General features: G+C 63.9%; 46 protein-coding genes (2 of these 46 only partly in view). 30 read left to right on the top strand and 16 right to left on the bottom strand.

What is annotated here, in order from left to right:
• From M2427_RS02895 to M2427_RS02885, 3 genes are all read right to left on the bottom strand, one after another.
• A protein-coding gene (locus M2427_RS02895; protein ID WP_280704607.1) for a glutathione peroxidase crosses the window boundary here: on the bottom strand, positions 1–121 show its start. It extends 356 nt beyond the left edge of the window; only the first 121 of its 477 coding nucleotides appear in the window; its start codon is at positions 119–121; its stop codon lies beyond the left edge, outside the window.
• A 2-nt stretch (positions 122–123) separates the two neighbouring features.
• Positions 124–1,524 carry an amidase family protein gene (locus M2427_RS02890; RefSeq protein ID WP_280704606.1) on the bottom strand — a complete coding sequence of 467 codons (1,401 nt, stop codon included), beginning with the start codon at positions 1,522–1,524 and terminating at the stop codon, positions 124–126.
• 80 nt (positions 1,525–1,604) lie between these two features.
• Positions 1,605–1,862, bottom strand: a complete 258-nt coding sequence (locus M2427_RS02885) for a hypothetical protein (protein ID WP_280704605.1) — start codon at positions 1,860–1,862, stop codon at positions 1,605–1,607.
• A gap of 248 nt (positions 1,863–2,110) precedes the next feature.
• Here M2427_RS02885 and pqqA point away from each other — a divergent pair, with 248 nt between their 5' ends.
• The 10 genes from pqqA to M2427_RS02835 all read left to right on the top strand — a co-directional run bounded on the left by pqqA (position 2,111) and on the right by M2427_RS02835 (position 12,213).
• On the top strand, positions 2,111–2,191 hold the full coding sequence (pqqA, locus tag M2427_RS02880) for a pyrroloquinoline quinone precursor peptide PqqA (protein WP_007595659.1): 81 nt from the start codon (positions 2,111–2,113) through the stop codon (positions 2,189–2,191).
• Between the two features lie 116 nt (positions 2,192–2,307).
• Complete coding sequence (gene pqqB, locus M2427_RS02875; protein ID WP_280704604.1) at positions 2,308–3,237, top strand: pyrroloquinoline quinone biosynthesis protein PqqB; 930 nt, start codon at positions 2,308–2,310, stop codon at positions 3,235–3,237.
• A complete protein-coding gene (gene pqqC / locus M2427_RS02870; protein WP_280704603.1) occupies positions 3,234–4,013 on the top strand; it encodes a pyrroloquinoline-quinone synthase PqqC in 780 nt (259 codons plus the stop codon). Before pqqB ends, pqqC begins: the two co-directional genes overlap by 4 nt.
• 22 nt (positions 4,014–4,035) lie before the next feature.
• Entirely contained in the window at positions 4,036–4,347 is a 312-nt protein-coding gene (gene pqqD / locus M2427_RS02865) for a pyrroloquinoline quinone biosynthesis peptide chaperone PqqD (protein ID WP_280704602.1), read from the top strand.
• Positions 4,344–5,537 carry a pyrroloquinoline quinone biosynthesis protein PqqE gene (gene pqqE, locus M2427_RS02860; RefSeq protein WP_280704601.1) on the top strand — a complete coding sequence of 398 codons (1,194 nt, stop codon included), beginning with the start codon at positions 4,344–4,346 and terminating at the stop codon, positions 5,535–5,537. The genes pqqD and pqqE overlap by 4 nt, the downstream gene beginning before the upstream one ends.
• Entirely contained in the window at positions 5,527–6,513 is a 987-nt protein-coding gene (gene pip, locus M2427_RS02855; RefSeq protein ID WP_280704600.1) for a prolyl aminopeptidase, read from the top strand. The genes pqqE and pip overlap by 11 nt, the downstream gene beginning before the upstream one ends.
• A gap of 27 nt (positions 6,514–6,540) precedes the next feature.
• Positions 6,541–7,218, top strand: a complete 678-nt coding sequence (locus M2427_RS02850; protein ID WP_280704598.1) for a DUF4286 family protein — start codon at positions 6,541–6,543, stop codon at positions 7,216–7,218.
• Positions 7,219–7,544: 326 nt separating this feature from the next.
• Complete coding sequence (locus M2427_RS02845) at positions 7,545–9,344, top strand: FAD-dependent oxidoreductase (RefSeq protein ID WP_280704597.1); 1,800 nt, start codon at positions 7,545–7,547, stop codon at positions 9,342–9,344.
• Positions 9,314–11,161 (top strand): 2-oxoacid:acceptor oxidoreductase subunit alpha, encoded by a 1,848-nt coding sequence (locus M2427_RS02840; RefSeq protein WP_280704596.1) that lies wholly within the window; start codon positions 9,314–9,316, stop codon positions 11,159–11,161. The genes M2427_RS02845 and M2427_RS02840 overlap by 31 nt, the downstream gene beginning before the upstream one ends.
• Positions 11,158–12,213: a 2-oxoacid:ferredoxin oxidoreductase subunit beta gene (locus M2427_RS02835; protein WP_280704595.1), complete on the top strand. Its 1,056-nt coding sequence runs from the start codon at positions 11,158–11,160 to the stop codon at positions 12,211–12,213. The genes M2427_RS02840 and M2427_RS02835 overlap by 4 nt, the downstream gene beginning before the upstream one ends.
• Before the next feature lie 64 nt (positions 12,214–12,277).
• On the opposite strand, the gene M2427_RS02830 is transcribed toward M2427_RS02835, so the two are convergent.
• On the bottom strand, positions 12,278–12,862 hold the full coding sequence (locus M2427_RS02830) for an STM3941 family protein (RefSeq protein WP_280704594.1): 585 nt from the start codon (positions 12,860–12,862) through the stop codon (positions 12,278–12,280).
• Positions 12,863–13,057: 195 nt separating this feature from the next.
• On the opposite strand from M2427_RS02830, the gene M2427_RS02825 reads away from it, so the two are divergent.
• From M2427_RS02825 to M2427_RS02800, 6 genes are all read left to right on the top strand, one after another.
• Entirely contained in the window at positions 13,058–13,678 is a 621-nt protein-coding gene (locus M2427_RS02825) for a hypothetical protein (protein WP_280704593.1), read from the top strand.
• A gap of 41 nt (positions 13,679–13,719) precedes the next feature.
• Entirely contained in the window at positions 13,720–14,184 is a 465-nt protein-coding gene (locus tag M2427_RS02820) for a DsrE family protein (protein WP_280704591.1), read from the top strand.
• Positions 14,185–14,262: 78 nt separating this feature from the next.
• On the top strand, positions 14,263–14,586 hold the full coding sequence (locus tag M2427_RS02815) for a metalloregulator ArsR/SmtB family transcription factor (protein ID WP_280704590.1): 324 nt from the start codon (positions 14,263–14,265) through the stop codon (positions 14,584–14,586).
• The gene (locus M2427_RS02810; protein WP_280704589.1) at positions 14,583–15,014 is read left to right on the top strand and encodes an SRPBCC domain-containing protein; all 432 of its coding nucleotides are present in this window, start codon (positions 14,583–14,585) and stop codon (positions 15,012–15,014) included. Before M2427_RS02815 ends, M2427_RS02810 begins: the two co-directional genes overlap by 4 nt.
• A 44-nt stretch (positions 15,015–15,058) precedes the next feature.
• Positions 15,059–15,271, top strand: a complete 213-nt coding sequence (locus M2427_RS02805; protein ID WP_280704588.1) for a hypothetical protein — start codon at positions 15,059–15,061, stop codon at positions 15,269–15,271.
• Entirely contained in the window at positions 15,268–15,711 is a 444-nt protein-coding gene (locus M2427_RS02800) for a DUF1801 domain-containing protein (protein ID WP_280704587.1), read from the top strand. The genes M2427_RS02805 and M2427_RS02800 overlap by 4 nt, the downstream gene beginning before the upstream one ends.
• A gap of 203 nt (positions 15,712–15,914) precedes the next feature.
• On the opposite strand, the gene M2427_RS02795 is transcribed toward M2427_RS02800, so the two are convergent.
• The 4 genes from M2427_RS02795 to M2427_RS02780 all read right to left on the bottom strand — a co-directional run bounded on the left by M2427_RS02795 (position 15,915) and on the right by M2427_RS02780 (position 21,652).
• Positions 15,915–17,453, bottom strand: coding sequence for a SpoVR family protein (locus tag M2427_RS02795; RefSeq protein ID WP_280704586.1), 1,539 nt, complete (start codon positions 17,451–17,453; stop codon positions 15,915–15,917).
• On the bottom strand, positions 17,450–18,727 hold the full coding sequence (locus M2427_RS02790) for a YeaH/YhbH family protein (RefSeq protein WP_280704704.1): 1,278 nt from the start codon (positions 18,725–18,727) through the stop codon (positions 17,450–17,452). Before M2427_RS02790 ends, M2427_RS02795 begins: the two co-directional genes overlap by 4 nt.
• Positions 18,728–18,746: 19 nt before the next feature.
• Positions 18,747–20,690 carry a PrkA family serine protein kinase gene (locus M2427_RS02785; protein ID WP_280704585.1) on the bottom strand — a complete coding sequence of 648 codons (1,944 nt, stop codon included), beginning with the start codon at positions 20,688–20,690 and terminating at the stop codon, positions 18,747–18,749.
• Positions 20,691–20,989: 299 nt separating this feature from the next.
• A complete protein-coding gene (locus M2427_RS02780; protein WP_280704584.1) occupies positions 20,990–21,652 on the bottom strand; it encodes an STM3941 family protein in 663 nt (220 codons plus the stop codon).
• 291 nt (positions 21,653–21,943) lie between these two features.
• On the opposite strand from M2427_RS02780, the gene M2427_RS02775 reads away from it, so the two are divergent.
• Genes M2427_RS02775 through M2427_RS02750 form a run of 6 tightly spaced genes read left to right on the top strand, consistent with a single transcriptional unit; the run spans position 21,944 to position 29,450 of the window.
• Positions 21,944–24,793: a bifunctional transaldolase/phosoglucose isomerase gene (locus M2427_RS02775; protein ID WP_280704583.1), complete on the top strand. Its 2,850-nt coding sequence runs from the start codon at positions 21,944–21,946 to the stop codon at positions 24,791–24,793.
• 12 nt (positions 24,794–24,805) lie between these two features.
• Positions 24,806–25,804 carry a phosphogluconate dehydrogenase (NAD(+)-dependent, decarboxylating) gene (gene gnd / locus M2427_RS02770; protein ID WP_280704582.1) on the top strand — a complete coding sequence of 333 codons (999 nt, stop codon included), beginning with the start codon at positions 24,806–24,808 and terminating at the stop codon, positions 25,802–25,804.
• A 30-nt stretch (positions 25,805–25,834) separates the two neighbouring features.
• On the top strand, positions 25,835–27,346 hold the full coding sequence (gene zwf / locus M2427_RS02765; RefSeq protein ID WP_280704581.1) for a glucose-6-phosphate dehydrogenase: 1,512 nt from the start codon (positions 25,835–25,837) through the stop codon (positions 27,344–27,346).
• A complete protein-coding gene (pgl, locus tag M2427_RS02760; RefSeq protein ID WP_280704703.1) occupies positions 27,346–28,095 on the top strand; it encodes a 6-phosphogluconolactonase in 750 nt (249 codons plus the stop codon). Before zwf ends, pgl begins: the two co-directional genes overlap by 1 nt.
• Entirely contained in the window at positions 28,082–28,612 is a 531-nt protein-coding gene (locus tag M2427_RS02755) for a gluconokinase (RefSeq protein ID WP_280704580.1), read from the top strand. Before pgl ends, M2427_RS02755 begins: the two co-directional genes overlap by 14 nt.
• Before the next feature lie 25 nt (positions 28,613–28,637).
• On the top strand, positions 28,638–29,450 hold the full coding sequence (locus M2427_RS02750) for an HAD family hydrolase (protein WP_280704579.1): 813 nt from the start codon (positions 28,638–28,640) through the stop codon (positions 29,448–29,450).
• Positions 29,451–29,678: 228 nt separating this feature from the next.
• Here the strand turns inward: M2427_RS02750 and M2427_RS02745 are convergent, their stop codons facing one another.
• Positions 29,679–31,481, bottom strand: a complete 1,803-nt coding sequence (locus M2427_RS02745) for a glycoside hydrolase family 15 protein (RefSeq protein ID WP_280704578.1) — start codon at positions 31,479–31,481, stop codon at positions 29,679–29,681.
• Between the two features lie 32 nt (positions 31,482–31,513).
• Positions 31,514–33,490, bottom strand: coding sequence for a 4-alpha-glucanotransferase (gene malQ, locus M2427_RS02740; RefSeq protein ID WP_280704577.1), 1,977 nt, complete (start codon positions 33,488–33,490; stop codon positions 31,514–31,516).
• A gap of 205 nt (positions 33,491–33,695) precedes the next feature.
• Between malQ and M2427_RS02735 the strand changes: the two genes are divergently transcribed.
• From M2427_RS02735 to treY, 6 genes are read left to right on the top strand one after another with little or no spacing between them, the layout of a single operon-like run.
• A complete protein-coding gene (locus M2427_RS02735) occupies positions 33,696–35,642 on the top strand; it encodes a maltotransferase domain-containing protein (protein ID WP_280704575.1) in 1,947 nt (648 codons plus the stop codon).
• A 10-nt stretch (positions 35,643–35,652) separates the two neighbouring features.
• Positions 35,653–38,946 carry a maltose alpha-D-glucosyltransferase gene (gene treS, locus M2427_RS02730; protein WP_280704574.1) on the top strand — a complete coding sequence of 1,098 codons (3,294 nt, stop codon included), beginning with the start codon at positions 35,653–35,655 and terminating at the stop codon, positions 38,944–38,946.
• On the top strand, positions 38,939–41,086 hold the full coding sequence (gene glgB, locus M2427_RS02725; protein WP_280704573.1) for a 1,4-alpha-glucan branching protein GlgB: 2,148 nt from the start codon (positions 38,939–38,941) through the stop codon (positions 41,084–41,086). The genes treS and glgB overlap by 8 nt, the downstream gene beginning before the upstream one ends.
• Before the next feature lie 3 nt (positions 41,087–41,089).
• Positions 41,090–43,168: a glycogen debranching protein GlgX gene (gene glgX / locus M2427_RS02720; RefSeq protein ID WP_280704572.1), complete on the top strand. Its 2,079-nt coding sequence runs from the start codon at positions 41,090–41,092 to the stop codon at positions 43,166–43,168.
• A complete protein-coding gene (gene treZ / locus M2427_RS02715) occupies positions 43,165–44,919 on the top strand; it encodes a malto-oligosyltrehalose trehalohydrolase (protein ID WP_280704571.1) in 1,755 nt (584 codons plus the stop codon). Before glgX ends, treZ begins: the two co-directional genes overlap by 4 nt.
• Before the next feature lies 1 nt (position 44,920).
• Positions 44,921–47,704: a malto-oligosyltrehalose synthase gene (treY, locus tag M2427_RS02710; RefSeq protein WP_280704569.1), complete on the top strand. Its 2,784-nt coding sequence runs from the start codon at positions 44,921–44,923 to the stop codon at positions 47,702–47,704.
• A gap of 3 nt (positions 47,705–47,707) precedes the next feature.
• Here the strand turns inward: treY and M2427_RS02705 are convergent, their stop codons facing one another.
• Entirely contained in the window at positions 47,708–48,025 is a 318-nt protein-coding gene (locus M2427_RS02705) for a polyhydroxyalkanoic acid system family protein (RefSeq protein WP_280704568.1), read from the bottom strand.
• 181 nt (positions 48,026–48,206) lie between these two features.
• Here M2427_RS02705 and M2427_RS02700 point away from each other — a divergent pair, with 181 nt between their 5' ends.
• On the top strand, positions 48,207–48,371 hold the full coding sequence (locus M2427_RS02700; RefSeq protein ID WP_007595743.1) for a DUF3309 family protein: 165 nt from the start codon (positions 48,207–48,209) through the stop codon (positions 48,369–48,371).
• Between the two features lie 63 nt (positions 48,372–48,434).
• Here the strand turns inward: M2427_RS02700 and ligD are convergent, their stop codons facing one another.
• On the bottom strand, positions 48,435–51,104 hold the full coding sequence (gene ligD / locus M2427_RS02695; RefSeq protein WP_280704567.1) for a DNA ligase D: 2,670 nt from the start codon (positions 51,102–51,104) through the stop codon (positions 48,435–48,437).
• A gap of 116 nt (positions 51,105–51,220) precedes the next feature.
• Here ligD and M2427_RS02690 point away from each other — a divergent pair, with 116 nt between their 5' ends.
• Complete coding sequence (locus M2427_RS02690; protein WP_280704566.1) at positions 51,221–52,105, top strand: Ku protein; 885 nt, start codon at positions 51,221–51,223, stop codon at positions 52,103–52,105.
• 160 nt (positions 52,106–52,265) lie between these two features.
• Here M2427_RS02690 and M2427_RS02685 read toward each other — a convergent pair whose 3' ends face one another.
• From M2427_RS02685 to kdpB, 4 genes are all read right to left on the bottom strand, one after another.
• The gene (locus tag M2427_RS02685; protein WP_280704565.1) at positions 52,266–52,955 is read right to left on the bottom strand and encodes a response regulator transcription factor; all 690 of its coding nucleotides are present in this window, start codon (positions 52,953–52,955) and stop codon (positions 52,266–52,268) included.
• A complete protein-coding gene (locus M2427_RS02680; RefSeq protein WP_280704563.1) occupies positions 52,952–55,675 on the bottom strand; it encodes a sensor histidine kinase KdpD in 2,724 nt (907 codons plus the stop codon). Before M2427_RS02680 ends, M2427_RS02685 begins: the two co-directional genes overlap by 4 nt.
• 40 nt (positions 55,676–55,715) lie before the next feature.
• Positions 55,716–56,321 carry a K(+)-transporting ATPase subunit C gene (locus tag M2427_RS02675; RefSeq protein ID WP_280704562.1) on the bottom strand — a complete coding sequence of 202 codons (606 nt, stop codon included), beginning with the start codon at positions 56,319–56,321 and terminating at the stop codon, positions 55,716–55,718.
• A 108-nt stretch (positions 56,322–56,429) separates the two neighbouring features.
• A protein-coding gene (gene kdpB / locus M2427_RS02670; protein WP_280704561.1) for a potassium-transporting ATPase subunit KdpB crosses the window boundary here: on the bottom strand, positions 56,430–57,671 show its 3' portion. The gene runs 873 nt beyond the window's last position; 1,242 of the gene's 2,115 nt are visible here — the last part of the coding sequence; its start codon lies off the right edge, out of view — the gene reads right to left on this strand; it ends in the stop codon at positions 56,430–56,432.

Here is a 57,671-nt window from a genome sequence, read left to right as displayed (position 1 = left end):
GCGGCGTGAAGCCGCATTTGCTCGCGGTGTTGACGATCAGCAGCACCTGCCCCTCGTAGGCGCGCATTGACACTTCGTCGCCCGCAAGCGAATTGGCCTTGAACTCGTAAAGCGCCGACATCGCTAACCCACGGGATCGATCGGCGAGGGCGGCACGCCGCCCGCCTCGATCGCCTCGCCTGCAAGAAGACACAGATCCTCGCGGTAGCGGCCGGAAACGATGTGCACGCCGACCGGTGTCTTGCCGACGAGGCCGGTGGAGACGACGAGGCCAGGCAGGCCCATGAAGGGCGTTGCGATCTGCGGCAGCTGCGCCTCCCAGACGCGCTCGAAGGAGGCGGCATCCTTGAGGTCGAGATGATCCGGAAATGGTAGCTCGCCGGACACTGGCGTCAGCACCACGGCGTATTTCTCGAAGAACAGCATCCAGTCACGGGTTAGCGTGGCGCGGCGGGTCAGCGCCTGCGCATAATTGGCCTGGTCCATCGGCGTGACCTTGGCGCGGTTGCCGTTGAGGCACGCCAGCGCACCGGGATCGCCCTCGCGCTCGGCCATCTCCATCTGCGCCTCAAAGGCATCGCCGAGCCAGAGTTTTCGTTGCCACTCGACGGCCTCGCGCATCGGCGGGGTGTTTGCGATCACCTCGACGGTCCAGCCGGCGCGCTCGAGGCGCTTGCCAGCGTCGGTCACCGCGGCCTTCACCTCGGGCGTGGTGGCAAGGCCATCAGGGCTGAGACAGATCGCGGCGCGCTTCGGGACGGCGGGGCCTTCCAGCGGCGCCGGCACATACCAGGGATCGCGCGCATCACGCGCCGACATCGCCGCGAGCGAAATCCGCAAGTCATTCACGGTGCGGGCCAGCGGGCCCGAGACCGCCATGATCTGCGGGCCGATCGGGCGCTCCGGCAGCGCCGGGTTGAAGGCGGGGATGCGGCCCAAGGTCGGACGCAGGCCGTGCACGCCGCAGGCGTAGGCGGGATAACGGATCGAGCCGGCGATGTCGGTGCCGTGGGCGATGGCGCCGATGCCGGCCGCGACCGCCGAGCCGGCGCCGCCGGACGAGCCGCCCGGGGTCAGCGAGGCATCGCGCGGATTCTTGGTGTCGCCATGGACGAGGTTGGTGGTGAACCAGCGATAGGAGAAGGCCGGGCAATTGGTGCGCCCAAGCAGAACCGCGCCGGCTTTGCGGAAATTGGCAACAACAGGATTGTCCTCGCGCGCGATCAGATCACGCTGGAGCTTGAGGCCGTTGGTGGTGGCAAAGCCCTCCTGGTCGACATTGGCCTTGATGGTGACGGGCACGCCGGCCAGCACGCCGGGATCCTCGCCCCTGAGGATGGCGGCATCGACGGCATCAGCCTGCTTGAGCACGTCCTCGGGACGGTGGTCGATCACGGCGTTGAGCCTGGGATTGACGGCATCCAAGCGGTCGAGGCCTGATTTGGCCGCCTCGCGGGCGGACACTTTTCTGGATTTGACGAGAGTAGCGAGGTCGGCAGCCGACAGGCGCCAGAGATCTTGCATGACTTGCTCCGTATCACCGGCGTCTTTTAGCGCCGGGAACGCGGCAAAGCCATGCGGATTTCGCAGGGAGGAACGGCCGGCTAGTGCCGCGTCGCGGACTCGTCCGGCGTGTCCAGCAGCGCCTCGCTGAACGGAAACTCCAGCACGATCTCGCCGTCGTCGTCGGTCACCTCGATGACCGCCTCCAGCAGGGCCGGCTGGGTGCCCTCGGATTTGAGCACCTCCAGGATCATCTGGCGGGCAACCTCCCAGGCGCGGTCGGGATTGCGCAGAACCTCGCCATCGGGGTCCACGATCAATTCATCGCCGATACGGGTGTTGAAGTAGTATTTGGGCATCATGGGATCCAGCTAGGTCGCCTGTACCGGATTGAAAGCTGCACTGCACTCACAACTGCTTTATCAGGACAGCGTTCGCGACCGAATGCGCCAGGCGCAAGGCCGTATCACCAGAAAGTACTGTTCCCCCCGCAAGTCTCGCGGCGCAACATGCCCATGCTCGGGAAAATTTCACTGGCGAACTTTTTCGCCCGCAGTAATTTACCCCCCGGGCGGAAACGTCCCAATTCGCGAAATGGAGAGCCAAAATGGCCTGGAAAGCCCCCAAGATCGTCGAAGTGCCCTGCGGCATGGAAATCAACATGTATGTGAGCGCCACCCGCAAGTGAGCGGTTGGTAAGTCAAGCGTTCTGTGCAGGTGGGTCTTCCGGTCACGATCGGTTTCGGAACGATGGAAACCGTGACGGCCTGAGATCCACCTCGCGACGTTGCCAGGAGACGGATCATGCTTCGCGTCGTCGTCCTGGGCGCCGGGGCTGGCGGCGGTGTCCCGCAGTGGAATTGCGGGTGTGAAGGCTGCCGGGCGGCCCGCAACTCTGGACATGAGCTTTATCGAACCCAGGCCTCGGTCGCCTTCAGTTGCGACGGCGAGCACTGGTTTCTGATCAACGCCTCCCCTGATCTGCGCCAGCAATTGAATGCCACGCCGCAACTGCATCCCAAAGCTGGCGCGCTGCGCCACACGCCCGTCGCCGGAGTGATCCTCACCAACAGCGAAGTCGATGCCGTCGCCGGCCTGCTCTCGATGCGCGAAGGCTCGCCCTTCACGATTTATGCGCATGAGAAGGTGCTCGCGATCCTGGCCAGCAACAGCATCTTCAACGTGCTGAACGAGAAGAGCGTCAAGCGCCAGCCGATCGACATCAATGAACCGTTCGAGCCGCGACTGCCCGATGGCGCGCGCTCAGGGCTCGAGGTGCTGCCCTTCGCGGTGCCCGGCAAGTCGGCCTGGTATCTCGAAGGCAAGGCGCATCCCGGCGGCGAGAGCGGCGATGGCGATACGCTGGGCCTGAAGATCACCGACAGATCGACCGGCAAGTGCTTCTATTTCATCGCCGCCTGCGCCGAGGTGACCGACGAATTGCGGAAAGAAATTTCAGGCTCGTCACTCGTCTTCTTCGACGGTACGGTGTGGCGCGATGACGAGATGATCCGGTGCGGCCTCGGCCACAAGACCGGCAAGAGCATGGGACATGTATCGATGTCCGGCGACGACGGCGCCATTGCGCGGCTCGCCGATCTCTCGATCGGCAGAAAGATATTTCTACATATCAACAACTCGAACCCGGCGCTGCTGCCTGCCTCGCCTGAACGCAAGACGGCCGAGGGCGCAGGCTGGCAGATACCCGCAGATGGAACGGAGATCGTGCTGTGAATGCTGCATCCATGACTGGAATGACCGCGCTCTCGATCGGTAAGGACATCCGCCTCAACTCGGCGGAGGAGCTGGAGGCAACGCTGCGCCATATCGGCGCGACGCGCTATCACAGCCTGCATCCGTTTCATAAGCTGCTGCACGGCGGCAAGCTCAGCAAGGGCCAGGTGCAGGCCTGGGCGCTGAACCGCTACTATTACCAGAGCACGATCCCGATCAAGGACGCGGTGGTGATCTCGCGCTTCCGCGATCGCGCCACGCGGCTGGAATGGCGTCACCGCATCGAGGATCACGATGGCGATGTCGGCAGCGAGGGCGGCATCGAGCGCTGGCTGAAGCTGACCGAAGGCCTCGGCCTCGACACGGCCTATGTGGAATCGACCGAAGGCATCTTGCCGGCGACGCGCTTCGCGGTGGAGGCCTATGTCCACTATTGCCGCGAGAAGAGCCCGCTGGAGGCGATCGCCTCCTCGCTCACCGAATTGTTCGCGCCGAGCATCCACGAAGAGCGCATCGCCGGCATGTTGCAGCACTACGACTTCGTCAACCCCGACATCATGAGCTATTTCAAGCGCCGCCTGACGCAAGCGCCGCGTGATGCCAACTTCGCGCTCGCCTATGTCAAGACGCACGCCACGACGCCGGAGCAGCGCGCGCAGGTCTGCAATGCGCTGATCTTCAAGACCAACGTGCTGTGGGTGCAGCTCGATGCGCTCCAGCACGCCTATGTCGAAGGCAACATTCCGCCGGGCGCGTTCGTGCCCAAAGAAAATTAAGAAGGCGAGTTAGGGACAGAGCATGGCCGGGCCGCGCAACATCAGCGTCAGCGAGGCAAGCCGGCCGGTACTGCCGCGGCACGCCAAGCTCAAATATGACGAAACGCGCAAAGTCTGGGTGATCCTGGCGCCGGAGCGCGTGCTGGCGCCTGACGAGATCGCCGTCGAGGTTCTGCAGCTCTGCGACGGCAAGCGCAGCGTCGGCGACGTCTCCGATCAGCTCGCGGAAAAATACGCAGCCCCACGCGAGGCGATCCTCACTGATGTCATCGCCATGCTGCAGGATCTCGCCGACAAGGGCTTTCTGACCGAAGCCCGGGAGAAGACGCCATGAGCGATGTGCTCCCGATCATCCCTCCCGACGCCAGCGACAGCCTCACCGTGCTTGAGAAGAGCCGCTCGACGGCGGAGACCTTCGGCATTCCGCTCGCCGTGCTGCTCGAAATCACCCATCGCTGCCCGCTGCAATGCCCCTATTGCTCCAACCCCGTCGAGCTCGATCGCTCGGGCAAGGAGCTGACCACCGACGAATGGAAGAAGGTGCTGAGCGAGCTTGCCGAGATCGGCGTGCTGCAGGTGCACTTCTCCGGCGGCGAGCCGACGGCGCGCAAAGACCTCGTCGAGCTGGTCAAGCACGCCACCGATGTCGGGCTCTACACCAACCTCATCACCTCGGCCGTGCTGCTGACGCGTGAGCGGCTGAGTGAGCTCGCCGATGCCGGGCTCTGCCATGTGCAGATCTCGTTCCAGGGCATCGAGGAAGGCCTCGCCGATCGCGTTGCCGGCTACAAGGGCGGCCATCGCAAGAAGCTCGAAGTCGCCAAATGGACGCGCGAGCTCGACCTGCCGCTCACCGTGAACGCGGTGATGCACCGGCAGAATTTGCACCAGCTGCCCGAGATCATCCAAATGTCCATCGATCTCGACGCCGACCGGCTCGAGGTCGCCAATGTGCAATATTACGGCTGGGCCTTGAAAAACCGCGCCGCCTTGATGCCGACCGTGGCGCAGCTCGATGAATGCACAGGCCTCGTCGAGGAGGCGCGCGAGCGGCTCAAGGGCCGGCTGACGATCGACTACGTCGTCCCTGACTATTACGCGCTGCGGCCGAAGAAATGCATGGGCGGCTGGGGGCGGCAGTTCTTCAACATCTCGCCCGCCGGCAAGGTGCTGCCCTGCCACGCCGCCGAGAGCATTACCGGGCTCGATTTCTTGTCCGTGCGCTCCAACCATTCAATCGCCTGGATCTGGCAGAACTCCGAGGCCTTCAACAGATATCGCGGCACCGGCTGGATGAAAGAGCCGTGCAAGAGTTGCGAGTTCCGCGAGATCGATTTCGGCGGCTGCCGCTGCCAGGCCTTCGCGCTGACCGGCGACGCCGCCAACACCGACCCCGCCTGCGCGCTGTCGCCGCTGCACGAGACCATCTTCAAGCAGGCCGAGCGCGAGGCCGAGGGCGAGACCAACCGCTTCATCTACCGCAATTTTGCGGGCGGCACCCTGGAATCCGGGAATGATGCCTGACGCCGACGCAGGCAAAGCCGCCAGGCGCGCCGATCCCTTTGCGCCGCTGACATCAGACATGCTCGATGTCGGCGACAGCCATGAGCTCTATGTCGAGAGCGTCGGCTGCCCCAATGGCATCCCCGCGATCTATCTGCATGGCGGTCCCGGTAGCGGCTGTCAGCCCGATCATCGCCGGCTGTTCGATCCCGAGCGCATGCACGCGGTGCTGTTCGACCAGCGCGGCTGCGGCCGCAGCCGTCCGAAGGGATCGCGCGCGCACAACACGACCGCGCATCTGATCGCGGACATGGAGAAGATCCGCGAAAAGTTTGGCATCCCACGCTGGATGGTGGTCGGCGGCTCCTGGGGCGCGACGCTGGCGCTGGCCTATGCACAGGCCCACCCTGAGCGCGTCTCCGGCATTGCTCTGCGCGCAACGTTTCTGGGCACACGGGGAGAGGTCGAAACCGCCTTCACCTCGCGCCTCGCGCAATTCTATCCGGCGCTCTCAGAGGATTTTCTGAGCGTGTTGCCGCCGGAGGAACGCGCGCGGCCGGTGGAAGCCTATTATCGCCGCATCCTCGATCCTGATACGGCTGTGCACGGCCCCGCCTCGCGCGCCTGGCACGACACCGAGCGCGCGCTGTCGGAACACAAGGCGGCCAAGGCCCGCATCGACCTTGCTTCGCTGAATGTCTGGCGCACGCTGCCGGCGACGCCGTTCATGGAGGCCCATTATTTCGTCAACAATTCCTTCATGAACGAAGACCAGTTGTTGCGAAACGCCGGCAAGCTCGCAGGCATTCCCGGCATCATCGTGCAGGGCCGCTACGACCTGTTGTGTCCTCCTGAGACATCCGCACGGCTCGCGAAAGTGTGGCCGGGTTCCGAGGTCAGGATCGTGGAAGAAGCCGGGCATTCGCTCTATGATGCCGGCGTGCGGGATGCGGTGATGAGGTCGATTGCCGATCTCGCGTCGAAAGCCGCGCGCTGAGGCGCGAAAGCAAGGATAACAAGAACAATGCCGCTCGCCGGGACGGGCATGCTGCTGACGTCGATGAACATCGATGCGGCAGATGAAGCCGATTTCAATCGCTGGTATGATCGCGAGCATCTGGAAGAGCGCGTCGCAATCGAGGGTTTTCTCGAAGCACGCCGCTATGTCGCCCATGCTGCCGATCCCAAATATCTCTCGCTGTATTCGACCGTGACGCTGGACGTGCTCGACAGCCCGGCCTATCGCACCCGGCTCGCCAACCAGACCGAATGGTCGCGGCGGACCATGGCTCATTTCAAGAACATGCTCCGCGTGGTCGCGCGCATCACGATCAGCAAGGGCACCGGCCGCGGCGCCGCGCTTGGCCTGGTGCGGCTGCGCCCCACAGCCGATCATGCCGGCGCGTGGCGTGATGCACTGCAAGAAAAACTGGCGCCACAGAATCGCGATGGCATCATCTCGATGCATCTGCTCGAAAGCGAGCCGGAATTGTCGGGCGCCACGGCGGATATTCCGGCGATGCGCAATGAAGGCGCGCGCGACTGGTTCGTGCTGATCGACGGCACGCAAATCGGCGCGGTCTCGGCTGTCATCGCCGAACGCTTCACCGGCCCGGCCGCGGCGCCCTTCCCGCTGCCGGTTTCCGTCGGCACCTACAGCCTGATGTGGGACCTCGCGAAGAGCGATATCGAGCGGGGCTGATGTCGGGCCGACGTCGTCATTGCGAGCGCAGCGACTTGTCCGCCGAAGCCTTGGCGAAGGCGGAAGCAATCCAGAATCCCTCCGCGGATGCACTCTGGATTGCTTCCATGCTGCACCGCCGCATGAATGTGCACGGCTGTTAATGCTGTGCACGCTTAGCTCCCATGAAACGCGGTGATCGCGCAAATTTGCCGTTGCACCTCGGAACCGTTCCAATAAGCTAACCCAATGACGTCATTCAGAAACCAGATCGAAGCGCGCTAAGCGTCTGACAAGCTCAAAGAAAAGGCCGCCGGGTCTTTGAGCCCGCGCGGACGAGGCTAGGAATGAAACCGACCGACATCGCGGCCCCCGATTACTTTCACAAAGTGGTCGATTGCCAGTGGGCGTGTCCTGCGCACACACCTGTTCCCGAATACATCCGATTGATCGCGCAAGGTCGCTACAGCGACGCCTACATGATCAATTGGAAATCGAACGTGTTTCCCGGAATCCTGGGACGCACCTGCGATCGTCCATGCGAGCCGGCCTGCCGGCGCGGACGCGTCGAGGAAACGCCGGTCGCGATCTGCCGCCTCAAGCGCGTCGCCGCCGACTTCAAGGACGACATCAAGCAGCGCCTGCCGCATCCAGTTGCGAAGAACGGTAAGCGCGTCGCGTTCGTCGGCGGCGGTCCGGCCTCGCTGACGGTGGCCCGCGATCTGGCGCCGCTCGGCTATCACTGCACCGTGTTCGACGGCGATCCGGAAGCCGGCGGCATGATGCGAACGCAGATCCCCAAATTCCGCTTGCCCAATTCCGTCATCGACGAGGAGACCGGCTACATCCTGGGTCTCGGCGTCGAATTCAAAGGCGGCCACCGCATCGAGAGCATGAAGGCGCTGCTCGCCGAAAAGTACGACGCCATTTTCGTCGGGTCCGGCGCGCCGCGCGGCCGCGAGCTCGACATTCCCGGTCGCAAGGAAGCGGCTGCCAACATTCATATCGGCATCGACTGGCTGTCGTCGGTGTCGTTCGGCCATGTCGACAAGATCGGCAAGCGCGTCATCGTGCTCGGCGGCGGCAACACCGCGATGGATTGCTGCCGCACCGCGCGCCGTCTCGGCGGCGAGAAGGTCACGGTGGTCGTACGTTCCGGCTTCGAGGAGATGAAGGCCTCGCCCTGGGAGAAGGAAGACGCGATTCACGAGGATATCCCGATCCTCAACTACATGGTGCCGATGGAATTCAAGCAGGTCGCCGGCAAGCTGATCGGCGTCACCTTCCAACACGTCAAGGCCGAGTACGACGCCAAAGGCCGCCGCAATCTGGTGCCTTCGGGCGATCCCGATCAGACCATTCCCTGCGACGACGTGCTGGTGGCGGTCGGCCAGGAGAACGCCTTCCCGTGGATCGAGCAGGATTGCGGCATCGAGTTCGACAAATGGCACATGCCCAAGGTCGATCCCAAGACCTTCGTCTCGACCAACCCGAGAGTGTTCTTCGGCGGCGACGCTGCGTTCGGCCCGAAAAACATCATCTGGGCGGTGGCGCAGGGGCACGACGCTGCGCTGTCGATCCACAAGATGCTCTCGGGCGAGGACATCACCGAACGGCCGCTGCCGGAGGTGCATGTCTCCTCGCAGAAAATGGGCATCCACGAATGGAGCTATGACAACGACATTTCCGTCGACAAGCGCTTCAAGGTGCCGCATCGCGACAAGGTGGTCGCGCTGAAGGACATCAAGACCGAGGTCGAGCTTGGCTACGACGTCAAGCTCGCGCTCGGCGAAGCGCATCGCTGCCTGAACTGCGACGTGCAGACGGTGTTCTCGACCTCGCTCTGCATCGAGTGCGATGCCTGCGCCGACATCTGCCCGATGGACTGCATCACCTTCACTGACAATGGCGAGGAAGACGATCTGCGCCATCGGTTGAAGGCGCCCTCGCCGCATCCGGACCAGGACCTCTACGTCTCGTCCGACCTCAAGACCGGACGCGTGATGGTCAAGGACGAGGACGTCTGCCTGCATTGCGGGCTGTGCGCCGAGCGTTGTCCCACCGGTGCCTGGGACATGCAGAAATATTTCATCGAGATGACTCACGCAGGTTCGACATGTCCGACAAAAAGCCGATCAGCAGCGTAAACGACTTCGTCGTCCGCTTCGCCAACGTCAACGGCTCGGGCTCGGCCAGCGCCAACGAGATGTTCGCGCGCGCGATCCTGCGCCATGGCGTGCCGGTGTCCCCGCGCAACATCTTCCCCTCCAACATCCAGGGCCTGCCGACCTGGTACGAGGTGCGCGTCACCGAAGCCGGCCATCTCGGCGCCCGCGGCGGCGTCGACATGATGGTGGCGATGAACCCGCAGACCTGGGACAAGGACGTCGCCGGCATCGAGCCGGGCGGCTATCTGTTCTACGATTCCACCAAGCCGATGCCGTCGACCAAGTTCCGCGACGACATCTCCGTGATCGGCGTGCCGCTCACCGCGATCACCAACTCGACCTACACCGATCCACGCCAGCGCCAGCTGTTCAAGAACATCATCTATTTAGGCGCGCTCTCGGCGTTGCTCGACATGGACCCGAAGCTGATCGAGCAACTGATCAGCGAACAGTACAAGGGCAAGGAGAAGCTGCTCTCCTCCAACGTCCACGCGCTGCATCTCGGCCGCGACTGGGCGTTGCAGAATTTGAAATGCCCGATCGGACTGCGCATCAAGAAGTCCGACAAGGTCGGCGACCGGATCTTCATCGAGGGCAACAGCGCTGCCGCGCTCGGCGCCGTCTATGGCGGTGCCACCGTGTGCGCCTGGTATCCGATCACGCCATCGTCCTCGGTCGCGGAGGCGTTCACCGCGCATTGCAAGAAGTACCGGCACGACCCTGAAACGGGCAAGGCGAAATACGCGATCGTGCAGGGCGAGGATGAGCTGGCCTCGATCGGCATCGTCATCGGCGCCTCCTGGAACGGCGCCCGCGCCTTCACCGCGACCTCGGGCCCCGGCATCTCGCTGATGACCGAGTTCATCGGCCTCTCGTATTTTGCCGAGATCCCGGCCGTGATCATGAACATCCAGCGCGCCGGCCCCTCCACGGGCATGCCGACCCGCACCCAGCAATGCGACATCATCGCCTGTGCCTATGCTTCGCATGGCGACACCAAGCATGTGCTGCTGTTCCCGGAAGATCCGGCCGAAGCCTTCGAGTTCGCGGCGGCAGCCTTTGACCTCGCCGAACGGCTGCAGACCACGATCTTCCTGATGCTGGACCTCGACATCGGCATGAACCACCGGCTCTGCCGCCCGCTGAAGTGGGACGATGCCAGGCAGTATGACCGCGGCAAGGTGATGACCGCGGAGATGCTGGAGGAAGGCCGCGACTTCGGCCGCTATCTCGATGTCGACGGCGACGGCATCCCGTACCGCACCTATCCCGGCACGCATCCGACCAAGGGCTCGTACTTCACCCGCGGCACGTCGCGCGATCGCTATGCGCGCTATTCCGAGGAAGGCTCTGTTTACGCCGACAACATGCAGCGCCTCGTGCGCAAGTTCGAGACCGCACAGGACCTCGTGCCGCGGCCGCTGCAGGCCAATGCTGAACGGCCGACCAAATATGGCGTGATCTATTTCGGCTCGACCTCGCCGGCGATGGACGAGGCGATCGGATTATTGGAGGCGCGCGGGCATCAGCTGGACCGCCTGCGCATCCGCGCCTTCCCGTTCCACTCCAGCGTGGCGAGCTTCCTGGCCGAGCATGATTTCGTCTATGTCGTCGAGCAGAACCGCGACAGCCAGCTCCGCCAGCTCATCGTCAACGAGAACGGCATCGACCCCGTCCGTCTCGTGCCGATCGTGCATTATGACGGAACTCCGATCACCGCACGCTACATCGCAAAAGCCATTGGCGACCACCAGGATCACCTCAAGGTGACCCCGCTCCGCAAGGCCGTGTCATGACCTACATCGCAAAGCCGAAATTCCATCATCCGGGCCTCAAGAAGAACGACCTCGGCTACACGCATCGCGACTACGAGGGCAAGATCTCGACCCTCTGCGCCGGCTGCGGCCATGACTCGATCACGGCCTCGATCATCGAGGCCTGCTACGAGCTGTCGATCGAGCCGCACCGGGTGGCGAAGATCTCCGGCATCGGCTGCTCGTCGAAGACGCCGGACTATTTCCTCGGCAATTCCCACGGCTTCAACTCCGTGCACGGCCGCATGCCCAGCGTGCTGACCGGAGCCAACCTGGCCAATCGCGACCTGATCTATCTCGGCGTCTCCGGCGACGGCGATTCCGCCTCGATCGGCTTCGGCCAGTTCGCGCATTCGATCCGGCGCGGCGTCAACATGACCTATATCGTCGAAAACAACGGCGTCTATGGCCTGACCAAGGGCCAGTTCTCGGCCACCGCCGACCGTGGCTCGAAGAGCAAGAAGGGTGTGACCAACACCGACAACGCCATCGACCTCGTCGCGATCGCGCTGCAACTGGGCGCCACTTTTGTCGCCCGCTCGTTCTCCGGCGACAAGAGCCAGCTGGTGCCGCTGATCGCCGCTGCGATCGGCCACAAGGGCGCGTCCTTCATCGACGTCATCAGCCCCTGCATCGCCTTCAACAACCATGCCGGCTCGACCAAGAGCTTCGACTATGTCCGCGAGCACAATGACGCCGTGAACCGGCTCGACGTGCTGGTCGGCCGCGATCCCATCGCGGTGGACTACGCACCGGGCACGGTCCAGGTGGTCGAGCAGCATGACGGCAGCAAGATCGCACTGCGCAAGATCGACGCCGATTACGATCCGCATGACCGGCTGGGGGCGCAGACCTTCCTCGCCAAGCACGCTGCCAAGGGCCAGATCGTCACCGGACTGCTTTATGTCGATCCCGATGCGGACGATCTGCACACACATCTCAACACGGTCGAGACGCCGCTCAACACGCTGGAAGCCGACACGCTTTGTCCGGGCTCGTCTGTGCTGGACAAGATCAACGCCAGCCTGCGGTGAGGCGTTGCTTCTTACCTCTCCCCACCGGGGAGAGGTGGTCCGAGGTCTGGGCCTGCGCCGTCGCCTAGCCAACAGGCTCCGGCTGAGCCTCAGCTTCCGACACAGCCTGCTCCGCCTGCGCCGGTCGTCCCGCGCCCCAATATTGCTTGCAGGACTCGAGCAGCGTTTCGACGTCCATGGTCAGGCCGCCCGCATTGATGATGACGCTGTCGGTACCGAGCGCCTTGTTCAACAGCGCCAGGGCCTGCGTGGCAAATCCCCCGGAGAACCGCTGCGCGATGAGGGGATCGACCTTGAGCACCACGAACTTCTGGCCGCGCTGCTCCCACGGGAAAACCTTCCGCACGGCGCTCCAGGCGATGGTCTCGTCCGCGAGCCTGGTATCGCGAATGCCGACACGGCTGATGAAGACCTGCGGCCGCCTCGCGGTGATCAGCCGCCACAGCATCCTGAAGGTGGCGAGGCCGAAAAACACCGCGCCGACATAACAGGCATCGACCACGAACCTGGTGATGTTGTTGCCTCCCTGCCAGCTGAACGCGAGCGCGGTGCAGAACGACGTCAGCAGCAGGCTGCCGCCGAAGAACATCAGCAGCCGGGCCCGCGAATACCCGATGGCAAGATTGGGCAAGCTCTGACTTTCGGACATTTCCAACCGCCTCCAGCCATCTGCAACAATCCGGGGCTTATCGATGCCCCTCCCGGCAAGAGGTAAGCCTGGAACCTTGCGTGAAGCTGCCGGAGACATGCCCTTGAACGCGCGGCCTCCGGCTGGCGACTAACCGCTAAATGGCCCCGCCGCGCGCGGTGCGGACCGTCCACGGCTGACCTACCCGGTGCGATCATGAAGCTTGCCCTCATCCTGCCGCTTGCCTTTGCCGCTTTCATCGGCGCTGCCCGGGCCGAGGAAGCCGACGACATCCACGAGGCCACCGCGACTGAGGCCGAGGCCTTCAATGCGCGCATGTATGCGGGCACATCAGGCAAGACGGCCTATGCCTGCTTCGTGCGCCGTTACGATGCCGAGCACCTGGCGCAGCATCCGAAACAGAAGGTGGCTTCGATGAAGCTGCTGGTCTCGGCGGAGACCGACGCAGAGGACAAGCAGCTCCACAATTCTTTCCGGCTCGGCTTCCGCTATCGCCACCGCAGCGGTGATTTCGACTCCAGCGGCTCCTGCCATCACGCGGTCTTCACCAAGGAAGGCAACGAGGTCCGCCTCGGCTGCGGCGTGGACTGCGAGGGCGGCGGCCTCGGCATCGCGCTGTCGAAGGACGACAAATCGGCCGTCGTGCGGCTGGAAAGCATCAGGGTCTGGCTGCACAACAAGCCGACGGAAGGTGACGACCAATCGCTGGTCGCCGGCAGCGATGACGGAATCTTTCGCCTCGACCGGGCCGACAACAGCGAGTGCGCCGCGCTCGCATACGATCGCAAGGAACTCGCCGCGCTCCGCCACAAGTGATATGTCTCCGGCAAGTCGGGCGCAGTTGTCGGGAGAACGCCATGAACCGCCGCAATATTCTGTGGAGCACCGTCTCGGCGTTGGGAGCCGCGTTGGCCGCTTCGCGCGCCAGGGCTGCGACTGACAAGGCCGCGGCTGAACCCGTCAAGTCGGACAAGTTGAAGGTCGTCTATCACCTCAGCGACGCCGACAAGGTCAATTTCGTGCTCGGCAACATCCAGAACCACATCGACGGCGTCGGCGGCCCCGACCATGTCACCCTTGCGCTGGTGATCCACGGGCCGGCGCTGAAGGCGTTTCACCGGGCGCAGGCCAATCCTGACATCAGCGGACGGATCAGCAATTTCGCGAAGGACGGCGTCGAGCTCGCCGCCTGCGGCAACACGATGAAGGCGCAGAACATCACGCTGACGGACCTGCTGCCGGGATTCGTGAGTGCGGAGAAAGGCGGCGTGGTTCGTTTGGCCGAGCTGCAGTCGCAGGGGTATTTGTACTTGCGGCCTTGAGGGCACCCGGTTGCGCTTGACACATCCATAACTCCGGGGTTATGAATTAATCCATAACTCGTGAGTTATGGATTGCCTATGTCCTCCACCCCCGACCTCCTGTTCCGGACGCTCGCCGACCCGACGCGGCGGGCGATCTTCGAGCGGCTTTGCCGCGAGGGTGAGCAGACGGTGGGGGCACTGACGGCGCTGTCAGGGGTTTCCCAACCGGCGGTCTCGAAGCATCTCGGCGCGCTGAAACAGGCGGGCCTCGTGCGTGACCGCCATGAGGGACGCCAGACCCATTACAGCGCGCAGCCCGGCGCGCTCAATCCGCTGATCGACTGGACCAGCCAGATGGCGGGCTTCTGGCAAAACCGGCTCGATGCGCTCGACGATCTCCTGAAGAGGATGGACCAATGAACGAAGCTGCCACCGAAACACGTTCCGTGGTGATCGAGCGCGAATTTGCCTATCCGCCTGAGCGGCTGTGGCGCGCGCTGACGCAGCCGCATCTGATCGAGGAATGGCTGATGAAGAACGATTTCAAGCCTGAGGTCGGCCACCGCTTCAATCTGCGCGGCGAATGGGGCGGCGTGCTGGACTGCGAGGTGCTCGCGATCGAGCCGCAGCGCTCCCTCGCCTACACCTGGAATTTCACGCATGACGACGCGGCCTACGACCTCAAGAGCGTGGTGACGTTCACGCTCACCCCGCAAGGCGCAGGCACGCATTTGCGCGTCGAGCAGGCGGGCTTCCGCCCGAGCCAGAAACAGGCCTATGGCGGCGCGCATGCCGGCTGGAAGCAGTTCTTCACCAAGCTGGACGAGCTGCTGGCGCGAGCCGAATAGCCTCGCCACGTTCGTCATTCCCAACATTCCCCGAGGAGATTGAAATGAGTTCGAGCTTATGGATCAGGCAGATCCATCGCTGGTTGTCGATTGCCTTCACGCTAGCCGTGATCGCCAACATCGTTGCGCTGACCATGCAGATGCAGGCGACGTGGATCGGCCTGATGGCCTTCGTGCCGTTGATCCCGTTGCTTGCGACCGGGCTTTATATGTTTGCGCAGCCCTATTTGGGCCGTCGCGGCGAGGCGAGATCATGAAGAAGGCCGTGACCGCAAAGACGACCAGTGCGAAGGAGGCGGGAGAGCCGTCGCCCTCGAAACTGATCGACGGCAGGATCAAAGAGCTCGGCGACTGGCGCGGCGAGATGCTGAAGCGTATCCGCGCGCTGATCAGGGAGGCCGATCCTGACGTGGTCGAGGAATGGAAATGGCGCGGCGTTCCCGTGTGGGAGCACGACGGCATCATCTGCACCGGCGAGACCTACAAGGCCGTGGTGAAGCTGACATTTGCCAGGGGCGCGGCGCTGGACGACCCCGCCGGCCTGTTCAATTCCAGTCTGGATGGAAATGTGCGGCGCGCGATCGATATCAGCGAGGGCGCGAAGATCAACGAGAAGGCGCTGAGGGCGCTGATCCGCGCGGCCGTGGAGCTGAATATGTCCAAGGCGAAGAAGAAGCCGGGGAAGCGTTCGGTATAGTGGTGCAGCCACGACTCCTCCCTTCTCCCCTTGCGGGAGAAGGTGGCGCGAAGCGCCGGATGAGGGGTCTCCATCGACACGGGAATGCGGCGAGATACCCCTCACCCAAGCGAGCTTGCGTCTGCCAGCATCGCGGCCCTCTCCCGCAAGGGGCGAGGGCACATCAATGCGCATCTCGCCATGTTGCTAGGTAGCCGGCGACTCTATGCCACCGCGGCCGCGATCGGACGCGGGCTGACGACGTATTCGCGCAGCACCTTGTCGTTGGCATCGACCTCGATCAGTGCGACGTCGTAGGTCCAGAGGTCGGCCAGATGCTGCAGCACGCGCTTGGCATCGGTCTCGTTGAGCTGCGAGCCCTTGATGACGCGATGATGCAGGATCAGCCGGCGGTCGCCGGCGAGATCGACGTCGACCACCTCGATATTGGCGTCGATGTAGCCGACATCGTGCTGCCGTGCCAGCTCGCGGCGGACGCGGCGGAAGCCGCGCTCGTCGTGGATGGCGTCGACGCGGATGCCGGCGCGCTCCTCGGGATCGTCGTGCAGATGGAACATGCGGAGGTGCCGCATCAGTTTCGGGCTGAGGAACTGGCCAATGAAGCTCTCGTCGCGGTAGTTGGCCCAGACGTCGCGCAGCACGCCCATCACGTCGCCCTTGCCGGCGATGTCGGGGAACCACTCGCGGTCTTCATCTTGCGGATTGGTGACAATGCGCTCGATGTCCTGCATCATTGCGAAGCCGAGCGCGTAAGGGTTGAAGCCCGAGAAGCGCGGATCGTCGAATTCGGGCTGGAACACCACATTGGTGTGCGACCCCAAAAACTCGAGGAAATTGCCGTCGCTGATACGGCCCTGCTGGTGCAGCTTGGTCATGATGCGATAGTGGACGTAGGTCGCCGTCCCCTCGTTCATCACCTTGGTCTGGCTCTGCGGATAGAAATATTGCGCGATGTGGCGGACGATCCGCAGCAGCTCGCGCTGCCAGGGCGCGAGCCGCGGCGCACTCTTCTCCAGGAAGTAGAGCAGGTTTTCCTGCGGCAGGCCAAGCAGCTTGCGGCGCCGTTCGAGCGAGATCGCGGTACGGGCCTTCGAGGCGCCCTTGGGCACGGTACGCCAGAGATCGTTGAAGACCTCCTCCTCGTGCTGGCGGCGGCGCCCTGCCCGCTTCTCCTCCTCGCGCAGATCCAGCTGCTTCTTGCCGGGATAGCGGTCGATGCCGTGCGACATCAGCGCGTGCGCGGCGTCGAGCGTGCGCTCGACCTCGGTACGGCCGTAGCGCTCCTCGCACTGCATGACGTAGTTCTTGGCAAAATCCAGATAGTCGAGAATGCCTTCCGCGTCGGTCCACTGCTTGAACAGGTAGTTGTTCTTGAAGAAGTGGTTGTGGCCGAAGGCGGCGTGCGCGATCACCAGCGTCTGCATCGTCGCCGTGTTCTCCTCCATCAGGTAGGAGATGCAGGGCGAGGAGTTGATCACGATCTCATAGGCAAGGCCCATCAGACCCTTGCGATACGAGGCCTCGTGATACGCAAAATGCTTGCCGAACGACCAGTGTTTGTAGAACAGCGGCATGCCGACGGACGAATAGGCATCCAGCATCTGCTCGGCGGTGATGACCTCGATCTGGTTCGGGTAGACGTCGAGCCCGAGATCCTTCAACGCCACCTCCTCGCAGGCATCGGTGATGCGCTGCAAGGTGTGGAAATCCCAATCGGCGCCTTCGAACAAGCGTTCCGTCATGGAGCGGCTTTCTCCTGGGAAGTTTCGCGGCGCTGGAACAGATCGTGGAACACCGGGAAGATCTCGCTGCGCTCGCTGACCTTGCGCATCGAGAGCGGTGCGCCGCTGTTTCGCAGGCGCTCATAGAGGGTCCAGAGCGAGGAATCGGAGAGATCGAAGGCGCTGCCGCCCGACTCGCCGACCTCGAGATAGGCAAAGAACTGGCAGACCGGCAGGATTTTCTCGGTCAGCAGCATGCCGGTGAGCTCGCCGTCGGAATAGGAGTTGTCACCGTCCGACGCCTGCGCGGCGTAGATGTTCCAATCCGACGGATTGAAGCGTTCTCGCACGATCTCGTGCATCGCCTGCAGCGCGCTGGAGACCAGCGTGCCGCCGGAGGCCGGGCCGTAGAAGAAGGTCTGCTCGTCGACCTCCTCCGCCCGATCCGTGTGGCGGATGAAGACGATCTCGACATGCTTGTAGCGCCGCTTCAGGAACACGTAGAGCAGCATGTAGAAGCGCTTGGCGAGATCCTTCATGTGCTCGGACATCGAGCCGGAGACGTCCATCAGGCAGAACATCACGGCCTGCGCGACCGGCCGCGGCACCTTCTCGTAGCGGCGATAGCGGATGTCGAGCGGATCGATGAAGGGAATGCGCTTGGTCTTCGCCTTCAGCTTTTCGAGCTGGGCCATGAGCTCGGCGCGCTCGTCCTCATCGGTGCAGGCCTCGATCGCGGCTTCCAGCTCCTCGACCTCGTCCTTGCGGGGGCGCTTGAGCGCGATGCGGCGAGCGAGCGCCAGCTTCACGGTGCGGCTGACGGAGATATTGGCGGGCGAACCCGACGTGGTGTAGCCGGCGCGCTGGATGCCTTCGCTTTCGGTCTGCGCGACCTTGCGCTTGGCGAGATCGGGCAGCTCGAGATCGTCGAGGAACAGGTCGACGAACTCGTCGCGGCTGAGCACGAAGCGGAAGGCGTCTTCGCCGTCCCCTTCGCCGGGACCGGAATCCTTGGCGCTGCCCTGGCCGGAGCGCTGCAGATAGTCGCCCTCGATGAACTTCTTGTTGCCGGGCAGCACCATGTCGCGCGTTCCGCCTTCACGGCGGAACCGCGGCTCGTGCATGCCGTCCAGCGGGATCGTGACCTCACCACCCTCCAGGACGTCCTTGATGTCGCGTTCCTGCGAGGTCTTCTTGACGGCGCCCTGCACCAGGGATTTGGCCCGACGCAAGAACCGCTGGCGGTTCTCAAGACTCTTGCCGCCTGGATTCAGGCGCCTGTCAATAATATGAATGGCCACTTTCTCATCCGCCTCAACCGGCTTGCTTCACGCGCATGTACCATTCGACCAGTCGGCGAACCTGACGCTCGGTGTAGCCGCGCTCCACCATGCGTGCGACGAACTCGCCGTGCTTCTTCTCCGTCTCGCCGTCCTTCTTCGAACCGAACGAGATGACCGGAAGCAGGTCCTCGACCTGAGAGAATATCCGCTTTTCGATCACATCGCGAATCTTCTCGTAGGAGGTCCAGGTCGGATTCTTGCCGCCGTTCTGCGCCCTCGAACGTAACGAGAATTTGACGACCTCGTTGCGGAAGTCCTTGGGGTTGGCAATGCCCGCCGGCTTCTCGATTTTCGTCAATTCCTGGTTCAACAGTTCGCGATCGAGCAACTGGCCGGTGTCAGGATCCTTGAAGTCCTGATCCTCGATCCAGGCATCGGCGTAGTCGACATAGCGGTCGAACAGGTTCTGGCCGTAATCCGAGTAGGATTCCAGATAGGCCTTCTGGATCTCGTTGCCGATGAACTCGGCATAGCGCGGCGCGAGATCCGCCTTGATGAACTCGATGTACCGCTTCTCGACTTCCTCGGGCAGCTGCTCGCGGCGGATCGACTGTTCGAGAGCATACATCAGATGCACGGCGTCGGCGGCGACCTCCTGCGGATCGTGGTTGAAAGTCGCAGCCAGGATCTTGAAGGCGAAGCGGGTGGAGACGCCGTCCATGCCTTCGTCGACGCCGGCGGCATCGCGATATTCCTGGACGCTGCGCGCCTTCGGATCGGATTCCTTCAGGCTCTCGCCGTCATAGACCCGCATCTTGCCGAACAGCGTCGAGTTCTCATGCTTGCGAAGGCGCGACAGGACCGAGAATCGCGCCAGCGTCTCCAGCGTCGACGGTGCGCACGGCGCGGCCGCGAGCTCCGAGCCCTGGATCAGCTTCTCGTAGATCTTCTGCTCCTCGGTGGCCCGCAGGCAGTAGGGCACCTTGATGACGCAGATGCGGTCGATGAAGGCTTCGTTGTTCTTGTTGGACTTGAAGCTCGCCCACTCCGCTTCGTTGGAGTGCGCGAGGATGACGCCGGTGAACGGGATCGCGCCGATATTCTCGGTGCCGATGTAGTTGCCTTCCTGCGTTGCGGTCAGCAACGGGTGCAGCATCTTGATCGGCGCCTTGAACATTTCGACGAATTCGAGCACGCCCTGGTTGGCGCGGTTGAGGCCGCCCGAATAGCTGTAGGCATCAGGGTCGTTCTGCGCGTAGGTCTCGAGCTTGCGGATATCGACCTTGCCGACCAGCGAGGAGATGTCCTGGTTGTTCTCGTCACCGGGCTCGGTCTTGGCGATCGCGATCTGGCGCAGCCGCGACGGCTGGATTTTTGCGACCCTGAACTGGGAGATGTCGCCGCCGAAGGCTTCGAGCCGCTTGTAGCACCACGGGCTCATCAAACCGGTGAGACGCCGGCGCGGAATGCCGTATTTCTCTTCGAGCATCGGCCCCAGTTGATCGGGATCGAACAGGCTGAGCGGGCTCTCGAACACCGGCGAAAGTTCATCGCCGGCCTTGAGCACGTAGATCGGATGCACTTCCATCAGCGACTTGAGCCGCTCGGCGAGCGAAGATTTGCCGCCGCCGACCGGGCCGAGCAGATAGAGGATCTGCTTGCGTTCTTCCAAGCCCTGCGCCGCATGCCTGAAGAAGCCAACGATGCGCTCGATGGTTTCTTCCATGCCGTAGAAGCCGGCGAAGGCTGGATAGGTCCTGATAGTGCGGTTCAAAAAAATACGGCCAAGGCGTGGGTCCTTGGCCGTGTCAATCGTCTGGGGCTCACCGATCGCCGCTAGTAACCGCTCGGCCGCATTCGCGTATTTCATGGGATCGCTTCGACACGATTCCAGATATTCCGCCATCGACATGTCGTGCTGGCTTCTCGCCTCGAACGACCGAGCGAAAGCGTTGAATAGAGAATCGTTGTACATGATCCCTCTCCGCGTGAGTTCCGCTACATGCTGAAACGAAAGCGTTACCGGACCGTTCCTCAGGCCGCTTCTCGAATCAGCGTGAGCACATGACCTTCATTGGACACCCGCCTGCCGACACGACGCAACGCACAAGCTAGGCACTCCGTGAATTACGAACAGGCACTTGCCTGTAATTTGTGCGAATCTTGGTCCATCTTGGCGTATTTCCAGAAATTGTCACTGGCTCGCCACATCCGGGCAATACCGGGGCCGATTACCTCCCGGCACTGCAACATGACGATCTGCGAGCGGCAAACTTATGACGCTTGCAGGGCAACGCCTTGGGCGTGCTGTTCATCTTCCTGCTGCAATGCGATGGCTTGGTTGCTGGCAGCGGCCGGGTTGGCTGCGGCGTAGCAATCGCGGCAAGCACGCAGCAGGGTGTCAAAATCGGTCGCCAACCCCTCTGGACGGATAACAATCCGTTCATCCTGCGCGTTGCGCGTGGCGGCTCGGATGCAAGAAAGCTGTCGCTGCAACGCCAGCGTCGGGGTCAGCACAATCACCTTGTGACCGCGGCAGTCCTCAGCCGAAACATCCGCAATCGAGTCCCACAGCAGAAATTCATTGCCGATCCGCAAGTCGCGGATGCCGTAATGGTTGAGGATCACGACCGGCCCGCGCTCAGCCGGCAGCATCCAGACCAACCAGGCGGTGAGCGGGCCGAACAGAACGACACCGAGATAGCCTATCGTCGTGTCATAGCCAGCGAAGTCGCCCCACCAGTCGAAAGCAAGGCTTGCACTGAACAACGTCAACGCGAAGCCCGCCACGACCAGCGGCCGCAGGCGCGTGACGCATTGGCCGATTTCGAGATCATGAGATGAATCGATGCGGGCCGCCGGCGGAATCGATTGCCTGTCATCGGCGACGACAAAACCATCAGGACAAGTCTGCATGCTTTCCCCCAGCATGGCCATTCGCGACCGAGCCCCCATGACGATCAGGCGGACAATTCCCCCCTGATGACACTCCGTGACGCGACAGATCGACCTCACGCAACAACATCTGGCCGAAACGTCTCGGCCAATTTTTATTACGCAAGACCACAGCTGCCGCCTGGATCGTCATGATCGCAACGGAGTTACACTGGGACTATGACGCTAATACCCTTGATTGGTTCCCTCCCGGGAGCATGTAAGCTACAGGATAGCGCGTCAGGACCGGCGCGGAAACCCCCTCCGCCCGCAGGCTTGGAGATAAAAAGCACCATGAATCCCGTCAAAGAACTGGAAAAGCACGGACAAGCCGTCTGGCTGGACTTCCTGGCCCGCGGCTTCATCGCCAAGGGCGATTTGAAGCGGCTGATCGACACCGACGGCGTCAAGGGCGTCACCTCCAATCCCTCGATTTTCGAGAAGGCGATCGGCAGCTCGGACGAGTACGACGCCCCGATCGGCAAGGCGCTGAAGCGCGGCGACCGGACCGTGGCCGATTTGTTCGAGACGGTCGCGGTCGAGGACATCCAGGCCGCCGCCGACGTGCTGCGCCCGGTCTATGACAAGCTCAAAGGCCATGACGGCTATGTCAGCCTCGAGGTCTCGCCCTATCTCGCCATGGACACGTCAGGCACGGTCGCCGAGGCGCGTCACCTCTGGAAGGCGGTCAATCGCAAGAACCTGATGGTGAAGGTGCCGGCGACGCCGGAAGGTCTGCCGGCGATCGAGACGCTGATCGGCGACGGCATCAGTATCAACGTCACGCTGCTGTTCTCCAAAGCAGTCTATCTGGAGGTCGCCGAGGCCTACATCGCGGGTCTGGAAAAATACGTCGCGGGTGGCGGCGATCCCTCGCATGTCGCAAGCGTGGCGAGCTTCTTCGTCAGCCGTATCGATTCCGTGGTCGACAAGCAGCTGGACGAGAAGATCGCCCGCGCCAACGACCCCAGCGAGAAGGAGCGTCTCGCCGCACTGAAGGGCAAGGTCGCGATTGCCAACGCCAAGGTCGCCTACCAGGACTACAAGCGCCTGTTCTCGGGTCCGCGCTGGGACAAGCTCGCCGCCAGGGGTGCCAAGCCGCAGCGCATGCTGTGGGCTTCGACCGGCACCAAGAACAAGGACTACAGTGACGTGCTCTATGTCGAGGAGCTGATCGGCCCCGACACCATCAACACCGTGCCGCCGGCAACGCTCGACGCGTTCCGCGACCATGGCAAGCCGCGCGACAGCCTGGAAGAAAATGTCGAGGACGCCTACCGCGTGCTCGAGGAGCTTGAGCGCTCCGGCGTCTCGCTCGATGCCATCACCGAGGAGCTGGTCAAGGACGGCGTCAAACAGTTCGCCGATGCCGCCGACAAGCTCTACGGCGCGGTCGCCCACAAGCGTGCCACCGTGCTCGGCCCCGCGATCGACCGCCAGCAGCTCTCGCTGGGCGACGGCCTCGGCAAGGCCGTGGCCAAGAGCACCGAGGAATGGCGCGCGTCCGCAAAAACCCGCAGGCTGTGGCAGCGCGACAAGTCGGTCTGGACCGGGACCGACGAGGACAAATGGCTCGGCTGGCTCGACAGCGCCGCGAAGGCCGACGTCGCCGACTATGAGGACTATGCGAGCCGCGTGAAGGGGCAGAAATTCTCCGACGCCGTCGTGCTCGGCATGGGCGGATCGAGCTTGGGGCCGGAGGTGCTGGCCGAGACCTTTGCCCGAAAGGCAGGCTTCCCGAAGCTGCATGTGCTTGACTCCACCGATCCGGCCCAGGTGCGGGCGATGGAGGCCAGGATCGACATCGCCAACACCGTGTTCATTGTCTCCAGCAAGTCCGGCGGCACCACCGAGCCGAACGCGATGAAGGACTATTTCCACGAACGCGTCGCGCAGGCGCTTGGCCCGAGGGCCAAGACCGGCTTCCGCTTCATCGCGGTGACCGACCCTGGATCGTCGCTGGAGAAGGCGGCAAAGAAGCTGAACTACGCCCGCATCTTCCATGGCGAGCCCTCGATCGGCGGACGCTATTCGGTGCTGTCGCCCTTCGGCCTGGTGCCGGCGGCCACAGCCGGCATCGACGTCAAGACCTTCCTCAAGCATGCGCTGTCCATGGCGCGCTCCTGCGGCCCGGACGTGCCGCCGAGCGAGAATCCGGGCGTTCAGCTCGGTCTCGCCATGGGCCTTGCCGGCCTCGAAGGCCGCGACAAGGTGACGATCCTGTCGTCGAAGAAGATCGCCGATTTCGGCGCCTGGGCCGAGCAGCTGATCGCGGAATCGACCGGCAAGGAAGGCAAGGGCCTGATTCCGATCGCCGGTGAACCGCTGGGCGATCCCTCGGTCTACGGCACCGACCGGTTCTTCATCGATATCAGGACCGAAGGCGAAGCAGATGCTGGCCATGACGCGAAGCTTGCCGCGATCGAGGCGGCCGGTCATCCCGTCGTGCGCATCGTGATGAAGTCGATCGACCATCTCGGCCAGGAGTTCTTCCGCTTCGAGATGGCGACCGCCGTGGCGGGCAGCATCCTCGGCATCAACCCGTTCGACCAGCCCGACGTCGAAGCGGCCAAGATCAAGACCCGCGAGTTGACGTCGGCGTTTGAAAAGACCGGAGCGCTGCCGGCGGAAGAGCCCGTCGTCAGCACGAAGGAATTCGATCTCTACACCGACGACCACAACGCCGCTGCGTTGCGCACGATGGGCGCCAATGGCGACCTCGCTTCCTGGCTCAGGGCCCATATTACGCGCTCGCGGCGCGGCGATTATTTCGCCCTGCTCGGCTACATCGCGCGCGACAAGGCGACGATCGAGGCGCTGCAGGAGATGCGGACCGCCGTGCTCGAGAAGCGACATCTGGCAACCGCCGCCGAATTCGGCCCGCGCTTCCTGCACTCCACGGGTCAGGCCTACAAGGGCGGGCCCGACAGCGGCGTGTTCCTCCAGATCACCGCCGATGACGCCAAGGACCTTCCGGTGCCGGGCCAGAAGGCAAGCTTTGGCGTGATCAAGGCGGCGCAGGCTAGAGGCGATTTCGACGTGCTGACCGAGCGCGGCCGGCGCGCGCTACGGGTGCACCTGAAGGGTCCGCTCAAGAAAGGACTTGCGGCGCTCAATGCGGCGCTTAACGACGCACTGAATTAAGGGAATATCTCAATGCAACTCGGCATGATCGGCCTCGGCCGGATGGGCGGCAACATCGTTCGCCGGCTGATGCGCCACGGCCACTCGACCGTGGTCTATGACAAGGATGCCAAGGCCGTCGCCGGCCTCGCCGCGGACGGCGCGGTCGGTTCGACGACGCTGGAAGAGTTCATCTCGAAACTGGAGCGGCCGCGCACGGCCTGGGTGATGCTGCCTGCGGGGCGCATCACGGAAGCGACCATCGAGACGATCGCGGGCGTGATGCAGGACGGAGACGTCATCATCGACGGCGGCAACACCTTCTGGCAGGACGACGTTCGCCGCGGCAAGACGCTGAAGGCGCGCGGCATCCACTATGTCGATGTCGGCACCTCGGGCGGCGTCTGGGGTCTCGACCGCGGTTATTGCATGATGATCGGCGGCGAGAAGCAGGTCGTCGACCGGCTCGATCCGATCTTCGCGGCACTCGCGCCCGGCGCCGGCGACATTCCGCGCACGGAGGGACGCGACGGACGCGATCCCCGCATCGAGCAGGGCTACATCCATGCCGGCCCTGTCGGCGCCGGTCATTTCGTCAAGATGATCCACAACGGCATCGAATACGGCCTGATGCAGGCCTATGCCGAAGGTTTTGATATTCTCAAGAACGCCAACATCGACGCGCTGCCCGCCGATCATCGCTACGATTTCGACCTTGCCGACATCGCCGAAGTGTGGCGCCGCGGCAGCGTGATCCCGTCCTGGCTGCTCGACCTGACCTCGACCGCGCTCGCCGACAGCCCGCAGCTCGCCGAATATTCCGGCTTCGTGGAGGATTCAGGCGAAGGCCGCTGGACCGTGAATGCCGCGATCGACGAGGCCGTGCCGGCTGAAGTCCTGACCGCGGCGCTCTACACCCGTTTCCGTTCCCGTCGGGAACACACCTTCGCCGAAAAAATTCTCTCCGCGATGCGCGCTGGGTTCGGCGGCCACAAGGAGCCGAAGCAGCCGGACGCTTCGAAACCGAAGTAAGAGCAACAAGCAAGCGAAGGCCGACAGTTCGTGACAGAAGACCCGCAAGAAAAGCGCAAGCCGGAAAATTGCGCCTTCGTCATCTTTGGCGTGACCGGCGATCTCACCCATCGCCTGGTGATGCCATCGCTCTACAATCTGGCCGCCGAGCATCTGCTGCCGCAAAAATTCTGCGTCGTCGGCGTGGCCCGAAAGGGCCAGTCCGATGACGAGCTGCGCGACAGCCTGTTGAAGGGCCTGCGGCAATACGCGACCCGTCCCATCGATGACGACATTGCCTGGAAGCTGCTGGAATGCGTGACTTTCGTCGAGGCTGATCCCAAGGACCCGCCCTCGTTCGACCGCCTGCGCGAACATCTGGATTCGCTGGAATGCGCGCAGGACACCGGCGGCAACCGCCTGTTCTATCTGGCGACGCCGCCCGCCGCATTCGCACCGACCGCGCGCGAGCTCGGCCGCACCGGCATGATGAAGGAGAACGGTGCCTGGCGCCGGCTGGTGATCGAAAAGCCGTTCGGCACCGATCTCGTGACCGCCCGCGCGCTAAACGCCGAACTCTTGAAGATCATGGACGAGCACCAGATCTACCGGATCGACCATTATCTCGGCAAGGAGACGGTGCAGAACATCCTGGTGCTGCGTTTTGCCAACGGCATGTTCGAGCCGATCTGGAATCGCAACCATATCGACCACATCCAGATCACGGTGGAGGAGAAGCTCGGCGTCGGCCATCGCGGCGGCTTCTACGATGCCACCGGTGCACTGCGCGATATGGTGCCGAACCATCTGTTCCAGCTGATGTCGCTGGTGGCGATGGAGCCGCCGGCGCGCTTCGACGCCCATTCGGTGCGCTCGGAGAAGGCCGAGGTGCTCACCTCGATCCAGCAGCCGAACCACGAGGAGGCGCTGAGAAACTCGGTGCGCGCGCAATATCTCGCCGGCCGCATCGGCGACGAGGAGATTACCGACTATCGCAAGACCGAGGACGTCAACCCCGGCAGCACCACCGAGACCTTCGTCGCGCTCAAGCTGATGATCGACAATTGGCGCTGGGCCGGCGTTCCCTTCTATTTGCGCACCGGCAAGGCGCTGGGCCACAAGCGCACGGAAGTTGCGATCAAGTTCAAGCAGGCGCCGCTGTCGATGTTCTCAGGCACGACAGTCGACCGGCTCTCGCAAAACTTCCTCACCATCGGCATCGCGCCGACCGAGACCATCGAGCTTCAGTTCAACGCCAAGATCCCGGGACCGAGTATCACCATCGACGGCGTCGAGATGAAGTTCAGATATGGCGACTACTTCCGCGCCGATCCCTCTACCGGCTATGAGACGCTGATCTATGACTGCATGATCGGCGACAACATCCTGTTCCAGCGCGCCGACGGCGTCGAAGCCGGATGGCAAGCGGTGCAGCCGTTCCTGGATGCCTGGAAGACCGCGGGCAACAACGGCATCGAGACCTATGAAGCCGGAAGCGACGGCCCGGCCTGCGCCGATGAGCTGCTGCGGCGCGATGGCCGAAGCTGGCGGAAGTTCTCGTGATGGCGGTAGCAGGCGAGCCGAACCTGATCGTCGTTGCCGACACCGAGGCGCTGGCGCAAGCCGCAGCCGAGCGGGTGATGGCGCGGATGTCAGCCAATCCCGGCCGCATCGCGATCTGCCTCACCGGCGGCTCGAGCCCGAAGAAGCTCTATCAGTTGCTCGGCAGCGACGCGTATCGCGAAAAGATCCCGTGGGAGCGCATGCACTGGTTCATCGGCGACGAGCGCTTCGTGGCGGAAAGCGATCCCCTCAACAACATGGCGGTCGCCCGCGCGACCTTTCTCGATCGCAATGCGCCATCAGGCCATATCCATCCGATCCCGACCACCACAGACAATCCCGACGCCGGCGCCGAGGCCTATGCGCGCGAGCTGCAAGCCTTCTACGGCTCGGAGCAGCTCGATCCGTTCCGGCCGCTGTTCGATCTCGTCCTGATGGGCGCAGGCCCCGATGGCCACACCGCCTCGCTGTTTCCCGGCTATCCCGCGATCGAGGAGACCGCGCGCTGGGTCGTTGGCGTCCCGAAGGCCAATGTCGCGCCTTTCGTGCCGCGGATCTCGCTGACGCTACCCGTGCTGGCCTCCTGCTGCGAAATGCTGTTCGAGATATCAGGGCACGACAAGCAGCCGATCTTGACGCGCATGCTCAATGGCGAGACTCTGCCGGCCACACGCGCGCGCTCGAATGGTGAGACCGTCTGGCTGGTCGACCAGGCCGCGCTTCCGGAGGGAATTCGTGGCGGGCGTTAAAGCACCTTGTGCGTTGATCGTGATGGGCGTGTCGGGCTCGGGCAAGAGCACGGTGGCGGAATTGCTCGGCAAGCGGCTCGGCTGGCGATTCGAGGACGGCGACAGCTTTCATCCCGCGAGCAATGTCGAGAAGATGCGGGCCGGCCACCCCCTCACCGACGAGGACCGCTGGCCCTGGCTCAACGCCATCGCCGACGAGATCGCGCGGGTCTGCGGGCGCGGCGAGCAAATCATCATCGCCTGCTCGGCGCTCAAGCACACCTATCGCGAGGTGCTGCTGCGCGGGCGTGACGACGTGCGCTTCGTGTTCCTGAAGGGCACGCAGGAGCTGATCGCCGACAGGCTCGCCCACCGCAAGGGCCATTTCATGCCGCCGGGGCTGCTGACCAGCCAGTTCAACACGCTGGAGCCGCCGGATGCGAGCGAGCACGTCATCACGGCGTCGATCGACGAATCGGTCGAGGCGATCGTTGATGGCATCATGCGGCAGCTGAAAATTGACGGCGGAAAACGCTGAGGCCGGATAACCCTGGGGCACTGCCATGACGAAAATCTCACTCGTGGTCTCCGACGTCGACGGCACCCTGCTCACCAAGGACAAGACGCTGACCGACCGCGCGCGGTCGGCGGTGCAGCGTCTGCACCAGGCCGGCATCGGCTTCACCATCACCTCCAGCCGCCCGGCGATCGGCATGCGCTTCCTGACCGAGCCGTTGGCGCTGTGGCTGCCGGTCGGCCCGTTCAACGGCTCCTCGATCGTCGATCCCGAGATGAATCCGGTCGAGCAGCATCTGATCCCGAAAAGCGCGGTCGAGCGCAGCCTGCAGATCCTCCGCGAGTTCGGCGCCGACATCTGGCTCTTCACCACCGACAAATGGCTGATCGACAACGCAAGCGGCAAATACGTCGCGCATGAGCAGCACACGATCCGCTCCGATCCCACCATGGTGACGGACTTTACGCCGTATCTCGCCGGCGCCTGCAAGATCGTCGGCGCCAGCGCCGATGCGGCGGGTCTCGAGGCCTGCGAGAAGGCCATGCAGCAGGCCCTCGGCAACGAGGCCACCGCGGTCCGCTCGCAGACCTATTATCTCGACATCACTCCGCCCGGCTTCGACAAGGGCACTTTCGTGCAGGCGATGGCCAAGCGCCTCGACGTTTCCCTGGATGCGGTCGCTACCATCGGCGACATGCAGAACGACCTCGCGATGTTCCGCGTCAGCGGCACCTCGATCGCCATGGGCAACGCCACCGACAGCGTCAAGGACCAGGCCACCAACGTCACCGCGACCAACGAGCAGGACGGGTTTGCCGAGGCGATGGAGATGATCCTGAAGCGGAACGGGGTGGGGTGAGGTTCGGCCCCCGCTGCCTCCGCAACAACGGTCTGTTCCCTCCCCCCTTGTGGGGGAGGGTTAGGGAGAGGGGTAGCCCAGGAAAAGGTGTTGTCGATGATGCACCAAGGCTGGGTGCGCGACGGAGAGAGTCCCCGTGTGGCACCCCCCTCCCTGCCCCTCCCCCACAAGGGGGGAGGGAACGGAGAGAGCGGTGCTGCAGGCCGAAATCTGGGACACGCCACTCCCTCACTTCGACCGCTGCATCGCCGGCTTGTCGCTGGCGTGCCTCGCCGCCGAGAGATTATGCGCGGTGTTGATCAGCGCAATGTGGGTCAGCGCCTGCGGGAAGTTGCCGGTCTGCCGGCGCGCGATGGAATCATATTCCTCGGCCAGCAGCCCGACATCGTTCGCGAGCGCGGCGATGCGATCGAACAACACCTGCGCCCGGTCGAGATCGCCTGCCAGGACGTGGGCGTCGGCAAGCCACAGCGTGCAGGCCAGGAACGCGCCCTCGATCGGCTGGATCTCCTCGGACGCCTCGCGCGGATCGCGTCGGAGCACAAAGCCGTCGCGCATCATGTGTCTTTCGACCGCTGCGATAGTGCCGCGGATGCGCGGGTCGTCGGCCGGCAGGAAGCCGACCGCCGGCAACAGCAAGAGGCTGGCATCGCACATTTTCGAGCCATAGGATTCGACGAAGGCCCCCTCCTCGGCGTCGAAGCCCCTGTTGCAGACATCGCGATGAATGGCTTCGCGCAAGGCGCGCCAGTGCAATAGCGGCGCCTTGAAGCCAAACGTCTCGGCGCTCTTGATGGCGCGGTCGAAGGCGACCCAGGTCATCACCTTGGAGAAGACGTAGTGCCTGGGCTCGCCACGCCGCTCCCAGATGCCATGATCGGGCTGGTCCCAGACCTCGGCGAGATGCTGGAGCACGGCGCATTCCAGCGCCCAGGTCGCCTCATCGTCGAGCTTGAGCCTGGCCATGCGTGACTGGTGGAAGGCGTCGATCAGTTCGCCATAGACGTCGAGCTGAAGCTGCGCATGCGCGGCATTGCCGACGCGCACGGGCCGCGCACCCTCATAGCCGTCGAGCCACCCTGCCTCCCATTCCAGCAGCCGCCGCTGGCCCCAGATGCCGTACATGATCTGCATGTTGGCGGGCGAGCCCGCAGCCGCGCGCAAGAGCCAATTGTGCCAGGCGGAGGCCTCCTCGGTGTAGCCCGAGTTCATCAGCGCCAGCAGCGTAAAGGTGGCATCGCGCAGCCAGCAGAAGCGGTAGTCCCAATTCCTGGTACCGCCGAGCTTTTCCGGCAAGGACGTGGTCGGCGCGGCAACGATGCCGCCAGTGGGGCCGAAGGTCAGCGCCTTCAGCGTGATCAGCGAGCGCATGACGAGATCGTGGTAGTCGCCCTCGCGATCGCAGCGGTCGCTCCACTCGCTCCAGAATTTTTCGGTCTCCTGCAGCGCGATATCAGGGTCGATCGGCTCGGGCGGATCGAGATGCGAAGGGCCGTAGGTGAGCACGAACGGCACGGTCTCGCCGGCCTTCACCTCGAACTCGGCAATCGTGGTCAGATCCTCGCCGCGCGTTTCGATCGGCGTGCGCAGCACCGTCATGTCCTGGCCGGCGACCGCCAGCAGCGAATGGTCGATCCGTCGCACCCAGGGAATGTCGACGCCGAAGCCGAAGCGAATGACGAGTTCCATCCGCATCCTCACCGTGCCGCCGATGCCGCGCACCAGTCGCACGATGTCGGAGGCTTTGCCGCGCGGCGGCATGAAGTCGATCAGCGCGACGATTCCGTTCGCGGTCTCAAAACGCGTTTCGAGAATGAGGGTGTCGCCGAGATAGCGGCGTGAGATGCCGGTAACGTCCTCGCTCGGCGCGACCAGCCAGCGGCCGTTCTTGTTCGTGCCAAGAAGAGCAGCAAAGCAGGCGTCGGAATCGAAGGCCGGCCAGCACAGCCAGTCGATCGAGCCGTTGCGCCCGACCAGCGCTGCGGTCTCGCAGTCGCCGATCAACGCATAGTCCTCGATCTTCTCTGACAATGCCGTGCGAGCCTTGGAATACCCCCGGCTGATTAACTCCCGCTGACCAGCGAACGTTCCCGCGTCGCGGCTTTCAAAGCCGCGAGATCGACCTTTTCGATGATCCTGTCGAGCGTGACAGGCAGGCGTTGGCGCCAGTTCGGATGCTCGTCGATCGTGCCGGGAATGTTCGGCTGGTCGATCACGCCGAGCAGATCTTCCATCGATACCGCAAGCAGCCGCGACGGCGTGCGCGACAGGAAGGTGAGCACCGAATAGAGATCGTTGGCGTTGATGCCGTTCTGGCGCAGGATCTGGTCGAGCGCGCCGAGCGCATCCCAGCGCGCCTGCTCGTTCTCGCCGGGGTCGAGCCCGAGCGACAGCTTCATCCTGAGATCGCTGAAGGAGCGCCAGCCCGCATAGGTGCAGAGATCGTGCGTGTTCAACGTCACCAGCGCGTTCGGCCGGTAATGGTCGATGTTGCGGAAATGGCCGGCATCGTCGCGCTCGAACATCATGACGAGATAGGACCAGATGCCGAAATCCTGCATGGTCTCGCGAAAACCCTCCGGCACGGTGCCAAGGTCTTCGCCGATCACGATGCATTTATGGGTGACGCTCTCGCGCACGACCGCGGCGAGCAGCGCCTCAAGCGGCATCTGCACATAGGCGCCGTTGTCGGGCTTGAAGCCGCGCGGCACGAGATAAAGCCGCTTCAGCCCCAGCACGTGATCGAGCCTGATGGCGCCGGCGTGCCGCATAGAGGCGGCCACCATGTCGGCGAACGGCACGAAGGATTGCGCCTCCAGGCCACCTGCGTTGAAGCCGGCGAGGCCCCAATCCTGCCCGACGGTGTTGAGCACGTCGGGCGGCGCGCCGACTGCGAGATGGCGCGAGATCGCCGCCTGCTCGTTCCAGGCATCAAAACCATTGGACTGCACGCCGACAGCGACGTCGAGATAGAGCCCGACGCGCATGCCGAGCTCGGCGGAGAGCTCCTTGGCCGCGTGCAGCTGGCTGTCCGCCGTCCATTGCACGAATTCGACGAACTCGACCTCGTGCTTGTCAGGACCGTTGCGCAGCGCGGAGCATTTCGAATCATCCGGCTGCTGCCATTCCAGCGGCCATTCCCACCACGGCGACACGAAGCGATGGCGCAGCACCTCGAAGCAGGCAAAGCGCGACAACAGCGGCCCTCGGTCGGCGCGGAAGGCATCGAACTGGTTGCGGCGGACACCGGTCGCGGTCTTCACAAAACTGTCAAAGGCGGCGCGAAGGCCCAGCCACTTTAGCGCCGCCATATCGGCATAGGGAACGCGATCGCCTTCGCGCAGCCGCGCAGCAGTCGCGGCCGCGTCAGGGATGAGGTCGGCGGAAAATTCCGGGATCGCCTCGACGTCGATATAGAGTGGGTTGAGAAACAGCCGGCTGTTCGGCGAATACGGGCTGCAATCGGCCGGATGATTGTCGAACAGCACATGCAGCGGATTGAGCCCGACGCCATCGGCGCCGAGTTGCTTGGCGAGCCGGACGAGGCCAGCCAAGTCTGTGAAATCGCCGATGCCCCAATTGCGGTCGGAGCGGACGCTGTAGAGCTGTACGGCCAGCAGCCAGCCGCGGTCGAAATCACCGCCAAAAGCGCGCTCGGGTGCCACGATCATCGGCACTTCTTCCGTCGCGCCTTCAGCGTCGGTCAGCGTCAGCCGGTGATAGCCGAGCGGCAGGCCGGCGGGCCAGGCAATGACAGGCTCGCGCGTCTCGCCTTGCCCGATCACATTGGGTTCGCTGATTTGGCCGTTGCCGGTGATTTTCCATTGCAGCGGCGCAGTGCCGATGGCCGCAAGCTCCGTGCGCGGATTGCCAAGAGCGCGAACCACGACCGGCCCGCTGACGAAGCGATAGACCGGCTTCTCCGGCAGGGCGTCGAGGATGGATTTGAGCGCCTCGGGCGAGGTGACCCGCAGTTTGCCGAGGGCATCTGTGAATTCGGACTGAATGCCCTTGATTTGGGCTTGAGCTAAAAGATCCATTCGGCACGCAGCTTGCAGGCCATTATCAGGCCGGGGTCATCGATTTTAACGAGGCAGCGGAAGACGTTAGTCAGGTTTAACTCGCGAACGGCGCCTGCCGTTCCGGGGCGGAACTAATGACACACAAGCGGCTTTCTATATAGGTACCAAGCGTAGGTTCCCGCCAAGGGAAACGGGCCCCTGCTTTCTTGTCAATGGCATCACCGTGAACAAGACAATTCAAACTGTCGAGAGTGCCGCTGCCGGCAGCGCTTTCCTGATCGAAGACGTCTATCCCTCGATCGATGGCGGCCGCTTCGCCGTGAAGCGGATCGCGGGCGATCGGGTCGAGGTGTGGGCCGACATCTATCGCGACGGCGATGCGACCATCAGCGCCGCGCTGGTCTGGCGCGGCGAGCAGGACCGCGAATGGCGGCGCGAACCCATGACCCACCATGGCGATGACCGCTGGTCGGGCGCGTTCACGCCGACCGAGCCGGGCCAATATGTCTATGCCATCGAAGCCTGGACCGACGAATTCGCCACCTGGCGTCACGGGTTCGAGCGCAAGCAGCTTGCCGGCGGCGACGTCACGCTCGATGCGATCGAGGGCGCAGGCTTGCTGACCAAGGCGCATGGTGCGGGACAGGACGCCGCGGCCATCATCGTCAGGCAATGCGAGGACTATCTTCAGAACGGCGACGTCACCTCGCTGCTGGCAACCGATCTCGGCGAGGCCATGGCCGAGAGCCAGGCGCGGCCTGACCTGACCCGTTCGCCGAACTTCCCGCTTGTCATCGACCGCGACAAGGCGCGCTTCGGTGCGTGGTATCAGATGATGCCGCGCAGCCAGAGCCAGATCGCCGGCCAGCACGGCACGCTACGCGATTGCATCGCGCGCGTGCCCGATATCGCCGCGATGGGTTTTGACGTGCTGTATTTCACGCCGGTCCACCCGATCGGCAAGACGCGCCGCAAGGGCCGCAACAATGCGCCTGTGGCCAATGAGGGGGAGCCCGGCTCGCCCTATGCGATCGGCTCGGCCGAGGGCGGGCACGATGCCCTGCATCCCGAGCTCGGCACCATCGAGGATTTCCGCGCTCTGGTCGCGACTTGCCTGGAATATGGTCTCGAACTCGCGCTCGATTTCGCCGTGCAATGCTCGCCGGATCATCCCTGGCTCACGCAGCATCCGGAATGGTTCAAATGGCGGCCGGACCGTTCGGTGCGGACAGCGGATGGCCCCTATTCGGATATCGTCAACCCCGATTTCGCCTCGGTCGACCGCGTGGGGCTGTGGAATGCGTTTCGCGACGCCATGCTGTTCTGGATCGACCACGGCGTCACCATCTTCGCGATCGACAATCATGACACCGCGCCGTTGCCGTTCTGGGAGTGGCTGATCCACGAGATTCGCCAGCGGCATCCCGAGGTGATCCTGTTCTCCAAGACGTTTGCGCGGCCGAAGCCGATGAAGGGCCTCGCCAAGCTCGGCTTCACGCAATCCTTCAGCTATTTCCCCTGGCGCACAGGGAAGTGGGAGCTGGAGCAATATCTGGGCGAGCTGACGCGCTATCCCGAGCAGGACTTCTATCGGGCGAATTTCTTCGTCAACACGCCGGACCTGCTGCCCTACCATCTCCAGAGCGGCGAGCCCTGGATGTTCAAGTCGCGCCTCGCGCTGGCTGCAGCGCTGTCGGGCAATTACGGCCTCTACAGCGGGTTCGAGCTACTCGAGCACGAGGCCATCCCCGGCCACGAAGAGTATCAGGATTCCGAGAAATACCGGATCCGGCAGCGCGACTGGGACAAGCCGGGCAACATCAAACCTTACATCACTGCGCTCAATCGCATCCGCAACGACAATTCGGCGCTCCAGCAGACCAACAATTTGCGCTTCCTCGCCATCGACGACGGCGAGACCATAGCCTTCGTCAAGGAAGCCGCTGAACCGGCCAACCTCGTTGTCGCGATCATCGCCCTCTCGCGCCATGTGCGCGAGTTCTGGTTGCCGCTCAGCGACCTCACCATCGACGTCGACGGCGAGCGCCGCCACGTCACGACAATCGAAAATCTCATGACCGGCGAACAGTCCCGCATCGAATGGGGCGGGATCAAGTTGCGTATCGATCCCGACCGTGATCCGGCGCTGCTGTTCCGCTGCCTGGCGTAAGGATCACGCCATGAATGTTTTGTCTTCCGTCGATACCAAGAAGGCCGAGGCTGCCGAGGTCGTGGATGAGCTCTGGTACAAGGACGCCATCATCTACCAGCTCCACGTCAAGGCCTTTGCCGACAGCAACAATGACGGCATCGGGGATTTCGCGGGGCTGACCGAGAAGCTGCCTTATCTGCAGGATCTCGGTGTCACCGCGCTGTGGCTGCTGCCGTTCTACCCCTCGCCGGGCCGCGACGACGGCTACGACATCGCCGACTACGGCGCGGTCAATCCCGATTTCGGGACGATGAAGGATTTCAAGCGCTTCATCCAGGAGGCGCAGAAGCGGGGCTTGCGCGTCATCACCGAGCTCGTCGTCAACCACACCTCGGACCAGCACAATTGGTTCAAGCGCGCGCGGCGCAGCCCGGCCGGCTCGAGCGCCCGCGACTGGTATGTCTGGAGCGACACCGACCAGAAATACCAGGGCACGCGGATCATCTTCACCGACACCGAGAAGTCGAACTGGACCTGGGACCCCGAGGCCGGCGCGTTCTACTGGCATCGCTTCTTCTCGCACCAGCCCGATCTCAATTTCGACAATCCACGTGTCGTCAGCGCCATCATCCAGGTGATGAAGCGCTGGCTGGATGCCGGTGTCGATGGCTTCCGGCTCGACGCCATCCCCTATCTCTGCGAGCGCGAGGGCACCTCGAACGAGAACCTCCCGGAGACGCATGCGATCATCAAGCGCCTGCGCCAGGAGCTCGATGCCTATTCCAAGGGAAAGCTGCTGCTGGCCGAAGCCAATCAATGGCCGGAGGATGTGCAGGAATATTTCGGCCGCGGCGACGAATGCCACATGGCTTACCATTTCCCGCTGATGCCGCGCATCTACATGGCGATCGCGCAGGAAGACCGCTTCCCGATCACCGACATCCTGCGCCAGACGCCTGATATCCCCGCGAGCTGCCAATGGGCGCTGTTCCTGCGCAACCATGACGAGCTGACGCTGGAGATGGTCACCGACGTCGAGCGCGACTATCTCTGGACCACCTACGCCAACGATCCGCGCGCACGCATCAATGTCGGCATCCGCCGGCGGCTTGCGCCGCTGATGGACAATGACCGGCGCAAGATCGAGCTGATGAACTCGCTGCTGCTGTCCTTCCCCGGCACGCCGATCATCTATTACGGCGACGAGATCGGGATGGGCGACAACATCTATCTCGGCGACCGCAATGGCGTGCGCACGCCGATGCAGTGGAGCCCGGACCGCAACGGTGGCTTCTCCCGCGCCGATCCCGCCCGGCTCTACGCGCCGCCGATCATGGACCCCGTCTACGGTTACGATGCGGTCAATGTGGAGGCGCAGTCGCGCAGCCTGTCGTCGCTGCTCAGCGCCACCAAGCGGCTGATCTCGGTTCGCAAGTCGACGCTGGCCTTCGGCCGCGGCACCATGACCTTCATCCGCCCGGCCAACCGCGCCGTGCTGGCCTATGTCCGGCAATATCGCGACGAGGTGATCCTCTGCGTCGCCAACCTCTCGCGCGCAGCACAGGCGACCGAGCTCGACCTCACGCCGTGGAAGGACCGCATCCCGCAGGAGATGCTCGGCCGCACGCGCTTCCCGGCGATCGGCGAACTGCCCTACATGATCACGCTGGGGCCCTACGGCTTCTACTGGTTCCAGCTCCAGGAGCGCGACAAGTCCGAGCCGGTGACACCGCGCGCGGTGCCGGAATTCGAGACTCTGGTGGTGCCGGTCAATTCGAACTGGGTGTCACTGGCGCGCGAGCGCGGCGTGTTCGAGCACGACGTGCTGCCGGGCTTCCTGTCGCGGACACGCTGGTATCCCGAGCACAATCCCAAGCATATTCAAGCCACGTTGACCTCGGCGGTGCCGTTCAGCGACATCGGCGACAACAGGCCCTGGATCGCGTTCTTCGAGACGACGCGGGACGACGTCACGACGCGCTACGTGCTGCCCATGCAGATCGAGTGGGTGCGCTTCGACCGTGAGCGTTTCAACCCGAAGGCGCTCGCGGCCGTGCGCCAGGGTGCACGCGAAGGCACACTGCTCGACGTCGCCACCGACCAGATTTTCATCGGGCTTTTCCTGCGAGGCCTGTCGCAGAAGCTTGTGGTAGAGGAGAACAACCTGCGGCTCGCGTTCAAGCCGACCAGCCTGTTCGCCGACTACACCGTCAAGGAGCCCGCGCGGATCCGTGCGGTCGAGCAGTCGAACAGCACCGCGCTGGTCGACAACCAATATGTCGCCAAGATCTATCGCCAGCTCCAAAGCGGCATCAGTCCCGAGATCGAGATCGGCCATTATCTCACCGAGGTCGCACGCTTTGCCCACGCACCGGCGCTGCTCGGCAGCGTCGAGCTGGTCGAGGGCAACATCAGCAGCGCGCTCGGCGTCTTGCACGCCTATGTCGAGAACCAGGGTGATGGCTGGGCCGTCACCACAGGCTATCTCGACCGCTATGTCGATGAGCAGCGCGTGCTCCCACCGGGCGAGATGCACCCGCGGACCCAGGAGCAGGCGCTCTATCTGCACTACATGGCCCAGATCGGCCGGCGGCTCGCGGAGCTGCACATGGCGCTCGCGGCCGCAAAATCCACCGATCTTGCCCCTGAGACGATCGGGCCCGCGCACGTCAAGCGCTGGACGACCGACCTCAAGGCGCGCGCCGAGCGGGCGTTCGAGCGCCTCGCTGACATCAGGGACGGCCTGCGCGAGGCCGACCGTCCGCTGATCGACCGGCTAGCTGCAGTGCGCGCGACCCTGCCCAACCACCTCAATGCGCTCTTGCCATCCGACATCGGCGGGTTGAACATCCGTCATCATGGCGACTTCCGCCTCGGGCAAACTCTGATCGTGAAGGACGACATCTTCATCATCGATTTCGACGGCGATCCGCGGCTGCCACTGGCCGACAAGCGGCGCAAACTGCCCGCCGCGCGCGACGTCGCCGGCCTGGTCCGCTCGATTGATCTTTCGGTTAACGCCGCGCTTAGCCGGGCGCTCTCGGGCGGCAGCGACGAGCACGGCCGGCTTGCGGCCGCGCTCGGCGAGTGGCGTGAGCATGCTACGGGGAGCTTCCTGTCCGCCTATCGCGAGGCCATGACCGACCGTCGGCTTTGGCCGAAAGACAAGCATTCGGCAGAAAGCATGTTAAGGTTTTTCCTGCTTGATCAAGCGTTCGACGAGGTAGAGTACGAGCTGTCCCACCGGCCGGAGGGGCTCCATGCGCCGCTGACCGGCCTGCTTCGCATTCTGTCCAGTGCCGAGAGCGAAGCCCATGCCTAAACTGCCTGCCGAAGCCTATGCCATCATCGAGGGTCGCCACTCCGACCCCTTCCACTATCTCGGGCTGCATCCCGAGGGCGACAAGAGCGTGGTGCGCGCCTTCCTGCCCGATGCCTCCGATGTCGAGGCCGTCGGTGAGCATGGCGAGGTCGCCCAGCTCGACCGCGTCCACGCATCAGGGCTGTTCATCGGCGCCCTGCCGAACGGCTCCAGGCGCTATCAGCTCCGCGCCAAATTCGGCGACACATTCGTCGAGTTCGAGGACGCCTATCGCTTCCCGCCGATCCTGACCGATTTCGATCTCTATCTGCTCGGCGAAGGCACCCATCAGCGGCTCTACGACAAGCTCGGCGCGCATCCGATGCGTCTCGAAGGCATCGACGGCATCGGCTTCGTCGTGCTGGCGCCGAATGCGCGGCGTGTATCCGTGGTCGGCGATTTCAATTTATGGGACGGGCGGCGTCATCCCATGCGGGTGCGCGGCGCCGGCTATTGGGAGTTGTTCATCCCGAATGCCAGGGCTGGCGACCACTACAAGTTCGAGATCATCGGTCCACACGGCCACCTGCTGCCGCTGAAATCCGACCCGATGGCGTTTGCCAGCGAAGTCAGGCCGAAGACGGCCTCCATCGTGTTCGACGAGGCGCATCTGCCGCGCCCGCGCCCGGCGCCCGACGGCATCAACGCGCTGTCGGCGCCGATGTCGATCTACGAGGTGCATCTCGGCTCGTGGCGGCGCAAGGACGGCAATGATTGGCTGACCTATCGCGAGCTCGCCGAGCAGCTGCCGGCCTATGCCCGCGACATGGGTTTTACCCATCTCGAATTCCTGCCCGTCAGCGAGCATCCGTTCGACGGCTCCTGGGGCTATCAGCCGACCGGCCTCTACGCACCGACCAGCCGCTTCGGCACGCCGGAGGATTTTGCGGCGCTGATCGATGCCTGTCATCGCGAAGGCATCGGCGTGCTGCTCGACTGGGTGCCCGGCCATTTCCCTGACGATCCGCACGGGCTCGGCAGCTTTGACGGCACGGCACTGTATGAGCACGCCAATCCGCTGCAGGGCCGCCACCTCGATTGGGGCACGCTGATCTACAATTACGGCCGCACCGAAGTGACGAACTTCCTGGTGTCGAACGCGCTGTTCTGGCTGGAACGCTACGCCATCGATGGCTTGCGCGTCGATGCGGTCGCGTCCATGCTTTATCTCGACTACAGCCGCCCGCCCGGCGCCTGGATTCCGAACCAGTATGGCGGCCGCGAGAACATCGAGGCGATCAACTTCCTGCGCCGCTTCAACACCGAGCTGTTCGCACGCTTCCCGCAGGCGACCACGGCGGCCGAAGAATCCACCGCATGGCCGCAGGTCTCGCGCCCGGTCGAATTCGGCGGGCTCGGCTTCGGCTACAAGTGGAACATGGGCTGGATGCACGACACGCTGAACTACATCAGCAAGGATCCCATCCACCGCAAGCACCATCACGGCGAGATCCTGTTCGGCCTGCACTACGCCTTTTCGGAAAACTTCATCCTGCCGCTGTCGCATGACGAGGTCGTGCACGGCAAACGCTCGATCCTCGGCCGCATGCCCGGCGACGAGTGGCAGCGCTTTGCGAATTTGCGCGCCTATTACAGCTTCATGTTCGGCCATCCCGGCAAGAAGCTGTTGTTCATGGGCGGCGAGATCGCGCAGAGCCGCGAGTGGAATCACGACCAGTCGCTCGACTGGCACCTGCTCGAATACAAGACCCATTCCGGCATCCAGGCGCTGATCCGCGACCTCAACCGGCTCTATCGTGCCGTCCCCGCGCTGCACCAGATGGACTGCGACCAGGCCGGTTTCGAATGGCTGATCACCAATGATGCCAACCGCAACGTGTTCGCCTGGCTGCGCAAGGGATTTGGCGAGCAGGCGCGGTGTCTGGTCGTCATCAACTTCTCACCCAACGTTTACCGCAACTACCGCGTCCCCGTGCCCTTTGCGGGCAAGTGGAAAGAGGTACTCAACTCCGACTCCGCCCATTATGGCGGCACCAATGTCGGGAACATCGGCGAGGTACAGACCGTTGAGGGCAAGGCACCCGAGCTCCGCCTCACCATTCCGCCGCTCGCTGCGATCTTCCTCGTTCCGGAAAGCTGACCGATGCGCCTGACTGCTGGATCGCCCGCTCGCCTCGGTGCAAGCTGGGACGGACGCGGCACCAATTTCGCGCTATTCTCCGCTCATGCCGAGAGGATCGAGCTGTGCCTGTTCGACAGCCAGGGCCGCCGCGAGCTCGAACGCATCGAGCTACCGGAGCGCACCGAGCACGTCTGGCACGGCTACCTCAACGACGTCTCGCCGGGCCAGTTGTACGGCTATCGCGTGCACGGTCCCTACGAGCCCGAGCACGGCCACCGCTTCAACGCCAACAAGCTGCTGCTCGACCCCTATGCCAAGCGGCTTGCCGGCAGGCTGGTGTGGAGCGATGCGCATTTCGCCTATCGCACCGGCTCGGCACGCGAGGATCTGTCGTTCGACCGGCGCGACAACGCGCGCGGCATGCCCAAGGGCGTCGTGGTCGACGAGACCTTCAACTGGGGCCGGCGCGAGATCCGGCCCAACATCCCCTGGGAAGACACGATCATCTACGAGGCCCACGTCAAGGGCCTGACGCAGAAGCGCCACGACGTGACGCCGAATTTGCGCGGCACCTATGGCGGGCTGTCGTCGCCGGCGATGATCGAGCACCTGAAGAAGCTCGGCGTCACCACGGTGGAGCTGCTGCCGATCCATGCCTTCGTCGACGACCGCGTGCTGGTGGAGAAGAAGCTCGCCAATTACTGGGGCTACAACACACTGTCCTTCTTCGCGCCGGAGCAGCGCTACGCCCAGGACAATGCGCTCGATTCCTTCCGCACCACGGTCGCACGCCTGCACGATGCCGGCATCGAGGTGATGCTGGACGTCGTCTACAACCACACCGCAGAGGGCAATCACCTCGGCCCGACGCTGTGCTATCGCGGCATCGACAATGCCTCCTATTACTGGCTGAACCGCGAGAACCCGCGCTATTACGACGACTTCACCGGCTGCGGCTCCTCGGTGAACCTGACCCACCCGCGCGTGCTGCAGATGGTGATGGATAGCTTGCGCTACTGGGTCGAGGTCTGCCATGTCGACGGCTTCCGCTTCGATCTCGCCACGACGCTCGCGCGCGGTCCCAATGGCTATGATCGCGGCAGCTCGTTCCTCACCGCGATCCGCCAGGATCCGGTGCTCGCCACCGTCAAGCTGGTCGCCGAGCCGTGGGACCTCGGCCTCGGCGGTTACCAGGTCGGCGCCTTCCCCTCGCAATGGTCGGAATGGAACGATCGCTATCGCAGCGCCATGCGCCGCTACTGGAGCGGCGAAGGCAGCCTGATCGGCGACATCTCCAGCCGCATGACGGCCTCATCCGACCTGTTCAACCATGACGGGCGGCGGCCGCGCGCCAGCATCAACCACATCACCGTGCATGACGGGTTCACGCTCGCCGACCTCTTCAGCTACAATGAAAAGCACAACGAGGCCAACGGCGAGGACAATCGCGACGGCTCCAGCGACAACCACAGCAACAATTGCGGTGTCGAAGGCCCGACCGACGATCCCACAATCCTGGCGCTGCGACGGCAGCTGCGGAAGAATGTGCTGGCCTGCCTGATGCTGGCCCAGGGCGTTCCGCTGATCCTTGCCGGTGACGAAGTCGGCAACACGCAATCCGGCAACAACAACGCCTATTGTCAGGACAACGAAATCGGCTGGGTCGGCTGGGACAATCTCGGCAAGGACGGCGACGACATGATCGATTTCGTTGCTCATCTTGCGGACATCCGCCGCCAGTTCTCGCAGCTTCGCAGCCATCGCTGGCTCGACGGCCGGCCGAAGGACGGCATCTCCTACGGGGCGCTTTGGCTGACGCCCGAAGGCAACGAGATGACGGAGAGCGACTGGACATTCCCGGATGGGCGGTTCCTCTCTTATGTGATGGGGCCGATGGAACCGGGCAGCGCGGCGATCTTTATCGTACTGAACGCCGCCCCCGAAGAGATCGCATTCAAATTGCCCAAAATGCCCGAGTACAAGAGCTGGCAGCAGGTCCTGAATACGACGGATGCCAAGCTGAACAGTGTCGATTTCTTGTCAGGAAGCGACAGCAAGGCGCCGCCGCGCTCGGTGCTCGCCTTCGCGGGGGCGCCATGAGGCCATCCTTCGGGGCGAAGCCGACCCGGGATGGCGTGTCGTTCCGCTTGTGGGCGCCCGGTGCGCGCCGGGTCGATCTCCTGCTCGAGCGACGACACGCCATGCAGCGCCGGCAGGATGGCTGGTATGTCGCTGACATCGCCGGCCTGCCGGTCGGAAGTCCTTACAAATTCCGGATCGACGACGAGATCGACGTGCCGGATCCGGCGTCCGCATTCCAGCCCGAGGATGTGTTCGGCCCGAGCGAAGTGATTGATCACGACGCCTTCGAATGGCGCGCGACGGATTGGCGCGGCCGCCCCTGGGAAGAGATGGTGCTGATCGAGACCCATGTCGGCACCTTCACGCGCGATGGCACCTACCGCGCCATGATCGACAAGCTCGATCATCTCGTCGCATCCGGCATCACCGCGCTCGAATTAATGCCGCTGGCGGATTTCGCCGGCCGTCGCGGCTGGGGCTATGACGGCGTGCTCTGGTACGCGCCCGACGGCGCCTATGGCCGGCCTGAAGACCTGAAGACGCTGATCGACGAGGCGCATCTGCGCGGGCTGATGGTGTTTCTCGACGTCGTCTACAATCATTTCGGGCCCGAAGGAAACTATCTCGGCCGCTACGCGCCAAGCTTCTTCACCGACGCGCATACGCCCTGGGGCAGCGCGATCGACTATCGCGTGCCGCAGGTGCGGGCCTTTGCGGTCGAGAACGCATTGTCCTGGCTCACCGACTATCGCTTCGACGGCTTGCGGCTCGATGCCGCCAACCACATCATGGCGATCCCCGGCGAGCAATCGATGCTGCACGACCTCAGCGCTGCGGTGGGCGAGCTTGCCAAGGCAACCGGGCGGCACATTCATCTCGTGCTGGAGAATGGCGACAATCGCGCGAGCCTGCTCGATGCCGCGCAGGAGCCGCCCAATGGCAAATACCGCGCGCAGTGGAACGATGATTATCACCACGCCTGGCATGTGTTGCTGACCGGCGAGCTCAACGGCTACTACGCCGATTACCAGACGCCGCGCCTGGACCTCGCACGCGCGCTCGCCTCGGGCTTCGTCTACCAGGGCGAAATCTCGGAGTTCTGGGGCAAGAGGCCGCGCGGCGAGGCGAGCGGCGAGTTGCCGCCCGCAACCTTCATCAACTTCCTGCAAAACCACGACCAGATCGGCAACCGTCCCCTTGGCGACCGGCTGGAGAGCCTGGCATCGCCGCAGCAGATCGAGGCGGCACTCGCGGTGACGCTGCTCGCGCCGATGGTGCCGATGCTGTTTCAGGGCGAGGAATGGGGCTCGAAAGCCCCCTTCCCGTTCTTCTGTGATTTTCAGGGCGGGCTTGCGGATGCCGTGCGCAAAGGCCGCAAGCAGGAATATGCGTGGGCTTACGAGAAATATGGCGACGAGGTGCCGGACCCGCTCGATCCGGCGACGCCACAATCGGCCGTGCTCGACTGGACCGGCCGCACGCCGGAGCAAGACAAGCGGCTTGCGCTGGTGCGCGAGCTGCTCACGCTTCGCCGCAAGCAGATCATGCCGCGACTGAAGGGCGCGCGCTTCGGGAGCGCCGAGGCTGAAGACAACGGCCTGCTCACGGCGCATTGGCGGATGGGCGATGGCGCGACGCTGCGGCTCACGGCCAACCTGTCGGACAAAGACATCACGCATTCCAGCTACAATTCCGGCGCGCCGATCTGGGGCGGCGCGGCCGGCAGCCGACTTCCGCCCTGGTCGGTCGTCTGGCATCTCGGAGGTTGAGATGCCTTCCGCTACCCCCCTCGCGACCTACCGGCTTCAACTCACCGCGGAGTTCGATTTCGACAAGGCCGCCGCAGTGGTGCCCTATCTCAAGTCGCTCGGCATCACGCATCTCTACACCTCGCCGGTGATGAAGGCGCGCAAGGGCTCGACCCACGGCTACGACACCGTCGATCATGGCCAGTTCAATCCGGAGCTTGGTGGCGAAGCCGGCTTTGCACGGCTGAGCGAGGCGCTGAAGGCGCACGACCTCGGCCTGATCATCGATTTCGTGCCGAACCATGTCGGCGTGCACTTTGCCGACAATCCCTGGTGGCTCGACGTGCTGGAATGGGGCCAGGCCTCGCCGCACGCGGTCTCCTTCGATATCGACTGGGACCAGCTGGCCTATCGCGAACGCGGTGGCGTGTTGCTGCCAATTCTCGGCACGTCCTATGGCGAGGCGCTCGAAGGCGGTACGATCGAGCTGCGCTACGATCCCGACGAGGGAAGCCTTTCCGCCTGGTATTTCGAGCATCGCCTGCCGATCGCGCCGGAGCGCTATGGCGAGATGTTGCGGATGATCGTGAAGCAAGCGGACGCTGCCGATACCGTCGCCGGCAAGCGCCTGCTCTCGCTCGCCGCGCGCTACACGGGCCTGCGCCGCCCGAACCGCAAGGAGGCGCCCGGCTTCAAGGCCGAGCTGAAGGAGATCGCAGGCGCAACCGATATCATCACGTACGGGCTCGCCGCCTATCGCGCGGCCACGGATCGCCCGGCGCAGACGCTGGCGCTGCATCATCTGCTGGAGCGGCAGCACTACAAGCTCGGCCATTGGCGGCTTGCGTCGAGCGACATCAACTATCGCCGCTTCTTCGACGTCAACGGGCTCGCCGGCCTGCGCGTCGAGGACCCCACCACGTTCGCCGCCACGCACCGGCTGGTGAAGCAGCTCGTTGCCGACGGCAAGCTGCAGGGCATCCGCCTCGACCACATCGACGGCCTGCGCGATCCCGCGCAATATTGCCAGCGGTTGCGCCGGCTGGTGCGCGATGCGCAAGGCGCGACAAAGCCGTTCTACACGGTGATCGAGAAGATCCTCTGCGAGCACGAGAAGCTGCCGCATTTCGCTGGCGTCCAGGGCACCACCGGCTATGAGTGGATGAACGCCATCAACCAGGTGCTGGTCGATGCCAAAGGGCTGGAGGCGCTCGACGAGACCTGGCGGCAGATCAGCAACCGTCCGCCGCGGCTTGCTCCTTACGTCAAGGATGCCAAACGGCGCGTGCTGGAGACGCTGCTGACCAGCGAATTTACCGTGCTGACGCGCCTGCTCGCGCGCATCGCCAACGGCCACTACTCGACCCGCGATTTCTCCGCCGACAGCCTGCGGCAGGCGCTCGAACTCTACGTGCTGCATTTCCCGGTCTATCGCACCTATCTGACCCACAGCGGCCCGACTGCACTCGACCGTAAGCTGATCGACGATACCATCGCGCGCGCTCGCGCGGAATGGTTCGCCGCCGACGAGGGCATTTTCGACTTCCTGCGCGATGCGCTGACGATGGACCTGCTCAAGCCCGGCCGCCCGCCGCACAGCGCCCCGCGCGTGCGCCGCTTTGCGCTGAAGGTGCAGCAGTTCACCGGGCCTGTCATGGCGAAGTCGCTGGAGGATACTGCGTTCTATCAATTTCACCGGCTGCTGGCTCTCAATGAAGTCGGCGGCGATCCCGCGAGCAAAGGCCTCACCATTCCCGCGTTCCACGGAGCCATGCGCGCCCGGGCCAAAGAGTGGCCGCAAGGCATGACGGCGACCGCGACCCACGACACCAAGCGCGGGGAGGATGCTCGCGCCAGAATCGCGGCGCTGAGCGAAATTTCCGGCGAATGGGCCAGCTGCGTGGCACGCTGGAAGGTGCTGAACGCGCCGCATCTTGCGCTCAACGGCAATCTGCGCGCGCCGTCGGCGACGTTCGAATACATGCTCTACCAGACCCTGCTCGGCGCCTGGCCTCATGAGGGGCCAGATGCCGACTTTGTCGAGCGCATCCAGGCTTATGCGCTCAAGGCGGCGCGCGAGGGCAAGGAAGAGACAAGCTGGCTCAACCCGCACCAGGTGTATGAGGACGGAATCAGGAGCTTCATCGAAAAGATTCTCGATCCCGCGCTGTCAGGTGAATTTATCGAGGCGCTGCAAACAATGGCGCGCCGCGTCGCGCTGCTCGGCGCGCTGGACTCGCTGGGTCAGCTGACGCTCAAGGCGACGCTGCCGGGAGTCCCCGACTTCTATCAGGGTGCCGAGTTCTGGGACCTGTCGCTGGTCGATCCCGACAACCGCCGCCCGGTGGATTTTGCCGCGCGCCAGGCAGCTCTGAATTCGCTGGAAACGCCCGATTGGCGCAGCCTGATCAATACCTGGCCGGACGGACAGCTCAAACTGGCCTGGACGCGACATCTGCTCAAGCTTCGTGCCGAGTTCGCCGAAGTCTTTGCGCGGGGCGAGTACCAGCCGCTCGAAGTCCGCGGTGCGCACGCCGATCATGTCATCGCTTTCGCCCGCCGCCACAGCCGTGCTGCCGCCATCGTCATCGTAGGACGCCTGTTTGCTCCCTTCACGCAAGCGGGGCGGGAATGGCCTGTGCTCGAGAGGTTTGACGCGACGGTCGACGTCAGCGGCTACGCAGCGCCGGGTATTGCGGGCAACGAACTACCGCTCGCGCAGGCTTTCCGTGACTTTCCTGCTGCGGTCATCGGGGCCCGCGGCGCAAGCACCGTCAGGTCTCCGCGGCACCACGTGCGCGCCTAAGGCCTACTTCCCGTCATCCTTGGTCAGCAGCAACTGTCCGCGCTTGCGGATGGCCGCCTGTGCCATCTCGGCAAATCGCTGCAACAACCAGGGCAGCACCACCTCGACCTTCACATGATCGTCGGCGACATCGACCTGGCCGCTCGCAATCTGGCCGAGCGCGCGGATACGAAAGTTCATGCTGTCGCCGCTCCAGCGCTCTTCCTCGACTTGCATCACGGGGATGCTCGCTGCGGCGCGGCCGAGCCCGGCCTTGAGCCGGCGCACTGCCTCTTCGCGGCCCAGGCGATGCGGAATGGAGACGACTAACGGTGCTGACATGGCCCTGCCCTGGTGACTGATCCTCACATAGTCATGCCGGGCGAAGCTGCAAAGGTTCCATGCAAGTTGGGACCTGTGGACCCGTTTCAGAACCGGAACTTTAAAACATGCGGCAAGTTGCCCTCGCACAACGGGACAGGTTGCAACGACCCTTTCAAGCAAAGGGCTGGAGGAGATTCGCATGTCTATCGGTACGATCATTCTGATCATTTTGGTCATCGCCCTGCTCGGCGGCTTCAGCGGCATCGGCGGCGGCCCGTTCTACGGCACCGGCTATTACGGCGGCGGCGGCCTCGGGCTCGTCATCGTCATTCTGCTGATCCTGCTATTGCTTGGGCGGATCTAGCAAGCTTCGTGGGGTGGGTTAGCCCTCGGCTACGCGAAGCGTAGTCCGAAGGCGTAACCCACCCTACTTCATTTTCGCAGCAAGCTTCTTCATCGCCGCCTTGATCGACGCAGCGGCATCGTCATAACCATCCCACGCCTTCGAACGCGGCAATATGCCTGGTACGCTGCGCACCGTGTAGCGCTTCGGATCAAGATCGCCCTTCACCTGCGCCCAGGTCAGCGGCATCGACACCGTCGCGCCATCGCGCGCGCGCGGCGAGAGCGGCGCGACTGCCGTGGCCAGCCGGTCGTTGCGCAGATAGTCCAAAAAAATCTTCCCGTTGCGCAGCTTCTTCGACATGTTGAGCAGATAGCGTTCGGGATCGTCGTCGGCCATCCACTGGCAAACCCCTTGCGCGAACGCCTTGGCTTCTTTCCAGCTCACCTTGTCGCGTGCGCCATGCAGCAGCGGCACCACCACATGCAGGCCTTTGCCGCCGGTGGTCTTGCAGAAGCTCCCCATGCCGATATCTGTGAGCCGCTGCCGCATCTCCTTGGCCGCCTCCACGACATCGGCGAATTCGACATCCGGCGCGGGATCAAGGTCGAACACCAGCCGGCCCGGCGTATCATAGGCATCCGGCGCGCAATTCCAGGGATGCAGCTCAACGCCGCCGATCTGCGCCACGGCGGCAAGGCCCTCGACGCGGTCGATCTGCAGATAGGGCTTGCGATCGCCCGAGACCTTGGCGAGCTCAAGCAGGTTCGACGTGCCCTGCATCGCATGGCGCTGGAAAAACGTTTCACCACCGATCCCGTCAGGCGCGCGCAGGATCGAGCAAGGCCGCCCCTTGATATGCGCGATCATCCACGAGCCGACGGCCTCGAAATAGCGGGCGAGATCGAGCTTCGTGACGCCCTCGCCGTCGCCGCCATCGGGCCACAGCTCCTTCTCCGGCTTCGAGATGACGACGCCCATCACCTCGGCTGTGCCCTTCCCTTTCGCGGGCTGCGCCGGAACGCGCTTTCTGGCAGAAGGCTGCGCGAGCTTGATATCCACAGGCGTTTCCGCCTCGACCTCCTCGGCCGGCTTGTCCTGCCGCAAGCCCTTGAACGCAGCCTGACGAATATTGCCATCGGCCGTAAACCCGGCGAATTCGATCTCTGCAACAAGCTCGGGCTTCAGCCAATGCACGTCGCGGGTCTTTTTCGGCGCATTCTCGCCGCCGAAGGGACTTTCCTTGGCGGCCATGGCTTTCAGCGACGGCATGAGGCGCTTGACCTTGTCGGCACCAAATCCGGTCCCGACCATTCCGACGAAAGCGAGATGATCGTCGCGATGCACGCCCGCCATCAGGGAGCGGAATTTTCCATTGGTCGTCTTCCAGCCGCCGATCACGACCTCGTGGCCGGCACGGCACTTTGCCTTGCTCCAGCTTTCTGTGCGACCGGAGCGATAGGGCGCGTCCAGTTTCTTCGACACCACGCCTTCGAGCTCGAGCTTGCAGGCCGATTGCAGCACCGCATCGCCACCGCTCACGAAGTGCTCGACATAACGGATCTGGCTGGACTTCCGCTTGCGTGCCTCCAGCAAAACCTTCAGGCGTTCCTTGCGCTCGCCAAGCGGCAGACGGCGGCAATCGAATCCGTCAGCGAACAACAGATCGAAGGCAAAGAAGATCAGTTCCCCAGTCTTGCCGTCCGACAGCGCCGCCTGGAGTGAGGAGAAGTTCGGCGCCCCATGATGGTCGAGCGCCACGATCTCGCCGTCGATCAGCGCGTCCGGCAATGCGCTGGCCTCTTCTGCGATCGACGCAAACTTGTCGGTCCAGTCGAGGCCTTTGCGCGTCTTCAGCGTAGCCTCGCCATCCTCGACCCGAAGCTGCACGCGATAACCGTCGAACTTGATCTCGTGGCACCATCGGTCGCCTGACGGCGGCCGCTCGACCGGCGTACAAAGCTGCGGCGCAACGAAGTCCGGCATCTCCGAGACCTTCTTGGCCGTTGTCGCGGTCGTTGCCTTCATTTTTGAGGCCTTGCTCTTCGCAGGCCTGCCGCTCGTCAACGCCGCGCGCGGCGCCGGCTTGACGGTGCGCCCCCGCGTCTCCTCGGCGCGGTTGGATTGCCAGACTGCATCCGCCTTGCCCTTGCCCTTCGCCAGCATGAACGGCTTTGGCGCGCGCCCCTTTCCATCGGCGATCTGATCCATGGCGCGGCCCGACGCCACCGACTTGTCTTCGCTGAGAATGTCCTGATCCTCGCTGGCATATTCGTCGCGGTGCTTGATCAGCAGCCAGTTGGTGCGCTTTTCGCCGCCGCGGTTGCGCATCCGCACCAGCACCCAGCTTCCATGCAGCTTCTCGCCGTGCAGCGTGAATTTGAGATCTCCCTTCTTGAAACCGGCTTCCGGATCGTCGGACTCCCAAGTGCCGCGGTCCCACAGCATCACCGTGCCGCCGCCATATTGGCCGTCGGGAATGGTCCCTTCGAAATCGCCATAATCGAGCGGATGGTCCTCGACCTCGACCGCCAGCCGCTTGTCTTGCGGATTGAGCGAGGGGCCCTTCGTCACCGCCCAGGATTTGAAGACGCCGTCGAATTCGAGGCGGAAGTCGTAATGCAGCCGGGTCGCGTCGTGCTTCTGGATAACGAAGCGACGCTGTTTCGACGGCGCGACTTTCGTCTTGCCGGACGGCTCCGGCGTCTTCTCGAAATCACGCTTGTTTCGGTAAGTGGAGAGTTTTTGCAGCACGACCGGTCCCGCTTCTCATTCGGCATTCAGCCTAGCATGGCAAAAGTCCCACCCGGAACCAAAACCCAATGGGGCGGTTGGGGTTCCAAAACGCCTTGGAATCACTGGAGAATGGAATGGCTCCGCGCGCCTATTGGAAGGGAACGTTGAAACTCTCGCTGGTCAGCTGCCCGGTCGCGCTCTATCCCGCGACGACCGCCGCCGAGAAGACGCGGTTTCACATGATCAACCGCGAGACCGGCAACCGGCTCAAGCAGCAGATGGTGGATGCCAAGACCGGCGAAATCGTCGAGAGCGACCAGAAGGGTCGCGGCTACGAGCTGCGCAGGGGCAAATATGTCGAGATCGAGCCGGAGGAGCTCGAGGCCGTCCAGATCGAGAGCAACCACACCATCGACATCGAGAGCTTCGTGCCGAGCGAGGAGATCGACCAGCGCTATCTGAACCACCCCTATTACATCGCGCCGGAAGGCAAGGCCGCGGTCGACGCCTTCGCCGTGATCCGCGACGCCATGAAAGACCAGGACCGCGTCGCCCTCGCCAAGATCGTTCTCACCAACCGCGAGCACATCATCGCGATCGAGCCGCTCGGCAAGGGCCTGCTCGGCACTACCCTGCGCTTTCCCTACGAGCTGCGCGACGAAGACCAATTCTTTGATGAGATCAAGAGCCCGAAGATCACCAGGGACATGGTCGAGCTCGCCGGCCACATCCTGCACACCAAGGCGGCGCATTTCGACCCGAGCAAGTTCAAAGATGAGTATGAGACCGCGCTCAAGGCGCTGGTGAAACGCAAGGCCAGCGGCAAGAGGATCGAGCTGCCCGTGCCGGAGGAACGGCCGAGCAACGTCGTCAGCCTGATGGATGCTCTAAAGCAAAGCTTGAAGGGACGAGGCGGCAAGAAGACAGCGGCGAAGTCGCATGCGCGGCGGGCGTCGGGGCGGCAGCGAGCGGCGAAGAAGGCGCACCGTTCGACGGCGCGGCAGCGGAAGGCGGGGTGATCTTAGCCGTCGTTACAGCTCGCGCCGCACCGTCATGCCCGGGCTTGTCCCGGGCATCCACGTCCATCCGAGCACGCCGAAGCGCGTGGATGGCCGGGTCAAGCCCGGCCATGACGAGTGTGCCCAAAGCGGCGATTTACGTTGCCTTTACGCCCGGTGCTTAATCCCCCGCCTTCAGCCGATACCCGATCCCCGTCTCCGTCAGCACATATTGCGGGCGTTCCGGATCGGCCTCGATCTTCTGGCGGAGCTGGCGGACATAGACGCGCAGGTATTGCGCGTCGGTCAGCTCGTCCCAGAGTTCCTTCAGCAGGAAACGATGCGTCAGCACCTTGCCGGCGTGCTGGACCAGCACGCGCAGGAGGTCGTATTCCTTCGGCGACAGCTTGATCTCGCGTTCGCCGAGCTTGACGATGCGGCGGACGAGATCGACCGAGAGATCGCCGGTGCGAAATACCGGACGTTCGCCCTGCACCTGCAACTGATGCCGCAGGGCCGCGCGCAAGCGCGCCAGGAGCTCGTCCATGCCGAACGGCTTGGTCAGATAGTCGTCGGCGCCGAGATCGAGCGCCTGCACCTTGCCGGCTTCGTCGCCGCGACTCGACAGCACCACGATCGGAACGGCCTCATTGCGGGCACGGATGGTGCGCAGCAGCTCGTGGCCCTGGATGTCGGGCAAGCCGAGATCGAGGATGATCAGCGCGGGCTCCTCAGTGAGCTTCTCCAGCGCGATCTTGCCGTTCGACGCCTCCAGGATCTCATAGCCCTGCGTCGTCAGCCCCATCCGCAGCAATTTGCGGATCGGCGGCTCGTCGTCGACCACCAAAACCTTGATCGGGGCAGCACTCATGCGGCAGTATCCAATGCTTGGGTCTGCGCCGGAACAGGCAGACGGATGGTGATTACGGCTCCGCTCCGGTCGCCGCGATTGGCGGCCGTGATGGTGCCGTGCATCGCCTCGACAAAACCGCGCGAGATGGCGAGCCCGAGCCCGGTGCCGGGGCGGACATGGTCGCCCTTTTGCACACGGTAGAATTTGTCGAACACACTTTCGAGCTCGTCGGGTGGGATGCCGGCACCTTCGTCGGCGATTTGCAGTATCACCTGATTTCGCTCGCGCTCGCTCTTGATCGAAATGGCGGTCTCGGCCGGTGAATATTTCGCGGCGTTGTCGAGCAGGTTGAACAAGACCTGCTCGAACAATACGGCATCGAGCTGGAGCATCGGCAGATCGGCTGCCAACACCAGTTCGACCTTATGCGAAGTGAGGATCTTGGATGCACGCCGCAGCGCGCTGCCGACGATTTCACTGAGATCGTGCAGCGCCGTGTTGGGCACGATGGCGCCGGATTCGAGCTTGGTCATGTCGAGCAGATTGGCGATGAAGCGGTTGAGCCGCTCGGACTCGTCGATTACGGTTGCCAGCAGATCGCGCTTCTCGGTGTCGGACAGCGCGCCGGCGAGATCGCGCATGGTCGATGCCGCGCCCAGCACGGAGGCGAGCGGCGTTTTCAGATCGTGCGAGATCGAGGTCAGCAGCGCCGAGCGCAAGCGCTCGGATTCGACGGTGCGCTTGACGCGGTCCATGTCTTCGACCAGCAGCACGCGTTCGATCGCGAGCGCGCCCTGATCCACCAGCGCATCCAACAGCCGGCGCTGGTCCGGCGTCAGCAGCGGACCCGTGCGGTCGTTGTCAATGCCGATCACGCCGATCGGGCCGCGACCGGTGCGCATCGGCAGGAACAGCCGCTTGGCGCCCGGCAGCGTATCCGAACCCCGACCGGCGGAACGGTCGTTGCTCCAGGCCCAGTTGGCGGCGGCGAGATCGGCCTGGTCGAGCTGGTCTTCAGGTGGATAGCCGGACTTCACCGTGAGCAGCCCATCCTCCGGCAGCAACAGCACCACCCGCACCTTCAGCATCAGCGCGATCTGATAGGCCGAGGCCCACAGCACGTCGTCGAGGGTCGCGGTGCCGGCCAGCTTGCGGCTGAAGGCATAGAGCTGCTCGGTAGTCCTGATGCGGCCGATCGCGGTGTCAGCCTGCGTGCGCACGCGCGCAGCGACATTGGACACGATCATCGCCACCACCATGAACAGGACGAAGGCGGCGACATTGGTCGGGTCAGTGATCGTGAAGGTGTAGATCGGCGGCAGGAAGAAAAAATTGTAGGACAGAGAAGCCGCGACGGTCGCAAGCAGAGACGGCCACAGACCATAGCGGACGGCAACGGCCACCACTGCCGTGAGCAGCACGAGGTCGACGTTCTCGATACCGAAATAGGGCTGGATCAGCTCGGCGGCGCCGAGGCCGACCACCACGATGCCGAGCGCCTTCAGATAGGGCAGCGGATTGAACGGTTCGGACCGCGCCGCGGTCTGCACCGCCGTCTTCGGCACCGCCTCGTCCGTCAGCTCGTCGCCGGGAATGACGTGAATGCTGATATTGCCGGCGCGGCGTACCAGATCATGCACGACGGAGCCGCGCGTGATTTCGAACCAGCGCGAGCGGGTCGACTTGCCGATCACGATCTGGGTGACGTTGTTGCCCTGCGCGAAGTTGATGACGTCATCGGCGATGCGGCGGCCGACCGCGGGAATCGTCAGCGCCTCGCCGCCGAGCGATTCGGCGAGCCGCAGCGTATCGGCGAGCCGGTCGCGCTCCTGGTCCGAGAGCTGAAGCGAGCGCCGCGTCTCGATCGAGATCGCGGTGAACTGCGCGTGCAACCGGTCGGCCAGACGCTTCGTATAGCGCACGAGCCCGGCCGCACGCGGGTCCTCGCTGACGCAGACGAGAATGCGCTCGCCCACGGCCCAAGGGCCGGCGATGGCGTTCGCCTGCATGTGAGTAAGCAGCTGCTCGTCGACCCGCTCGGCCGTGCGCCGCAGCGCGAGCTCGCGCAGCGCCGTGAGATTGCCCGGCGAGAAGTAATGCTCCAGCGCCCGCTCGGCCTGCTTGGGGACGTAGACCTTGCCTTCACGCAGGCGCTGGATCAGGTCGTCGGGAGTAAGGTCGATCAGCTCGATCGCATCGGCACGGTCGAAGACCGAATCCGGCACGGTCTCGCGCACCCGCACATGGGTGATCTGGGCGACGACGTCGTTCAGGCTCTCGATGTGCTGGATGTTGACGGCGGTGTAGACGTCGATGCCGTGGGAGAGCAGCTCCTCGACGTCGAGATAGCGCTTTGGGTGTCGACTGCCGGCCGCGTTGGTGTGGGCGAGCTCGTCGACCAGCGCAATCTTCGGCCGCCGCGCGATCACCGCGTCGAGGTCCATCTCCTCGACGATCTGCCCGCGGTATTCGAGCCGCTTGCGCGGGACCACTTCGAGCCCCCGCACCAGCGCCTCGGTCTCGGCGCGGCCATGGGTCTCGACGAAGCCGACCACGACGTCGATGCCGGCCTTGCGCTTGGCATGGGCGCTTTGCAGCATCTCGTAGGTCTTGCCGACGCCGGGGGCGGCGCCGACGAAGATCTTCAGCTTGCCGCTCGCGCTCTCCTCGCGGCGCGCGGCTTCCAGCAGCGCCTCCGGCGACGGACGTTGTTCGGAATCGCGGCGCTCTCGAACCATGGTGCGAATATAGCCATCCGTGTGCCGCGAGCCTAGACCGCTACTTCGCGGGTGCACGATCCAGTGCGAGGTTCAAGGCGAGAACGTTAACCCGGGGTTCGCCGAGCAGGCCGAGCAGACGGCCTTGCGTGTTGGCGGCGACGAGCTGGTTGAGCTGCTCTTCCGAGACGTTTCGCGCCTTGGCGACGCGCGGCACCTGGAATTGGGCTGCCTCCGGCGAAATATCGGGATCGAGGCCGCTGGCCGATGTCGTGACCAGATCGACCGGAACGGCGGCCTTCGGGTTTTCGGCCTTCAGCTTGTCCACGTCTTCCTTCAGCCGGTCGGCCAGCGCCTTGCTGGTCGGGCCGAGATTGGAGCCGCCCGAATTGGCGGCGTTGTAGGGCGCCGGCACCGTCTTGGTCGAATCATTCGGATCCGTCGCAAGTGTCGCCGAGGGGCGGCCGTGGAAATATTTGTCGTCCTTGAACTCCTGGCCGATCAGGGCGGAGCCGACCACCTTGCCGTCCTTCTCGATCAGGCTGCCTTGCGCCTTGGCGGGAAAGATCGCACCGGCAATGCCGGTCATGGCGAGCGGATAGGCCAGGCCCGTGATGGCAGTGAGCACCAGCAAGAGGACGATGGCGGGGCGGATTTCTCTGAGCATGTTAGGTCTCCAGTTGCGTCGTCGTTGCGAGCGAAGCGAAGCAATCCAGGATCTTTCCGTGGACACAGTCTGGATTGCTTCGTCGCTTCGCTCCTCGCAATGACGGGGTTAGGCCAGGTGCAGGGCGACAACGACGAGGTCGATCGCCTTGATACCGATGAAAGGAATGACGATGCCGCCGAGGCCGTAGATCAAGAGGTTACGACGAAGCAGCGCGCCAGCACCGACCGCGCGATAGGCAACGCCCTTCAGCGCCAGCGGGATCAAGCCGATGATGATCAGCGCGTTGAAGATGATCGCCGACAGGATGGCGCTCTGCGGGCTCGACAGGTTCATGACGTTGAGCACGTTGAGCTGCGGGTAGAACGCCAGGAACATCGCCGGGATGATTGCAAAATACTTTGCGACGTCGTTGGCGATCGAGAAGGTCGTCAGCGCACCGCGCGTCATCAAGAGCTGCTTGCCGATCTCGACCACCTCGATCAGCTTGGTCGGATTGGAATCGAGGTCGACCATGTTGCCGGCCTCGCGCGCGGCCTGGGTGCCGGTGTTCATGGCGACACCGACGTCGGCCTGCGCCAGCGCGGGCGCGTCGTTGGTGCCGTCGCCGCACATGGCGACCAGCTTGCCCTTGGCCTGCTCGTCGCGGATCAGCTTGAGCTTGTCCTCGGGCGTTGCCTGCGCCAGGAAGTCGTCGACACCGGCTTCCGCCGCGATCGCCGCGGCGGTCATCGGGTTGTCGCCGGTGATCATGACGGTGCGGATGCCCATGCGGCGCAGCTCGGCAAAGCGCTCACGGATACCGCCCTTGACGATGTCCTTGAGCTGGATGACGCCGAGCAGCCGGCCGTCCTTGGCAACAGCCAGCGGCGTGCCGCCCGCCTTGGCGATCTCGTCGGAAATTGCCTGAATCTCTCGCGCCATGTCCGAACTCGGGGACGGTTGAATGGCGCGTACGGCGTTCCCCGTGGCGACCGCCTGCGCGGAGCCGCCACCGATGTAGTTCAGGATGGCATCGACCGCGCCCTTGCGCACAGATGACCCGCCGGCATCGACGCCGCTCATGCGGGTCTGCGCCGTGAACGGAACGAACGTTGCGCCGAGCTCCGCCATATCGCGGCCACGGATGCCGTACTTCTCCTTGGCGAGCACGACGATCGAACGACCTTCCGGTGTCTCGTCGGCAAGCGAGGCGAGCTGGGCAGCGTCCGCCAACTCCTGCTCGGTCACGCCACGCACGGGACGGAACGCAGTCGCCTGGCGGTTGCCCAGCGTGATGGTGCCGGTTTTGTCGAGCAGCAGCGTGTCGACGTCGCCGGCAGCCTCGACTGCGCGGCCGGACATGGCCAG

The organism is Bradyrhizobium sp. BR13661, from assembly GCF_029892425.1.
In the GTDB taxonomy this organism is placed as follows: Bacteria; Pseudomonadota; Alphaproteobacteria; order Rhizobiales; family Xanthobacteraceae; genus Bradyrhizobium.
Note: the sequence above shows the minus strand (reverse complement) of the source record. Positions and strands in the feature narration are given on the sequence as shown.

Coding starts and splice junctions, on each gene's coding strand:
- M2427_RS02890 (WP_280704606.1), bottom strand. CDS start 1,524: ATGCAAGATCTCTGGCGCCTGTCGGCTGCCGACCTCGCTACTCTCGTC.
- M2427_RS02885 (WP_280704605.1), bottom strand. CDS start 1,862: ATGCCCAAATACTACTTCAACACCCGTATCGGCGATGAATTGATCGTG.
- pqqA (WP_007595659.1), top strand. CDS start 2,111: ATGGCCTGGAAAGCCCCCAAGATCGTCGAAGTGCCCTGCGGCATGGAA.
- pqqB (WP_280704604.1), top strand. CDS start 2,308: ATGCTTCGCGTCGTCGTCCTGGGCGCCGGGGCTGGCGGCGGTGTCCCG.
- pqqD (WP_280704602.1), top strand. CDS start 4,036: ATGGCCGGGCCGCGCAACATCAGCGTCAGCGAGGCAAGCCGGCCGGTA.
- pqqE (WP_280704601.1), top strand. CDS start 4,344: ATGAGCGATGTGCTCCCGATCATCCCTCCCGACGCCAGCGACAGCCTC.
- pip (WP_280704600.1), top strand. CDS start 5,527: ATGATGCCTGACGCCGACGCAGGCAAAGCCGCCAGGCGCGCCGATCCC.
- M2427_RS02850 (WP_280704598.1), top strand. CDS start 6,541: ATGCCGCTCGCCGGGACGGGCATGCTGCTGACGTCGATGAACATCGAT.
- M2427_RS02845 (WP_280704597.1), top strand. CDS start 7,545: ATGAAACCGACCGACATCGCGGCCCCCGATTACTTTCACAAAGTGGTC.
- M2427_RS02840 (WP_280704596.1), top strand. CDS start 9,314: ATGTCCGACAAAAAGCCGATCAGCAGCGTAAACGACTTCGTCGTCCGC.
- M2427_RS02835 (WP_280704595.1), top strand. CDS start 11,158: ATGACCTACATCGCAAAGCCGAAATTCCATCATCCGGGCCTCAAGAAG.
- M2427_RS02830 (WP_280704594.1), bottom strand. CDS start 12,862: ATGTCCGAAAGTCAGAGCTTGCCCAATCTTGCCATCGGGTATTCGCGG.
- M2427_RS02825 (WP_280704593.1), top strand. CDS start 13,058: ATGAAGCTTGCCCTCATCCTGCCGCTTGCCTTTGCCGCTTTCATCGGC.
- M2427_RS02820 (WP_280704591.1), top strand. CDS start 13,720: ATGAACCGCCGCAATATTCTGTGGAGCACCGTCTCGGCGTTGGGAGCC.
- M2427_RS02815 (WP_280704590.1), top strand. CDS start 14,263: ATGTCCTCCACCCCCGACCTCCTGTTCCGGACGCTCGCCGACCCGACG.
- M2427_RS02810 (WP_280704589.1), top strand. CDS start 14,583: ATGAACGAAGCTGCCACCGAAACACGTTCCGTGGTGATCGAGCGCGAA.
- M2427_RS02805 (WP_280704588.1), top strand. CDS start 15,059: ATGAGTTCGAGCTTATGGATCAGGCAGATCCATCGCTGGTTGTCGATT.
- M2427_RS02800 (WP_280704587.1), top strand. CDS start 15,268: ATGAAGAAGGCCGTGACCGCAAAGACGACCAGTGCGAAGGAGGCGGGA.
- M2427_RS02795 (WP_280704586.1), bottom strand. CDS start 17,453: ATGACGGAACGCTTGTTCGAAGGCGCCGATTGGGATTTCCACACCTTG.
- M2427_RS02785 (WP_280704585.1), bottom strand. CDS start 20,690: ATGTACAACGATTCTCTATTCAACGCTTTCGCTCGGTCGTTCGAGGCG.
- M2427_RS02780 (WP_280704584.1), bottom strand. CDS start 21,652: ATGGCCATGCTGGGGGAAAGCATGCAGACTTGTCCTGATGGTTTTGTC.
- M2427_RS02775 (WP_280704583.1), top strand. CDS start 21,944: ATGAATCCCGTCAAAGAACTGGAAAAGCACGGACAAGCCGTCTGGCTG.
- gnd (WP_280704582.1), top strand. CDS start 24,806: ATGCAACTCGGCATGATCGGCCTCGGCCGGATGGGCGGCAACATCGTT.
- pgl (WP_280704703.1), top strand. CDS start 27,346: ATGGCGGTAGCAGGCGAGCCGAACCTGATCGTCGTTGCCGACACCGAG.
- M2427_RS02750 (WP_280704579.1), top strand. CDS start 28,638: ATGACGAAAATCTCACTCGTGGTCTCCGACGTCGACGGCACCCTGCTC.
- malQ (WP_280704577.1), bottom strand. CDS start 33,490: ATGGATCTTTTAGCTCAAGCCCAAATCAAGGGCATTCAGTCCGAATTC.
- treS (WP_280704574.1), top strand. CDS start 35,653: ATGAATGTTTTGTCTTCCGTCGATACCAAGAAGGCCGAGGCTGCCGAG.
- glgB (WP_280704573.1), top strand. CDS start 38,939: ATGCCTAAACTGCCTGCCGAAGCCTATGCCATCATCGAGGGTCGCCAC.
- glgX (WP_280704572.1), top strand. CDS start 41,090: ATGCGCCTGACTGCTGGATCGCCCGCTCGCCTCGGTGCAAGCTGGGAC.
- treZ (WP_280704571.1), top strand. CDS start 43,165: ATGAGGCCATCCTTCGGGGCGAAGCCGACCCGGGATGGCGTGTCGTTC.
- treY (WP_280704569.1), top strand. CDS start 44,921: ATGCCTTCCGCTACCCCCCTCGCGACCTACCGGCTTCAACTCACCGCG.
- M2427_RS02705 (WP_280704568.1), bottom strand. CDS start 48,025: ATGTCAGCACCGTTAGTCGTCTCCATTCCGCATCGCCTGGGCCGCGAA.
- M2427_RS02700 (WP_007595743.1), top strand. CDS start 48,207: ATGTCTATCGGTACGATCATTCTGATCATTTTGGTCATCGCCCTGCTC.
- M2427_RS02690 (WP_280704566.1), top strand. CDS start 51,221: ATGGCTCCGCGCGCCTATTGGAAGGGAACGTTGAAACTCTCGCTGGTC.
- M2427_RS02685 (WP_280704565.1), bottom strand. CDS start 52,955: ATGAGTGCTGCCCCGATCAAGGTTTTGGTGGTCGACGACGAGCCGCCG.
- M2427_RS02680 (WP_280704563.1), bottom strand. CDS start 55,675: ATGGTTCGAGAGCGCCGCGATTCCGAACAACGTCCGTCGCCGGAGGCG.
- M2427_RS02675 (WP_280704562.1), bottom strand. CDS start 56,321: ATGCTCAGAGAAATCCGCCCCGCCATCGTCCTCTTGCTGGTGCTCACT.